This is a genomic window from Lentzea aerocolonigenes (genome assembly GCF_000974445.1).
GTDB lineage: Bacteria > Actinomycetota > Actinomycetes > Mycobacteriales > Pseudonocardiaceae > Lentzea > Lentzea aerocolonigenes.
Map to the genome: position 1 here is coordinate 170,282 of NZ_BBOJ01000019.1, position 52,053 is coordinate 222,334.

Here is a 52,053-nt window from a genome sequence, read left to right on the forward strand (position 1 = left end):
CGCCAGCACCACGGCCAGGTCGGCGGCGGGTTCCACGAGCCGCATGCCGCCCACGGTCGCGGTGAAGACATCCTTCTGGAACAGGTTGACCTTGCCGCGCTTCTCCAGCACCGCCAGCGCCATCGAGATCCGCGCCGAGTCGAGGCCGCTGACGGCACGGCGGGGTGCGGGCAGGTTCGTCTTGGCCACCAGGGCCTGCACCTCGCCCAGCATCGGTCGCTTGCCCTCGACGATCACCGTGACGCAGGTGCCCTCCACGGCCTTCTCGCGGCGCGTGAGGAACAGGCCCGACGGGTCCGGCACGCCCACGATGCCGTCGTCGCGCAGCTCGAAGCAGCCCACCTCGTCCGCCGCGCCGTAGCGGTTCTTGATGCCGCGCAGCAGCCTCAGCGACGAGTGCCGGTCGCCCTCGAACTGCAACACGACGTCGACGAGGTGCTCCAGGACCCGCGGCCCCGCCACGGATCCGTCCTTGGTCACGTGGCCGACGAGCACGACCGGCAGACCTCGCTCCTTGGCCATCGCGATCAGGCCCGCCGCGACGGTTCGCACCTGCGTGACGCCGCCGGGCGTGCCCTGGACGCTCACCGTGGACATGGTCTGCACCGAGTCGACGATCAGCATCGACGGCTTCACCTGGTCGACCTGGCCCAGCAACGCGCTGAGCTCGCTCTCGGCCGCCAGGTACATCTCGGGGTGGAGGTTGCCGGTGCGTTCGGCGCGCAGCCGCACCTGACCCGCCGACTCCTCACCCGTGACGTAGAGGCAGCGCCCGTGCGACTCGGCCCAGCGGTGCGCGGTCTCGAGCAGCAACGTCGACTTGCCCACGCCCGGCTCGCCCGCCAGCAGCACGACCGCGCCCGGCACGAGTCCGCCGCCCAGCACGCGGTCGAACTCGCTGACGCCCGTCGTCAGCGCCCGCGCCGACTCGATGTCGACCTCGCCGATCGGCCGGGCCGCCGACGTGGGCGCGCCGGCCACGACGCGCGTCACCGACGCCGTGCCGCGTTCCTCGATGCTGCCCCACGTCTGACATTCGGGGCAGCGGCCGAACCACTTCGCCAGCTCGTGCCCGCACTCGGCACACCGGAAGATCGGCCGCGCTGTCTTCGCCACGACGCGAACGTTAGAGGACGCCACCGACAGAAACGCGAAGGCCCAGGTCAGACCACACCCAGAAACTTTCCAAGATTTTTCTCGACGGTTTGTCGATCCACCCCGCAGCCCGTTCGACGCATCAGTGGAAGGACACGACAGCCTGGAGGACACAGTGACCACCGCAACCGCGACCCAGACCCGCAAGTTCGCCCTCGGCCGCTACGCCACCGTCGTCACCCGCGTGCTGACCGGCCTGCTGTTCGCCACGACCGGCCTGAACGGCTTCCTGATGTTCATGCCCGCACCGGACCCCAGCACGATGGCGCCGGCAGGCGTCGCGTTCAGCGCCGCCCTCTACGCCACCGGCTACATGCTGCAGCTCGCGTCCGCGGTCCAGCTGGTCTCCGGCGTGCTGCTGGTCGTCGGCCGGTTCGTGCCGCTGGCGCTCGCGATGCTGGCCCCGATGGTCGTGAACATCTTCCTGTTCCACGTGTTCCTGGAGCCCAGCGGAACCGTCGTGGCGCTGCTCGTGGTCGCCGCGGAGATCGGCCTGGCGTGGGCCTACCGCGACCGGTTCCGCCCGATGCTCAAGGCCGCGTGACCTGAGAAACCGAAAACGCCGCCCCCTCACGATGAGGGAGCGGCGTTTTCACTGTCCTGCGAGTTCGTGTCGGTCGTCCGGTCGCCTCTTCGGGTCAACCGCCGGAGACGATTCGGCCCGAAGCGGTGGCCGGACGACCGACCTGAAGACGAACTCGCCGCCGTCTGCGAAGCAGCGGCCGAAAACTCAGTGGCCCGCGGTCTCGTGGCCCTCGCTCACGCGCTTGTGCTCGGACGGCGCGATCGGCACCTCGATCGTGACCGAACCGGCCTTCTCGAAGAGGAACGTGATCTTCACGGTCTGCGCCGCCACGATGTCGCGGTTGACCTTCTTCAGCGTGCAGCGGACCTTCAGCACCTCGAGGTCGTCCGGGATCGCGGCCGACGAAGAGGTCGGCGCGACGGACGAGCCCGACGGGCGGCCAGAGGACGACGGCGAGCCGGTGGACGACGACGGAGCGCCCGTGGTCGTGGTCGGAGCCCCAGAGGTCGACGAAGGCGCGCCCGAGGTCGACGACGGAGCACCGGAGGTCGACGAAGGCGAGTGCGACGACGAGGAGGCGTGCGCGGAGGACGAAGGCGCGGAGGTCTTCGTCGGGGCCTTCGAGGCGTCGTACTCCGCCTGCAGCGCGTACCGGGCCGGGATGTCCTTGCCGCCCACGATCTCGGCCTCGCCCTCGGCGGCGTCGGACTTGATCGACAGCAGCTTGTCCGGGGTCTCGCCCCCGTTCGCGATGACGAAGGTCATCGGCACGTCGTCGCCCTCGTGGTAGCGGTTGCCGTCCGGCGGGAACGCCAGCATGACGTTGCGCACCGCGATCGGGCCCGCGTTTCCGCTCGCACCGTCCACGGCGGCGACCTGGGTGTCGGTCTGGGTGACCTGACCGGCGCTGCAGCCGACCGCCACCAGGCCGAGGCCCGCGGCCAGCGCTGCCGTCACGATCAACCGGCGAGACACTCCTGAGTTCACGGCTCCAGCGTCCTTCCTAGGGAACAACCACCAGGCAAAGAGCCTAACCGGGGCCCGGAATGGGGACGCGACGTGGTGCCAATCGATCTTGACAAGCCCGTACGTTGCACGCAAACAGGTGGTTTGTCAACCCCCCACACGGCCCTGACCAGCACTAACGGATCATCGACCTGCGCGGGAAGGGTTGCCGGACGTGTTAGGATGGAGGAAGCGAAAGGGGCAGAGGACACATGGTTTTCAAGGTCGGAGAGACCGTCGTCTACCCGCACCACGGTGCCGCTCTCATCGAAGCAATCGAGACCCGCGTGATCAAGGGCGAGGAGAAGAAGTACCTCGTTCTCAAGGTGGCGCAGGGCGACCTCACCGTTCGGGTTCCCGCCGACAACGCCGAGATCGTAGGCGTGCGCGACGTTGTCGGCCAGGAAGGGCTCGACCGGGTTTTCGAGGTCTTGCGTGCTCCCCACACCGAGGAGCCGACCAACTGGTCTCGGCGGTACAAGGCCAACCTTGAGAAGCTCGCCTCCGGCGACGTGAACAAGGTTGCGGAAGTGGTGCGCGACCTCTGGCGGCGCGAGAAGGATCGCGGGCTGTCCGCCGGTGAGAAGCGAATGCTGGCGAAGGCTCGGCAGATACTGGTCAGCGAGCTGGCGCTGGCCGAGGGCACCGACGAGGACAAGGCCGAGGTTCTCCTCGACGAAGTTCTCGCGTCCTAGTTTTCAACACAAAACACAGAGCATCGGACAAAGTCGCAACATGAGTGTTGTCGCGCTCGTGCCTGCGGCAGGGCGGGGTGAGCGTCTGGGCTACGGGATGCCCAAGGCGCTCGTGCCGGTCGACGGAGTACCGCTCTTGACCCGTGCCGTTCAAGGTCTGTTCGCGTCAGGCCAGGTTCAGCACGTCGTCATCGCCGCTCCACCGTCCGATGTGGATCAAGTGCACACCGCAACCGCCTCGCTGGCCCCCGCCGGCGGGGCGGTGCACGTGCTTTCAGGGGGCGCCGAACGCACCGATTCGGTGCGCCTCGCCCTCGAACACGCGCTCCGCGTGATTCCGGACACCTCGATCGTGCTGGTGCACGACGCGGCCCGTGCTTTCACCCCTCCCGAGGTCATCGCGGGCGTCGTGGCCGCTGTGCGCGACGGGCACGACGCCGTCATCCCGGTGCTTCCGGTCGCCGACACGATCAAGCAGGTGAACGAGGTCGGAGTGGTCGTCTCCACACCTGACCGAGCCGGTCTGCGGGTCGTCCAGACCCCGCAGGGATTCCGCGCCGAAACTCTCAGAGCCGCCTACAGCGCCGCTGTTGCCGCGACTGACGACGCGGGTCTTGTAGAACAGAACGGTGGCGAGGTCCACACGGTTCCCGGACACGCGCACGCCATGAAGATCACCACTCCGTTCGACCTCGCCGTCGCGGAGGCACTTTTCTGCGGAGGCCAGCAGTGAGGATCGGCCAGGGCGTCGACGTCCACCCGATCGAAGCAGGTCGCGAATGCTGGATCGCCGGACTGCTGTGGGAGGGCGTGGACGGGTGCGCGGGTCACTCGGACGGCGACGTCGCCTCGCACGCGCTGTGTGACGCACTCCTGTCCGCGGCGGGCCTCGGCGACCTGGGCGCGGTCTTCGGCACGTCCGATCCGCGCTGGTCCGGCGCGCACGGCGTGGTCCTGCTCACGGAGGTGCGCCGCCTGATCGAGGAGGCCGGTTTCCATGTGGGAAACGCCACAGTGCAGGTGATCGGCAACGAGCCGCGCATCGGCAAGCGCCGGGAAGAAGCTCAGAAAACGCTTTCCGAGGCCGTGGGCGGCCCGGTTTCGGTGGCCGGCACGACGACCGACGGGCTCGGCCTCACCGGGCGGAACGAAGGCATCGCGGCGATCGCCACCGCGTTGCTGATCAGCAACGCCTAACTGGGCAGCCGCTGCTCCGGCACCTTGATCACAGCCGTGCCGCCGTCGAGATCCACCCGGCTTCGCGGCGGTGCCCCGTCACCTTCCTCGTCGCGCAGCTGCCGCTCCTCCTTGCGGTACTCGAGCTCGTCGCGCTTGCCCGCCTCGAACGTGGCGCCCAGCTCGCCGAAACCCGCCGCCGCGATCGGCGTGCCCTTCTTCCTGCGCGCGAACCGCTCGACCACCGCGAGCACGAACAACGCCACCACCAACGCGGGCAGCGACATCGCGAACAGGAACCCCAGGCTCATACCTGGACAACTCCGGCGACAGCACTGTGGTTCCCGCCACTAACATCCACACGGTGACCAAGTACGACATCTGCCTGTCGTTCGCCGGCGAGGACCGCGCCTACGTGGAAGAGGTGGCGCACCACCTCAAGGATCTGGGACTGCGCTACTTCTACGACAACGAGCGGCAGCACGAGCTCCTGGGCGAGGAGCTCACCGAGTACCTGGACAAGGTCTACCGCGAAGACTCGCGCTTCTGCGTGATGTTCGTTTCGAAGGACTACGTGCGGAAGATCTGGACGATCCACGAGCGCCGCTCCGCGCTGGCCCGCGGCCTGCACGACCCGCACAAGCCGTACGTGCTGCCCGTCCGCTTCGACGCCACGCCCGTCCCCGGTCTGCGCCCCAGCATCGGCTACCTCGACCTGAAGGAATTCACTCCGCGCCAGCTCGCCGAGATGCTCGCGAAGAAGGTCGGCATCGAGGTCGGCCCGCCCGAGGCAGGCTGGGAGTACCGCACGTTCACCGACATCGTGCGGCAGAGCATGCGCGGCCTCGAGGACAAGAAGCTCAACCACGAGATGGGCTTCGCGGACAACGTGCGCTCGCTCAGCTCGGACACCGACGCGATCGACTACTTCACCGCTCGCACCCGCAAGTTCGACGAGATCCTGAACGCCGTCCAGGACGTGCTCTCGCCGCAGAAGCAGCAATGGGCGTTCGGCCCGGCGGGACAGGCAGGCAACGCGGACAAGGTCCGGCTCCTGGCCACGAGGTTCGTGAAGAACTACGAGGACCTGCTCGACTGGGCCGCCGACCTGCGCGGCACGACGACGCCCGACCGCCACCGCGCGCTCTACGAGGCCACCGCGAAACTCGCGGACCAGCCGTTGAAGCAGATCGACGAGTTCGTCGAACACTTCGCCGCCGCGGCCCAGCGAGGTGCCGGCGACCTGACGCTGACCATCGACTACGACTCGTCCGAGGTCGAGGCAGAGCTCAAAAAGGTCCAGACCACGTAGAGTCGAGGGCGTGACGATCCGCGCCGCGCTCTTCGACTTCTCCGGCACGCTCTTCCGGCTCGAACACCCCGAGCTGGCGTCCAACGCGGACCTGATGCGTGCGCTCACCGCCCCGGTCGGCATCGCCGACGACATGGACCCCGAGCTCGTCGACGCGTGGTACCGCCGCGACCTCGACCCCGACGTCCACCGCTGGGTGCACGTCCGGGTGCTCAACGACTCGAACGTGGCCAACGCCGAGGGCCTCTACGACCAGCTGATCGACGCGGAGTCGTGGCAGCCCTACCCGGACACCGAGGCCGCGCTGGCGCACCTCACCGACGTCCCCGTCGCGGTCGTCAGCAACATCGGCTGGGACATCCGGCCCGTGTTCGAGCGGTTCGGGCTGACGCACCTCGTGGACGAGTTCGTGCTCTCCTACGAGGAAGGCGTCATCAAGCCGGACCCGAAGATCTTCACCACCGCCTGCGAACGGCTGGGCGTCGACCCGCGCGACGCGGTGATGGTCGGCGACAGCGAGGAGGCGGACGGCGGCGCGGAGGCCATCGGCTGCGCCTTCCGCCTCGTCAATCCGGTTCCGACGAGTGACCGCCCGACTGCTCTTTTGGATGTGGCCCGTACCATTCCCGTGTGAGCCTCCACATCTACGACACCGCGAGCCGGTCCATGCGGGAGTTCCACCCGCAGGTCAACGGAACGGCGTCGATCTACGTGTGTGGGGCGACCGTGCAGGGCATCCCGCACATCGGTCACGTCCGCAGCGGCCTCAACTTCGACGTTCTGCGTCGGTGGCTGGCGCGTGACGGTGCCGACGTGACGCTGGTCCGCAACGTCACCGACATCGACGACAAGATCCTCACCAAGGCCGCCGACCACGACCGGCCGTGGTGGGAGTGGGCGTACACGCACGAGCGCGCCTTCGAGGAGGCGTACGACGCGCTGGGCTGCCTGCCGCCGTCGTACGCGCCGCGGGCGACCGGCCACGTGACGCAGATGGTCGAGCTGATGCAGCGGCTGATCGACAAGGGCCACGCCTACGACGTCGACGGTGACGTCTACTTCGACGTGCGCTCGCTTCCCGAGTACGGCGCGTTGTCCGGCCAGAAGCTCGACGCCGTGGAGCAGGGCGAGACCGCCGTGCGCGGCAAGCGCGACCCCCGCGACTTCACGTTGTGGAAGGCCGCGAAGCCCGGTGAGCCGTCCTGGCCGACACCGTGGGGCAACGGCAGGCCCGGCTGGCACCTCGAGTGCTCGGCGATGGCCACGGCGTACCTCGGCAGCACGTTCGACATCCACGGCGGTGGGATCGACCTGATCTTCCCGCACCACGAGAACGAGCAGGCGCAGTCGCGCGCGGCCGGTGACGGCTTCGCGAACTACTGGATGCACAACTACTGGGTGACGTTCTCCGGCGAGAAGATGTCCAAGTCGCTCGGCAACACCGTGTCCATCCCGGTGATGCTGGAGAAGGTCAGAGCCCAGGAGCTGCGGTACTACCTGGTGGCGCCGCACTACCGCTCGCACATCGAGTACTCGGAAGAGGCGTTGCAGGAGGCGGTGACGTCGTACGGGCGCATCGAGTCGTTCCTGCGCCGCGTCGCCGAGCGCGTCGGGCAGGTCCAGCTCGCGGGCGACATCTGCCGAGAGGCATTCGACGCAGACTTCGTCGTTGCGATGGACAACGACCTGAACACGCCTCAAGCCGTGGCGGCACTGCACAACAAGGTGCGCCAGGGCAACACGGCACTCGCCGACGGCGACCACGACAAGGCCCTCGAAGCGGCCGAGTGCGTGCGCCGGATGGCCGACATCCTCGGCGTCGACCCGTTGTCGCCGAAGTGGAACGACCAGTCGTCTGCCGACCTCGGCATGCGGCAGGCACTCACCACGCTGGTTGATCGGCTGCTCGTCGAGCGCCAGGAAGCCCGCAAGAGCAGGGATTTCGCACGCTCTGACGCGTTGCGCGACCAGCTCTTGGAGGCGGGCATCGCCGTCGAGGACACCCCCGACGGTCCGCAGTGGACTTTGAAGGACGACTGACTTCCGTGGCTGGCAACTCCAAGCGCAAGGGCGCGATGCGCAATCCGGGCTCGAAGAAGGGCGCGGTCGTCGGCTCCGGCGGACAGAAGTCCAAGGGCCTGCAGGGCAAGGGTCCGACCCCGAAGGCGTCGGACCGCCCGAACCACCCCGCCTACAAGCGGGCCAAGGCCGTCGCGAAGACCGAGGCGGTCAAGACGCAGCGGCGCCAGAAGACCGAGAAGGCCCAGGCCGAGACCGTGGCGGGCCGCAACCCCGTCGTGGAGTGCCTGCGCGCGGGCACGCCGGCGACGGCGCTGTACGTGGCGCTGGGCATCGACGCTGACGACCGCGTGGCCGAGGCCGTGCGCCTGGCGGCCGACCGGGGCATCTCCGTGCTGGAGGTCGCCCGCGGTGAGCTCGACCGGATCACCGGCGGCGCGATGCACCAGGGCCTCGGCCTGCAGGTGCCGCCGTACGAGTACGCGACCCCGAACGAGCTGCTGGAGATCGCCCAGCGCGCCGGCGAGCCGCCGCTGCTGGTGGCGCTGGACGGCGTGACGGACCCGCGCAACCTGGGTGCCGTCGTGCGTTCCGCCGCGGCGTTCGGTGCGCACGGCGTGGTGCTGCCGCAGCGGCGCAGCGCGTCGATGACGGCGGTGGCGTGGCGGACCAGCGCGGGCACGGCGGCCAGGCTGCCGATCGCGATGGCCACGAACCTGACCCGCACGCTGCGCGACTGGGCGGAAGCGGGCCTGATGATCGTGGGCCTCGACGCCGACGGTGACGTGGACGTCGACGGTCTGGATCTAGCGACGGGCCCGCTGGTCGTCGTCGTGGGCTCGGAGGGCCGCGGCCTCGGCCGTCTGGTCAAGGAGACCTGCGACCAGACCGTGTCGATCCCGATGGCCACGGGCGTCGAGTCGCTCAACGCGTCGGTCGCCGCCGGTGTCGTGCTGGCCGAGGTCGCACGGCGTCGCCGGATCGTCGCCAAAGGCTGATCACGCCTGACGTTATCGGCTGCTTCGCGACGCTGAGCGCGACCATTCACCGACGTTAGTGATCGTTTTCCCGCCCGCGAAACCGGTTCAGCTTTCACGGGCGGGAAACTGTGAACTCGGCTTCTTGCCAACACCTCGCAGGTGCCCCGGATGACAAACGGCGTGCCCTATTCCGCGCCGCTCCCGAGCGCGGGTACGGTCGTCTCGTTCGCCAATTACCAGTTCTGCCGGGCAGGAGTCGGAGCGGGTTGCACCGCTTGGCCGAGCGGGTGACACCCGTTTGGCACCGGCTGACACAAAGCGTGACCATTTGGGGTCCAATCAGGCGAACCCGAGGTCAACTGTGAAGAAGATCAGCTCTACGTTTCGCTATTGTAACTACTTTAGGTAACCAGCCTGCTCCGTTTAGGTACACACTGTGGTAGGACAGACGTTGAACGGTCAGGCAGCTTCTACCGTGATTGTCGATAGAAATTGATTACTACCGGCGGGGGCGACGTGACTCGGCGTAGAGCGAATCGGGACGTGCCGATTCGTCGCGCGCGGGCCGCGGCGCGCCGAGGAGCCGTATGACGACCCGTGGCGCCCTCCGCGAGCTGGTGGGTTTGCGTGAGTTCCGCGCCATGTGGATCGGTTCGACCGCTTCGACAGCCGGTGACCAACTCGCAGCAGTCGCATTGTCACTGCTCGTATTCGAACGAACACAATCCGCTGCGTGGACCGCTCTCACCTGGTCGTTGACGCTCTTCCCGCCGCTGATTTCGGGCCCGTTGCTCGGCTGGGTCGCCGACCGGTTCCCGCGACGCACGGTGATGGTGACGACGGCCTGGTCACAAGCGGTGCTCATGGGCGCGATGGCCATTCCCGGCATGCCGCTGTGGGCGATGATCGTGCTGCTGGTGGTGGTGCTGGCGATCTCCTCGCCGTACCTCGCGGCCCAGGAGGCGAGCCTTCCGCACGTACTGCCGGCCAAGCGCTACGACGACGGCGTGGCGCTGTTCGGCACGTCCGTCGACATAGCCCAGATGGCGGGTCTGGCCGCCGCGGGCTTCCTCGTCGCCCGCACCAATCCCGGCGTGGCGCTCGCGATCAACGCGGTCACGTTCGCCGTCCTGGCGATCCTGGTGCAGACGTCCGTGAAGCACCGTCCGGCCGCGGATCCGCTGGGCCGCAAGAAGAAGGACGACGAGCCGCGCGGCGCGCTGACCCTGATGGTCACCGAGCCGCGATTGAGGACACTGCTGGGCGTCCGGCTGCTGGCCGGCCTGGCGATGGTCCCCGAAGGACTGGCGGTGCCACTGGCGGCGAGCCTGAACGCGGTCTGGGCGGTGGGCCTGATCCTCGCCATCGAACCCGCGGCGAACGTGCTGGGTGTGGCGCTGCTGTTCCGTCTCGTGCGCGATCCGGCGAAGCGAGAACGGCTGATCGGCCCCCTGGCGATCCTGTCGCTGGCGCCGTTGATCATGTTCGCGTTCAACCCGAACCTGACCTGGACGATCGTTCTGCTGGTGATCGCCGGTATAGGCGGGGCCTATCACACACCCGCTCGTTCGGCTTGGATGAGACTGCTACCCGACCAGTACCGAGGAAGGGCTTATGGCATTGGGCGCGCTGCACTGCGCTCGAGCCAGGGCGGAGGAATGGCGCTGGCCGGTGTCGTCGCCCATTCGATCGGCTCGGTCACGGCCACGATCGCGGGAGCGGGCGGTATCGGACTGCTGCTGGCAACACAAGCCACCATCGCCTGGCGACGTGCTCGAGGTCGCAACGACACGAAGGCGGTGGCAATCTGAAACAGAACGGTCACCAATAGCGATATCCGTCTTAGAGGCACCAGGACGATCTAGATGCACGATTGAAGTCCGGTCGACGAGAGGCGGCGTTCAGAAGTCACGGTTGCGCATGGAAGGACACCTCCTCGTTGCGACGAGCAGCAGCGTGGTGGTCTACGACCTGGTCAGCGGCGGCTTAGCTCATGAAGTGCCATGAGCGTAGGGGGTCGTGGTGAAGAACAGTTTGACTGATCGCAGGCGATCGCGGGCACTCGGCTTGACTCCGATTCGCAACTGGGACCTTTGGACCGTTGCGCCTAGTGCGATCGCGTACTTTTTCGTGCTCGAAGCAGCCGTAGCCGTTGCGTCCATTTGGCTGCTAACAAGACTGACCTCGGTCGACAACTCCGACTGGCTCCGCTTCGGCGCGCTCATCGCCGCGATCACGATCCACCTCACGATCGTCCGCCGAGCAGAAGAGGCCCGCCGCAAGGAGGCCTCGGGCCCTCACATCGACCTGACCTCGGTCTGGACCTTCGCGGCAGCGGTGGCCCTCCCCGGCGGCCTGGCAGTGATCGCCACGATCTGGATGCGCATCCTGATCCAGCCGATCGCCCGCCGCCAGCCCTACCGCTTCGTCTTCGGCACGGCCTCCATGCTGGCCAGCACCCTCCTTTCGTGGACCCTCGTCCACCTCTCAGGTGTCTCCCTGGCCGCGACGGGCAACGTCCCGACAGACCTGGGCCTGGTCCTGATACTGGCCATCACCGCAGTCCTCTACTGGTTCGTCCAGGTCATGACCGTCGCAGTCGCCTTCAAGATCGTCACCCCGAACTCGAAGGTCCTCGACTTCCTGGGCTCCAAGGTCGACAACATGCTCGAAATGAGCACCCTCGGCGCCGGCGCCATGCTGGGCATGCTCATGACCTCCCACTGGGTCGGCCCACTGCTCCTGGTCGTCCCGGTGATCCTCGTGAACGCCCTCCTCTCCCGAGCAGGCGAACGCCGCACCCACCTCGAACGCCTGCTCCGAGAACAGGAACAACTCCACCAGCGCCTGGCAGCAGACGCCCACACCGACTACCGAACGGGCCTGCTGAACACCAACGGCCTGGCCGAATACGCGGGCCGACTGGCAGAACGCTGCCGCCTGGACGGCGAACCCATGACCGTCCTGGTGATCGACCTGGACCACTTCAAGCGCATCAACGACACCTGGGGCCACCCAGCAGGCAACGCGGTCCTGGCCGAAGTGGGCCGAATCCTCCGCGAAAAACTCCGCCCAGGCGACGTGGCAGGCAGGGACGGCGGCGAGGAATTCGTGGTGGCCCTGAAAGACACCCCAGTGGCCCAAGGCGTGACGATCGCCGAACGCATCCGCGAAGCCATCGGCTCCCTGGCCGTCCCCACCACGGACAAGCACCGCAACGTCGTCACTCTCTACGGCCGCGAAATCCAGCCCACCGAACCAGAGGGCGTGGAACTACAGGCGATCAGCGCCTCGATCGGCGTAGCGGTGATCCCCGACAACGGCCCGGACATGGCCACAGCCCAGCACTCGGCAGACGCAGCGCTCTACAAGGCCAAGGAAAACGGCCGCAACCAGGTCCGAGTAGCGGGCTTGGACATTCCGCCGCGCCTGATGCCAACGCCACGCCAAGACGACATCACAAAGCCAATCACCTCGCGCACGGCCTGAGCGCCAGCGCCGAAGGCGCGCCCTCAAGGCGAGGCCGAAGGCGAGCAGTCTTGGCTTGAAACCGCAAGGTTCCGGCGGTGTGGTCCCGTCACGAGTCGTGCCACAGCTCTTGTCGCGCCCGAGGGGAGAGGTCAAGTCGCACGCTTTTCGCGACTTGACCTCTCCCCTCGGGTGTGACCAGCTCCTGGTACGGCTTGGGACGGGACCACACCGCCCGAACCGCACCACCAACGCAACCGCAAGCCGCCGAAAGCAACAGGCGTGCCATCAACCCGCAGACGGCGCTGGCCGGTCTTTGATCAGATTGGCGGGGTAAGGGCAGAGCCCCCAGCTTGAAACCGGCACCGAACACGGCGACGCAACCGACCCACAATCACCGACCAACAATCACCGGCCAACAACACCCACCCCACATCAGGCGGCCCGCCGAACCGCCCCAACCCCACGACAAACCAGGTAGATCACAAAGCTCACCGCCGTGACGAGAGCAGAAACCGGCAACCCAGGCTGCAGCGACAACAAAATCCCCCCAACCGCCGCAACCTCGGCAAACACAACCGAAAGCACCGTAGCCCGCAACGGCGAAGCAGTAACCCTCATAGCCGCAGCAGCCGGCGTGATCATCAACGCCAACACCAGCAACGCCCCGACAACCTGAACCGACAACGCAGTAGCCACACCGACCAGCACAGCGAAGACGATCGACAGCCCCCGCACCGGAACCCCGCGCGAGACAGCCACATCAGGATCAACCGACGCGAAGAACAACGGCCGGTAGATGAACGCCAGCACGGCCAGCACAGCCACCGACGAAACAACCAACAGCGTGAGATCAGTCGAGTCGACCCCGACGATCTGCCCGGTCAGCAGCCCGAACTTGTTGGCAGCCCGTCCTTTGTAGAGGGCGAGCATGAGAATCCCCATGCCCAGCCCGAACGCGAGGATCGCGCCGATCACCGAGTCGCGGTCGCTCTCGCGGCGCGACAGCACGCCGAGCAGCACCGCGGCGAAGATCGAGCCGGCCAGCGCGCCGTACCCGACGCCGATGCCGAGCAGCAGGGCCGCCGCACCACCGGTGAACGCGAGCTCGCTCGTGCCGTGCACGGCGAACGCCATCTTGCGGGTCACGATGAACGGGCCGAGCACGCCGGCGACGAGTCCCAGCACGGCGGCCGCGATCAACGCGGTCTGCACGAAGTCGAGCTCGAGCAGATCGAAGATCGTCACGACGCCGCCTCGGAAGCCAGGTGGTGGGTCTGCTCCTCGCAGGCACCCGCGCCGACGACCAGGATCTGGTCGCGCACCCGCACGACCTCGACCGGCGTTCGGTACAGCTCGGACAGCGTGCGGGAGTTCATGACCTCGTCCGGGGTGCCGACGCGGAACCTGCCGCCGACCAGGTAGAGGACGCGGTCCACGAGCGGCAGCACCGGGTTCAGCTCGTGCGTGACGAACAGGACCGCGGTGCCGGCTTCGCGGCGGCGCTTGTCGATCAGTTCGGAGACCACGCGCTGGTTCGCGAGGTCGAGCGACAGCAGGGGTTCGTCGCAGAGCATCACCGTCGGGTCGCCGACGAGCGCCTGCGCGACGCGCAGCCGTTGCTGCTCACCACCGGACAGCAGACCGATCGGCTCGTCCGCGTACCGGGTGGCGCCGACGGACTCGATGGCCGCGTCGACGCGGATCCTGCGCTCACGGCGGTGACGCAGGCCGAGGCCCCAGCGGGCGCCGTCGAGGCCGAGACCGACGAGATCCCGGCCGCGCAACGTCATGGACTGGTCGAGCGCTCGCTGCTGCGGGATGTACCCGACGGCCTGGTTGCCGCCGGCGACGGTCACCGTGCCCGACGACAGCGGCTGCAACCCCAGCAGCACCCGCATCAGGCTGGTCTTGCCGGACCCGTTCGGGCCCAGGACCGCGAGGAACTCACCGGGCTCGACGTCGAGGTCGAGCCCGTCCCACAACACCCTGTCCCCGTAGGACAGGCGTGCCCCGCGCAGCGAGATCGCGGTCATGCCTTGAGCGCCTGCGCGAGCGCGTCCACCTGCTTGCTCATCCAGTCAAGGTAGCCGGTCACACCCGCGGGCAGCGTCTCGGTGACCTGAACGACCGGCACGCCCGCCGTCTTGGCCTTCTCGACGACCTGCTTCGTGACCTGGTTCTCGGTCTGGGTGTTCTCCACCAGCACGTTGATCTGCTTGCCCTCGACCAGCTTGTTCATCTCCGCGAGCGCGGCGGCCGGCACGTCCGACTCCTCCTCGATCGCCTTGCTGAACGCCTCGGGCGTGACGTCCTCGGCACCGGTCTCGTCGAGCAGGTAGTGCGCGATGGGCTCGGTCGCGGCGACCTTCTTGCCCTTGCCGATGCCGTCGACCTTCTTCTCGAGCTCCTCGAGCTTCGCGCTGAAGTCCGCGGTGTTCTTCTCGAACGTCGTCTTCCTGTCCGGCGCGATGGCACCGAGCTCGTTCGCGGCCGCCTCGGCCACCGCGCGCACGGTGTGCAGGTCGTACCAGACGTGCTCGTTCACGCTGTGGTCGTGGCCGTCGGCGTCCGGCGTCCCGGTCTGCGGCTTGGAGTGGTCGTCGCGCAGCGGGAACGCCTCGACCTTCTTGGTGGCGTCGCTGGTGATCAGCTTGGCGAAGAAGTCGTCGTAGCCGCCGCCGTTGAAGACGACCAGCTTGGCGTCCTTGACCAGCGCGGCGTCGGCCGGCTTGCTCTCGTACGAGTGCGGGTCGGCGCTCGGGTCGTCCAGCAGCGCCTTGACCTCGACGGCGTCGCCACCGACGGCCTGGACCACGCTGCCCCACACGTTCGTGGAGGTCACGACCTTGATCTTTCCGCTGTCCGAAGCAGGGGTGGCCGTACCGCACGCGGCCAGGCTCACGACGGCGAGTGCGCCGACCAGAGCGTTGCGGAGAGTCATCACGCCGTCCCTCGATCAGGTAATGGAAACCGTTGTCGAGTTCAGTTTACGACACGAAAAAGCCCCCGGCGGTCACGCCGGGGGCTTTCAGGTGTGACTCACGCCTCCAGGCGCTCGCCCGATTCGGGGTGGAACAGGTGGATCTCGCTGTGGTCGCGCACGGCGACCTTGACGTGCTGACCCAGGGTCGGCGGCGTGCGGCCGTCGACGCGGACCACGAAGCGCTGCGACGAGTCGCCGATCTTCACGGCGCCGTGCACGAGCGCGTCGGCACCGAGCTCCTCGACCAGCTCGACGGTCATCTCCATGCCCTCTTCACCCGACGGCACGATGCCGAGCGCCTCGGGCCGGATGCCGAAGGTGACCTCGTCCAGACCGCCGGCGGCGTCGAGCGCGGCACGGGAGAGCGGCACGATGACGCCGTCGAGCTTCGCACCCTCCGACGTGATCGGCACGGTCTTGAGGTTCATGGCCGGCGAGCCGATGAAGCCCGCGACGAACGCGTTGGCCGGGCGGTCGTACAGCGCGCGAGGCGTGTCGCACTGCTGCAGCAGACCGTCCTTGAGCACCGCGACGCGGTGGCCCATCGTCATGGCCTCGACCTGGTCGTGCGTGACGTAGATCGTCGTGGTGCCCAGGCGCTGCTGGAGGGCCGCGATGTTCGCACGGGTCTCGACGCGCAGCTTGGCGTCCAGGTTGGACAGCGGCTCGTCCATGAGGAACACGGAGGGCTCACGCACGATGGCGCGACCCATCGCGACACGCTGCCGCTGACCACCGGACAGCGCCTTCGGCTTGCGCTCCAGGTACTTGGTGAGGTCGAGCATCTTGGCGGCCTCTTCGACCTTCGCCTTGATCTCGGTCTTCGGCACACCGCGGAGCTTGAGCGCGAAGCCCATGTTCTCCGCGACCGTCATGTGCGGGTAGAGCGCGTACGACTGGAACACCATGGCGATGTCCCGGCCCTTCGGCGGCACGTTCGTGACGTCCTTGCCACCGATGTGGATGGCGCCCTCGTCGACGTCCTCGAGGCCCGCGAGCATGCGCAGCGCGGTCGACTTGCCGGAACCGGACGGACCGACCAGCACCAGGAACTCGCCGTCGCTGACCTCAAGGGACAGCTCGTCGACCGCGCGGACCGGCGGGTTGCCGGAGAAGACCCGCGACGCCTTGACGTAGGACACCTCAGCCATGTGACGCACCTTTCACCTTGTCTGGGCGCGACGTTAGGGATTGCAAGCGCTTACGGGAACAGACGTAAGCGCTTACGTTCCAGGGTTGGCGAACGTAAGCGCTTACGTTTCAGAAGGCTCCGGCGTTGCGGGCAGCCCAGTCGGCGAACCGGGTGGCTGGCCGGCCGGTCACCTGTTCCACGTGCGGGCTGACCTGCTGCTCCTCTGCCGTCGGCGATCCCAGGATGGTCAGCGTCCCCTCCACCACGGGCGGTGGCATGAACTGCGACATCTGCGCCCGAGCCTCCTCGACGGACTGCTCGGCGAACGGCAACGACAGCGCCTTCGCCCGTTCCCGCGGAGTCATCGCCTCCGGCCCGGTCAGCACGTACGTCCGCCCCTCGTGACCGCCCTGCAAAGCCGCGGCGGCAACGGCAGCGATGTCCACCGGGTCGACGAACGGCAGCGCCACGTCCGCGAACGGCGCCGCGGCCATCCCGCCGGCCCACGCGTAGGCGTTGGTGAAGAACCCGCTCGGCCGCAGGATCGTCCACTCCAGACTCGACTGCCGCACGGCCTCCTCGAACGACGCCAACCGCGAGTGCGGCACCATGCCCGGCCGCGTCCCTGCCCCCTGCGACGACAACAGCACCACGCCCCGCACCCCGCCGGCCTTGGCCACGTCCAGCAGTCCGGCGATGTCGGTGTCCGGCCCGAGCAGCTCACCGCCGAACAAGAGGAACAGCGCCTCGGCACCGTCGACGACAGGTTCGAGCGTCTCCGGCCGGGCGAGATCCACCTGCGGACGCGACACCCCGAGAGCCTTGTCCCCCAACAGCTCCATCAGCGGGCGTCCCACGTTGCCGGTAGCCCCAGTCACCACGATCACGAGCTTCTCCTCAGCCGTTGATTCGGTATCGCGAGGAAAGCTAACATCGTGAAGTTAGTAGGTACCTAGAGGAAAGTGACTACCCGTGGAGCCCGTACCGGAGCTGGCCTGCCCGATCGCGCCCGTCGTCGACCTCGTCTTCAGTCGCTGGACGACACCGATCCTGTGGACGCTGAACCAGTACGGCCGCCAGCGGTTCGTCGAGCTGGAGCGGCGGATCGGCACGATCACGCCGAAGGTGCTGACGCAGCGGCTGCGGCAGCTGGAGCGCGACGGCCTGGTCACCAGGACCTACCACCCGGAGGTTCCTCCGCGGGTGGAGTACGAGATCAGCGAGCTGGGGCGCAGTCTCGCGCCGATCTTCCACAACCTCGCCGAGTGGTCGAAGCGCAACCTGACCCAGGTCGACGAGGCCAGGCTGCGCTACGACGGGACGAACTAACCCTTCACGGCGCCGGACGACAGCCCGGTCACCAGGAACCGCTGCACCAGGTAGAACACGATCACGGCGGGAATCGCCACCAGGATCGACGCGGCGGCGAGGTGCCCCCACTCGGTGCGGTTCTGCTGCACGAACACCTGGAGGCCGACGGCCAGCGTCTTCGACTCGTCCGCCGCCGACAGGAACGCCGACGCGAACGCGACCTCGCCCCACGCCGTCAGGAACGCGTAGAACGACGTCACCGCGAGACCCGGCTTGGCCAGCGGCATGATCAGCCGCCAGAACACGCCGAACGGCGAAAGTCCGTCCACGCGACCGGCTTCGTCGATGTCCGACGGGATCGTGTCGAAGTAGCCCTTGAGCATGTAGGTGCAGAACGGCACCGCGGTCGTGCAGTACACGAGCACCAGGCCGATCGAGAGTCCCTGCAGCCCGAGCGTCAGCAGGATGTTGTACAGCGGCACGATCAGCACCGCGAACGGGAACATCTGCACGACGAGGAACATCCACATCAGGGATCGCTTGCCGGGGAACCGGAAGCGGGAGGCCGCGTACCCGGTCGTCGCCGACAGGAACACCGCGATGACCGTCGTCAGCAGCGCGATGAGCACCGAGTTGCCGAACCAGGAGAGGAAGTCGCCCTTCTCCCCGTCCAGAATCCGCCCGTAGTTGTCCAAAGAGGACTCGTTGAACAGCTTCGGCGTCGTCTCGACGGCCTTGGCGTCCGGCTTGAACGACGTGACGAGCACCCAGAACACCGGGAACACGGCGATGACCGACGCGGTGATCAGCGCGGCGTGCAGGCCGAACGAGGCGAGCTTGGACCGCTCCGCGCGCTTGAGCCTGCGGTCGGTGGCCTTGACCACCTGCAACGACGTTGCGTCGAGCGTCATCACCACACCTCGCCTTGCGAACGCAGCGCACGGCGGTAGACCGTGGCGAAGACCAGCAGCACGGAAAGGATCAGCACGCCGTACGTCGACGCGATGGCGTAGTCGCGGGACGCTCCGGAGAAGAACCGCTCGAACGCGTACGTGACGAGGATGCGCGTGTTCGGGTTCGGGCCCGCGATCAGGTAGATCACCGGGAACATGTTGAACGTCCAGATGATGCCCAGCAGGATCACCGTCGACGACACCGAACGCAGGCCGGGCAACGTGACGTGCACGAAGCGCTGCCACGGCGTGGCACCGTCCACTTCGGCCGCTTCGTAGAGATCGCCGGGGATGGACTGCAGACCGCCGAGCAGCGCGACCATCTGGAACGGCACGCCGAGCCAGACGTTCACGATGATGACGGCGAGCAGCGCCCAGTTGGACTGGCCGAGCCACACCGGGTCCGGAAGCCCCAGAGAGCGCAGGAACTGGTTGATGATCCCGTACTGCGCGTTGAACATGTACTTCCACGCGAACGCGCTGATGAACGCGGGCACCGCCCACGGCAGGATCAGCAGGACGCGGTAGAGCGTGCGGCCCTTCACCTGGCGGTTGAGCAGCAGCGCCAGGCCGAGGCCGATCGTGTAGTGGAAGAACACGCAGCCGAACGTCCAGATGAGCGTGCGGACCAGCGTGCCCCAGAACGCCCCGTACGACGCGTCGCCGGACAGCACGTTCAGGTAGTTCTTGAAACCAACGCCCTCGTACGTCGCCGGCCGGTCGAGCACCGGGTTCGCGATGTTGGCCTCGTTGATGTTGGTGAAGGTGAAGAACACGCCCTGCGCGAGCGGGTAGAGCACCAACACTGCGATGACCACCACGACAGGCAGGACCATCGCGTACGCGTACCAGTGCCGTTCCAAGAACCGGCGCACCGATCTCTCCCTCCGACTAAGGGGTGGCCGGAGACCCGGCCACCCCGATCAGGAATCAGCCGACGGAGTACTCGGGAACGACGGTGTCCTTGTAGGCCTTGGCGACCTCGTCGAGCGCCGCCTTGGCTTCCTTCTTGCCGGCGAGGACGTCGGCGTAGGCGATCTTCAGCGGGTCGAACAGCTGGCCGCCCTCGGGGATCCACGGCCGGGCGTGCGCGGCCTTGGCGACCGGCTCGAACGCGGACACGACGGCGTTGGCCTTCACGTCGGCGTTGCTGTACGCGGACTTGCGGGTCGGCAGGAGGCCGAGCTCCTTGGCGACCTGGGCCTGCGAGTCGGCCGAGCTCATGCACTGGATGAACTTGATCGAGGACTGCTTGGCCTTGGTGCCCTGGCGGATCACGTAGTCGTGGCCACCGACCGGCGCGCTGCCCTTGCCGGCGGAGTCACCGGGGACCGGCGCGATGCCGAGGTTCGACGCGTCGGAGAACGCGGCGCCCTTGAGGTAGTCGGCGACGGCCCACGGACCGTTGATGACCATGGCGGCGTCACCGGACGAGAACGCGGCCTGCATGTTCGCGTAGGAGTTCGTCGGGTCGAGCGCGGTGGCAGCGGCCTTGGCGTCGAGCAGGCCCTTGGCGGTCTGCAGCGCCTTCACGTTCTCCGCGGAGTTGACCACGATCTTCTTCGCCTGAGCGTCGACCAGGTCGCCGCCCGCGCCGTAGATGAACGGCAGCGCGTAGTACGCGTCGTTGTTGAGGAAGAACGACTTCTCGCCGCCCAGCTTCGCGGACGCGGCCTTCAGCTCGTCCCACGTCTTCGGCGGCGTGACGCCGGCGTCGGCGAGCTTCTTCTTGTTGTACAGCAGGGCGAGCGAGTCGGTGACCTGCGGGACGCCCCACGACTTGCCCTCGTACTTCGTGGAACCCAGCGGGACCTCGAGGAAGTCGCCGGTGTCCTTCGCGAGGTCGGTGTCGCTCAGGTCGGCGACGAGGCCGTTCTTCGCCAGCTGCGGCACCCAGGCGACCTCGGAGCGGAACACGTCCGGTCCCTGACCACCCTGCGCGGCGGTCTTGTAGTTGTTCAGCGCCTGGTCGAACGCGACGGTCTCGGTCTTGACCTTGTAACCGTCCTTGGTGGCGCAGGCCTCCGCGATCTTCTTGAACACGGGGCTCTCGTTGGGGCCACTGGTGTCCCAGAAGGTCACTTCGCCCGAGTCGGATCCGCTGCTGCTCGATCCACCGCCTCCACAGGCGGTGAGCACGAGGGCGACACCCGTCGCCATGGCGGTCACGAGGGTTGTCCGTCGCATCGTTGCTGCCGTTCCCTCCAGCTGGGGCCTCATCCCGGAGTGAGATGAGGGTCTTGCAAGGTTTTGCGATAATGTTGCGGGCGATTTCACTACCAGAACCATGGTCAGGTCAAGACGTCGACCGTAACCAAGCCGTAACGGCACCGTCTTGCAAACGCTCGTTGCAAATTTTTTCCGGACACGGCAGGCTTGCCCCGCAACCGAGCTGAGCAGGGAGGCAACGTGTCCGGACTGTCCGAGATCGCGAGGGCAGCCGGGGTGTCCATCTCGACGGTGAGCCGCGTGCTGAACCGACGGGCGGGCGTCAACGAGGAGACCCGGCAGCGGGTGCTGTCGGTCCTCGCGGAGATGCCGTACACCCCCCGCGGCCTCGGCGCGCTCCAACGCACCGGGGTGATCGGCCTGCTCGTGCCGGAGCTCTCAAACCCGGTCTTCCCCGCGTTCGCCGAAGCCCTGGAGACGAGGGCCGCACGCCTCGGCTACTCCTCGCTGCTGTGCAACACCCGCAGCGGCGCCCCGATGGGCGAGGAGGAGTACGTCCGGATGCTCCTGGCCCGCGGGGTCGAGGGCATGGTGTTCGTGTCACCGGAGATCACCAACGTCGAGGTGCCGCTCGGTCAGGCGCCCCGGCCGAGCTACTACGCGAAGCTCGTCGCGGACGGCGTCCACATGGTCTTCCTGAACGGTGCCACGCCCGCGCTGGACGTGCCCGACGTGACGGTGGACGAGCAGCTCGCGGGCTACACGGCCACGAAGCACCTGATCGAGCTCGGCCACGAGCGGATCGGGTTCGTCTCGGGCCCGGCACGCTCGTTGCCCTCCCGACTGAAGCGCGCCGGCTGGGCGGCCGCTTTGGAGGAGAACCACCTGCCGGCCGGCTCGGAGTACGTCTCGCACGCGCCGTTCAGCGCGGAGGGCGGCGGCCAGGCCCTGGCCAAGTTGCTCGACACGGTGACGCCGACCGCGGTGATCTGCTCCTCGGACCACATGGCGCTCGGCGTCATGCGCGAAGCACACCAACGAGGGATTTCCGTACCGGACGACCTGTCCGTCGTGGGATTCGACGACATTCCATTGGCCGCCTATTCGTCGCCCGCTCTGACCACGCTCGCGCAGCCGATCGAGGAGATGGCGGCGGCCGCGATCGACGAGCTCGTGCTGCGTCTGGACCCGGATCGCCGCAGGCAGGGCACCGACAACTACACCCGCGTGTTCCGGCCGCGACTGGTCGTCAGGGAGTCGACAGCCCCACCGAAGTGAGACGCTTAGTGGTCTGGACCAAATTCTGAACAAGGCAGATGGGTCAACCAGGGCGGATGCGTCATTTGAGGGACACAGGTCACCCTCGCTTCACGAATTGGTTCTGAACCGTTACGGTCCTTTCATGGCGCGGTCGATGCATGTGCGACGTCCGGCAACGTTGGCCTCTCTGGCCGCTGAGCTGGGCGTTTCCCGGACAACGGTGTCCAACGCGTACAACCGTCCCGACCAGCTCTCCCCCGAGCTGAGGCGGCGGGTGTTGGACACGGCCCGAAGGCTGGGTTATCCCGGCCCGGACCCTGTGGCGCGCTCGTTGCGCACGCGCAAGGCCGGGGCGGTGGGCCTGTTGCTCACCGAGAACCTCTCCTACGCGTTCCGCGACCCGGCCGCGATCGGCTTCCTCGAGGGCCTCGCACTGGCGTGTGAAGACGCCGGCACGGGCCTGTTGCTGGTGCCCGCCAACCCGGAGCGCGAGGACGTCGCGTCGGTGCACCGCGCGGGCGTCGACGGCTTCGTCGTCTACTCGGTCCCGGACGACGACCCGCACCTCGCCGCCGTGCTGGAGCGCCCGGTGCCCACCGTGGTCTGCGACCAGCCGGACCTCGGCACGGTCGACCGGGTCGGCATCGACGACCGCGGCGCGATGTACGAGCTCGCGAAGCACCTGATCTCGTTGGGGCACCGGAGGATCGGCGTCGTGTGCATGCGTCTGGCGCGCGACCGCAACGACGGCTTCGTGACCGCGGACCGCCAGCACGCCGCGCACTTCCACGTGCAGCGCAACCGCCTGTCCGGTCTGGCGGAGGCGTTCAGCGAGGCGGGCGTCGACTGGTCGCAGGTGCCCGTGGTCGAGCGCTTCGACCACAACATGGCCTCCGGCGCGTCCGGCGCGGCCCAGGTCCTCGACCGCGACCCGCAGGTGACCGCGTTGATCTGCACCTCGGACGTGCTGGCGCTCGGCGCGCTGACCGAGGCCGCCCGCCGCGGCCTGCGCGTGCCGCACGACATCACGGTGACCGGCTTCGACGGCATCCGCGCCGGCGAGGAGGCAGGGCTCACGACGGTCCGTCAGCCGGTGATGGAGAAGGGCCGGGCGGCGGGCAAGCTGCTGCTCGACGCGAACGAGCGGTCGCGGCCGCGGTCGGTCAACCTCGCCACGGAGCTGATCATCGGCAAGACGTCGGGGGCGCCGCGCGGTGGTGCCGAGGAGCGTTGGTTCGGGCCGTGAGTCTCAGTACTCCAGCCTGAAGACGGTTGGTGAGCTGGCCTTCCCGGCCAGCTTCGCCACCAGCAGGTAGTCGCCGGGCCCCAGCCGGGTGTGCGCACCGCACCCCGGCTTCGAGGTGGAGCCCGCCCACTTCGTGCCGTAGTTGAAGATCTCCTTCGGCTGCATGACCCGCACCTCGGTGCCCGCGGTCGCCAGGCAGTGGTTGCTGGACCACAGCAACGTCGCGCCGTCAGCGGTCATGACCGTGAGCTCGCGGTGCTGCCGGCCGATGTCCTTGATGCACGGCGCGGTCCCGTTGTTGACCACGTCCATCGACAGTTCCGGCTGGTCACCGATGGTGTAGAAGGGCTTGTTGGCCTTGGCCACGATCCCGATCACGTCGTCAGGACAGGGCTGCGGCGGTCCGGGCGGCGGAGGCGGAGGCGTGGTCTCGGTGGGCGAGGGCGGCGGCGTGGTCGAGGAGGACGACGCGGCGGCCGCCTCGGACAGGCTCGGCGGCGGGTTGGACGACGACGCCGCGGCCGCGTTCGTCGGCTGGGCGGTCTCGTCGTTCGAGCCGAACATCCCGACGATCCAGATCACGAGCACCAGCGTGGCCAGCGCGGCACCGATCGCGGCGACGCGGCGGCGCCAGTACACCGTGGACGGCAGCGGTCCTGTGGGCTCGATCACGGCCCGAAACTAGCCCGACCAGGTGGAATCCAGCGGTAGGCGAGCATCGCTCGATCCGGTGAACGTGATATTGACCCTCTTCCCCTTGTGAACGGCTGCTAACACGAGTTCCAATCGACGCGGGGTGTCCGCCGGTAGGCCATGGAGGTTGTCATGACCGCGATCGACGAACTGCTCAAGCGGAACTACGAGCTCGGGAACGTGGTTCCAGGAGACCGTTCGTCCGCGAAGCCGTCCCTGCAGGTGGCGATTCTGACCTGCATGGACTCGCGCATCCGGGTGTTCGAGATCTTCGGGTTGAAGCAGGGTGAGGCGCACGTGCTGCGCAACGCGGGCGGTGTCGTCACCGACGACATGATCCGTTCACTCGCGCTGAGCCAGCGCAAACTGGGCACGCGCGAGGTGCTGCTGGTGCACCACACGAACTGCGGCCTCGAGATGGTGACCGAGGACGACTTCAAGGACGAGCTGGAGACCGACACCGGCCTGCGCCCGACCTGGGCGGTCGAGGCGTTCAAGGTGGTCGAGCAGAGCGTGCGCGGCTCGATGGCGCGGCTGCGGCGCAGCCCGTTCATCCCGCACACCGACAAGATCCGCGGCTTCGTCTACGACGTGCACACGGGCGAGCTGCGCGAGGTCGACGCGGCGGAGTCCCAGGCCGCCTGACTTCTCCGCACGCGGGGAGCTTTCGTGCACTCTGAGCGCACGAAAGCTCCCCGCGTGCGTTTGCGAGAATGGCGCGCGATGAATCACGAGTTGCTGCTTGGCTGGTGGGACACCGCCGCGCGCGACCTGCCGTGGCGCCGCCCTTCGTGCACCGCCTGGGGCGTACTGGTCAGCGAGATCATGCTGCAGCAGACGCCCGTTTCACGCGTCGAACCGATCTGGCACGAGTGGCTGGCGAAGTGGCCGGTGCCGTCCGCGATGGCCGCCGCGCCGCAGGGCGAAGTGCTGCGGATGTGGGGGAAGCTCGGCTATCCCCGCCGCGCCTTGCGCCTGCACGAGGCCGCTACCGCGATCGCGCGCGACCACGGCGACGTCGTGCCGTCAGACGTTTCGGTGCTGGAGTCGCTGCCGGGCATCGGGAGCTACACGGCTCGTGCGGTCGCCACGTTCGCGTACGGGCAGAAGTGCGCTGTCGTCGACACGAACGTCCGACGGGTCGTCGCGCGCGCTGTGCACGGAGCTGGTGATGCCGGGCCGCCGTCGACCAAGCGCGATCTCCGTGACGTCGAGGCTCTGCTGCCGGAGGACCAAGACGATGCCGCGGTGTTCTCGGCGGCGTTGATGGAGCTCGGGGCGTTGATCTGCACGGCCAAGAACCAGAAGTGCGCCGACTGCCCGCTGTACGACGTGTGCGCGTGGCAGCTCGCCGGGCGTCCTGCGTATGCCGGGCCGGAGAAGAAGGTGCAGAAGTTCGCCGGGACGGATCGGCAGGTGCGGGGCAAGCTGCTCGACGTGCTGCGCGGGGCGCCGGGGCCGGTGCCCAAGGCTCAGCTCGACATCGTCTGGAACGACATCACTCAGCGGGAGAAGTGCCTGGTCTCGCTGCTCGACGACGGACTGGTCGAGCAGACTCGGGACGGGCTGTTCGCACTACCGGGGGAACACTGATGCACGCGCTGGTGGCGTTCTTCGACGACGAGGCGGACAAGAAGGTCCGCGACCTGTGGCGGCAGGTCGGCACGGAGCACGAGTACCCGCCGCACCTCACGTACGCCATCGCGAGCACCATCGGCCCCAAGGTCCGCAAGGAGCTGCGGACCGACCTGGAGCGGCTGTGGATGCCGGACCTCTGGCTGCACACGCTCAGCACGTTCTCGACGGTCGAGAACGTGCTGATGCTCGCCGCCGTGGTCGACGCAGAGCTGCTGGCCGTGCACTCGGCGATCCACGACGTGCTGGCGAGCAACGTGAAGAATCCGAGCGCGTACTACCTGCCCGGCAGCTGGGTACCGCACTGCACCCTGGTCCACGGCATCGACGACGAGGCGATGAAGGCCGCGTTCGCCAAGATCTTCCCGGTCGAGCCGATCCGAGCGAAGGTCCGCGAAGTCTCCGTCGTCGACACTCAGACCGGCGAGATCGACGTGCTCAAGAAGGCCTCCACGGCCCCGCGGTAAACCCACGGCGCGCTGGCGTGCACGACGTGGCCGGCTTCCGGCACGTGCAGGTACTGGCCGTTCGACCTGCGCGCGGCTTCCTCCATCTGGTGCGGCAGCTGCCCGCCCCTGCCCGCCTCGATGACCAGCGACGGGCAGCGAACCTCCGAGATGAAGTCCCAGTACGCCCGCGTGCCCCAGTGGGTGGCGATTTCGTAGAGGTCGTCCATCGACGCGATCAGGTGCCAGCCGTCAGCGCGTTCCTCGAAGTACTCGGCGAACACCGGCGAGCCGAAGTACGACGTCACGTGCGCGACCGACTGGAACGGCACCGGCCACGCGTCGAAGAGCCACTTCCACTCGTCGATCGTCCTGCCCCTGTTGTCCGGGGCGAAGTCCTCGACCACAATCGCGCTGACCAGGTCCGGACGGGTCGCCGCGAGACACCACGCGTGCAGCCCGCCCATGGAGTGCCCGATCACCACGGCGGGTCCGAGGCCGAGGTCCTCGATGGCGGCAGCGGCATCGGCGACGAAGTCCTCGGTGCGAAACGGTCCCCGCTGCGGGTTTCGGCCGTGCCCGCGCTGGTCGATCCCGACGACGCGGCCGAACGGCCTGAGCCACTGCGCCACCGGCCACCAGGCCGCGGCCCTGCTCATCAGGCCGTGCAGGAGCAGCACGCCTTGGCCCGTTCCGCCGAACTCCACCACCGACACAGGGATGATTAACGCATGAAGGCCCGCCCGTACCTGATCGCCCTGGTGCTGATCGTGCTCGTCGCAGGTCTGCTCGTCGTGTTCCGCACGCCGGGCAGCGATCCCGCGCGGCAGCCACGCCAGGAGACGTCACCGGAGGCCGCCGTGGAGGCCGGTGCGGGCGCGGGCGACGCCTACTACCCGACGGACGGCAACAGCGGCTACGACGTCGGCCTCTACGACCTCGCGATCACCTACGACCCCGGCTCGAAGAAGCTGGACGGCGTCGCGACGATCACCGCGACCGCGTCGCAGGACCTCTCGCGCTTCAACCTGGACCTCGAGGGCCTGAAGGTCAGCGACGTGAAGGTGGGCGGCCGGCCCGCGAAGTTCGCGCAGGAAGGCGACCACGAGCTGGTCATCACGCCCGCCGCGCCGCTCGCGAACGGCAAGCAGTTCACCGCCGTCGTCACCTACGGCGGCGAGCCCACGACGATCAACGACGCCTCGCTGGGCCGCAGCGGCTGGCAGATCTCGTCGACGGGCGGCGCGTTCGCCGCTGGTCAGCCGCATTCAGCGACGACGTGGTTCCCCGCCAACGACACCCCGCGCGACAAGGCGGCGCTCAAGATCGCGGCCCGCGTCCCCGACGGCTGGACGGCGGTCTCGAACGGCCAGGAGGGTCCGGTCACGCGCGACGGCGGCTGGACGACGTTCAACTGGTCCGAGGAGACACCGCTCGCGACCTACGTGGCCACCGTGGCGATCGACAAGTTCGAGCTCGTGCGCTCGAAGCTCCCGAGCGGCACCCCCGTCCTCGACGCCTACGCCCCCGGCACGTCGGCGCAGAAGAAGCCGATCCAGGCGCGGGTGCCGGAGATCCTGGCGTACCTGGAGACGAAGTTCGGCCCGTACCCGCAACGCGCGGCGGGGAGCATCTGGGTGGCCGACCAGATCGGGTTCTCCCTGGAGACCCAGACCCGCCCGATCTACGCGTCGTGGGCGGATCTCGAAACCGTCGTGCACGAGAACGCCCACCAGTGGTTCGGCGACTCGGTGTCGATCAAGAACTGGGCGGACATCTGCCTGAACGAGTGCCTCGCCTCCTACTCGCAGTGGCTGTGGCTGGAGAAGGAGGGCACGAACCTCGACGACCGCTACCGCTCCCGCGTCCAGGAGCTCCGCGGCCGGTCGTCGTTCTGGGCGCCGAAGCTCTACGACATGGGCAAGGGCAACGAGTTCAGGGGCGTCTACGACAAGGGCCTCCTGGGGATGCACGCGCTGCGCAAGCAGGTCGGGGACGACGTGTTCTTCAAGGCCCTGCAGTCGTGGGCCGCGAAGCACCGGGACGGCAACGCCACCTGGCCCGAGTTCGAGAACCACTTCGAGGAGGCGTCCGGGCAGCAGCTGGACGGCTTCTTCAAGGCCTGGTTCCGCGACTCGGGCATTCCGGAAGATCAGTACCTGCTGCCTGCCGGAGTGCGCCGCTAGTGTGGACGTCATGGCAGTCGTGAAGATCAACGCGATCAAGGTCCCCGAGGGCGCAGGCCCCGAGCTGGAGAAGCGGTTCGCCGCCCGCCTCGGCGCGGTCGACGACCAGCCCGGCTTCCTCGGCTTCGAGCTCCTGCGGCCGGTCGCGGGCGAGGACCGCTACTTCGTCGTCACGCACTGGGAGACGGACGAGGACTTCGTGGCCTGGCGCGACGGGCAGGCCGGTGCGGCGGCGCACTCGGGTGAGCGCGCGAAGCCCGTGTCGACCGGCGCCGACCTGCTGGAGTTCGAGGTCGTGCTGGGGAGCAAGCCCAAGCAGTGATCGACGAGGCCTACGACAGAGCCGCCGAGCTGATCGCCGGTGCGGACGCGGTGCTCGTCTGCGCCGGCGCCGGCATGGGGGTCGACTCCGGTCTGCCGGACTTCCGCGGCACCGAGGGCTTCTGGCGGGCTTATCCGCCGTACGAGCGGCTCGGGCTGAAGTTCGAGGAGATCGCGGATCCTGTGCACTTCGCGGACGATCCCGCGCTGGCGTGGGGTTTCTACGGCCACCGGTTGCACCTCTACCGCGCCACCGTGCCGCACGAGGGCTTCGAGATCCTGCGCGGGTGGGGCGCCCGCGTCTTCACGTCCAACGTGGACGGACAGTTCCAGAAGGCCGGCTTCACCGACGTCGCCGAGGTCCACGGGTCGATCCACCACGTCCAGTGCGTGGAGCCGTGCACCGACGAGATCTGGGAGTGCTCGTTCGACGTCACCGTGGATCGAGAGTCGATGCGGGCCGTCGGTGAGCTGCCGTCGTGCCCGAACTGCGGCGGGCTGGCCAGGCCCAACATCCTCATGTTCGGCGACTGGGGCTGGGTGCCGCACCGCAGCCAGGCGCAGCTCGACGCGCTCACCGAGTGGCGGCGGGCGCAGCAACGGCTGGTGGTGATCGAGATCGGCGCGGGCACCGCGGTTCCCACCGTGCGGCGTCAGGCCGAGCTGGCGAGCGCCGCCTCCGGTTCGCTGATCCGGATCAACACCCGCGAGCCCGAGGTCCGGCACGGCCGTGGCGTGTCGCTGCCCGCCGGGGCCGCGGAAGCGCTCAGAACTTTGGCACGACGAACTGCGTGACGACGGCCCGGTGGTCGCTGCCGGGCACGTCGAACACGTCCGTCGTGTCGACCGGGCAACGCTGGTCAACCAGCACGTGGTCGATGGTGACCGGCGGCGGCCAGATGCCGCTGTTGCTCGGCCAGGTGTGGATCAGGCCCTTGCCCACCTGGTCGGCGGCGTCGACGTAACCCTTGTTCAGCAGGCGCGTGATGCCGACGTGGTCGAGGGTGGCGTTGAAGTCGCCCGCGAGCACCCTGATCGCGCCGGTCGAGTCGGGGCTGGGCAGCCCGGCCAGCTCTCGTTGCCACGCCTCGGGACCGGCCGTGACGACCGGCGGCAGCGGGTGCACCGAGACGACCTCGATGTCCTTGCCCGGCAGGTCCACGACCGCGCCGGCCTGCTGCAACGTGCCCGGCGGGGTCAGGTTCCGCTGCGTGAGCGGGTACTTCGAGGCGATGCCGCTGCCGGACCCGCCCGGCTCGTCCAGGAAGACGCGGTTGGGCAGCACCTGGTCGAGGCCCGCGCGTTCGAGGTCGCGCACCATCTCCGGCGTCAGCTCCTGCAGCGCCAGAATGTCGATCTTGCGCGCCCTGACCTCCCTGACGATCGCCTCCGCGTCCGCCATGCCGACGAGGAGGTTCGAGGTCATCACCCGGACCGGTTGTCCCACGCCGTTCGGCCGCGAGTCGGAGAACGCCCTCGGCGCGACGTTCGCGACCATCACGACCGCCACGAGGGTCATCGTCAGCCCGACGGCCCACCTCCTGCGCAGCAGCGCGAACAGGCCGACCAGCAGCCCCGCGACGGTGACGTACGGAGTCAGCGAGGTCGTGGCGATCATGTACCGGGTGCCGTCGATGCCGAGCAGCCTGACCATCGCCGCCGCGACGAACGCCATCGCACACACGACCAGCAGGAACGTGGTGAAACCGCTCTGGGGCGGCTTCACCTCGGTGGTGACCACGCCGTGCAGCGTGCCCGAGTGCGCGTCAGTCTCCGGTGTGGTCGCCACAGTCTGAGGACGGTTGGCGGCGGGCTCCCGTTGCGTCGGAAAGTGTCAGACCTGTCCGGCATGCTGACCTCATGGGAACCAAGGACTGGATGCTCTTCTACGCATCCGGCGAGGTCAGCGAGGTGCTGCGCTCGTCACCGAAGATCGACCGCGAAGCCACCGCGGCCCTGGTCGCGCGGCTCTACCCGTCGTGCGACATCCGCCCGATCGCCGACGGCTCCCTCTACTCGTCCAACCCGCCGAAGGGCGAGGTCTACGCCGCCGTCTTCCCCGGCCTGTCGATCGTCTGCACCCAGGACGCCGCGGGCGACGCCCCGACCGAGCTCGACGCGCGCTTCGTCGGCGAAGCCGCCGGCCGCACGCTGTACCTGCACGCCATGCACAGCGTCGTGGACTTCTTCGCGTACGCCATCTGGCGGCCGGACGGCACCCTGCGGCGCTCGTTCAGCCTCTCGCCGGACAGCGGCGTGATCTCCGACGTCGGCACTCCCCTGCCGTTCGAGGAGAAGTACCTGGCGGGCGATCCGGAGTTCCTCGAAAGCCTCGACGACGAGGACGAGTACCCGTTCCGCTTCCACCCGCTCGACCTGGGAGAAGCGGCGCTGCGCGCGTTGTTCGGCTTCAACTACGAAGGTGTGATCCAGGACGACGACCCCGATCTGGAGGAGATCGTGCTGGCGGGCTACGCCGTCACACCACGCTGACTCAGACCGTTGCCGCGGGGTGCCTCGGCCGTGCGCCGGGCATCCTGTCGAGCAGCCCGCAGATCGTTTCGACGACGCCCATCAGGTCGTCGGGGTAGATGTGGTCGTGCACCACCAGGTAGACGAAGCCCGACTCGAAGGTCAGCGACAGCCCCTTGGCGAAGGCGGGCAGACTCCCTTCCTGGTCGATGATCCAGTGCAACGCGCCGAAGTTCAGCTCCCTGGCCGCCGCGGCCGGGTCGCTGCCGTACGCCGAGAACTCCTGGTCCATCGGAGGCGGCAGCGGAACCGGCACCCACTGGGCGTCAGCCTGCTTCGCCGTCTCCGGTTCGTAGCTGACGCTCTGCGTCCACTCGGACTCGAGCTGGCTCGGAGACAACGGCTGTCCGTTGGTGACGTTGTACTTGGTCGGCCGCCTGACCTTCAGCGGTGCCAGGCGAGCGGTGGCGATCTCGACGCGGTGCTCTTGCAGCCAGCGCACACCGAATCCGCGCGAGTCGTACCTGACCGACGCTTCCGTCACCCTGACGTGCCACGGACCGCGTTGGAAGTCCAGCGAGAGGTCGAACTGCCGCTTCGACCGGAGCGCGACCGAGAACTCGTTCCGGAAGGGCTTGCAGAGCTCGGCCGTCCACATGGCCGCTTCGCCGGGGCCGAGCAGCCTGCCACCGAGGCGCTGCGCCAACGGAGTCAGCGCGGCGATCTGCGCCTCGCGCCGTTTCGCGTGGCCGCGGAAGTGCCACCAGCGCCGGACGACCAGGAACACGATCGCCGCAGCAGTCCAAGCCAGGAAGTACGGCGTCAGGACCACGTTGTGAAGGATCTTCAGCAGAATGTCCATGGTCAGATGTCCAGAAACCCTTCGATGCGCTGCTTCGAACGATCCGTGCCCTGAGCGACCAGCTGCTCGAATGCCGCCGATGGCACAAGAACTTCCCGCGGGGACTCCGCTCGGGCAAGATCACGCGAGCGGCCGCAATAGTCGCAGGACGAGTTTCGGGTTCGCGGCGAAACGGGCAAATCCGGCCGGTGAAGTGATGTGATCCTCAGAGGACGGCCGTGGGATCGCGCGGCTGGACAACGGGCATCCGGTCGAGCGTCTCGATGATCATGCCTACCAGGAACTCGATCTCGTCGGCCCGCACCTGACCTCCGCACACCGCGTGCACGAAACCGTCCTCGAAGGACAGTTCGAAGAACTCGAAAGTGAGCTCGCGCGCCGGCAACGGCATCGTCGCGACCTCGACCCAGTGCTCGTGTGCCAGGAGGTTCTTGTCCATCCGCGCGACGGAGGCCTCGGTCACCCGGACGTGCCACGGCCCGCGCTGGAAGCTCAGCGTCAGTTCCGGCTCGAACCTCGAACGCTGGAGGCGAGGAGTCCACGCGGCCGCTTCACCAGGGCCGGAAAGGAAACCACCCAGCTTCGAGGCCAGCTCGGTCAGGGCGGGGGTCTGCTCGGCGACGGCCTGCGCGCGGGCACGGGCACGCTGCTGAGGCCTCAGGGCGAACACCACGACGAGGCCGGCGATGAAGACCACGACCAACGGGTTCAGCAAGAACGCCAACGTGTCCACGTGCCCCTCCGGCGGAAGCGTCTCACCTCAGGAGTCGCCGCGGGCGCAGATCGTTGAACGGACAGACGAGAACGGCCCCCAGGAAGCCTGGAGGCCGTTCTGTCGTGCTGCTAGATCACTCGGTCTCGGTCGCCGGAGCGTCCTGCGACTCGGCGGCCGCGGGCGCCGCGAGATCGACCGGCGGGGCGTCCGGCACGCGGTTCGGCTTGGCCTCGCCGCGGAACACGAACTTCGCCTTGTCGTGCTGGTCCGACTCGCCGTCCCAGCCCTCGACGTCGGTGATGATGATCTGGCCCGGCTGGATCTCGCCGAACAGGATCTTCTCCGACAGGGTGTCCTCGATCTCGCGCTGGATCGTCCGGCGCAGCGGGCGGGCGCCCAGCACCGGGTCGAAGCCGCGCTTCGCGAGCAGCGCCTTGGCACGATCGGTGAGCTCGATCGCCATGTCCTTGTTCTTCAACTGCGCCTCGACGCGGGCGATCATCAGGTCCACCATCTTGATGATCTCGTCCTGAGTCAGCTGGTGGAAGACGATGATGTCGTCGATGCGGTTGAGGAACTCGGGGCGGAAGTGCTTCTTCAGCTCGTCGTTGACCTTGTTCTTCATGCGCTCGTAGTTGGACGCGGTGTCCTGACCCGAGGTGAAGCCGAGGCCGACGGCCTTGCTGATGTCCGACGTGCCCAGGTTCGACGTGAAGATGATGACGGTGTTCTTGAAGTCCACCGTCCGGCCCTGACCGTCGGTCAGGCGGCCGTCCTCCAGCACCTGGAGCAGCGTGTTGTAGACCTCCTGGTGGGCCTTCTCGATCTCGTCGAAGAGCACGACGGAGAACGGCTTGCGGCGCACCTTCTCGGTGAGCTGGCCGCCCTCTTCGTAGCCGACGTAACCGGGAGGGGCACCGAAGAGCCGCGACGCGGTGTACCGGTCGTGGAACTCGCCCATGTCGATCTGGATGAGCGCGTCGTCCTCGCCGAACAGGAAGTTCGCGAGCGCCTTCGAGAGCTCGGTCTTACCGACGCCGGACGGGCCGGCGAAGATGAACGAGCCGGAGGGGCGCTTCGGGTCCTTCAGACCGGCGCGGGTGCGGCGGATCGCCTGCGACACGGCCTTGACCGCGTCGACCTGGCCGATGATCCGCTTGTGCAGCTCGTCCTCCATGCGGAGCAGACGCGTGGTCTCCTCCTCGGTGAGCTTGAACACCGGGATGCCGGTCCAGTTGGCGAGGACCTCGGCGATCTGCTCGTCGTCGACCTCCGCGACGACGTCCAGGTCACCGTCCTTCCACTGCTTCTCCCGCTCGGCCTTCTGGCCCAGGAGCTGCTTCTCCGCGTCACGCAGCTTCGCCGCACGCTCGAAGTCCTGCGCGTCGATCGCGGACTCCTTGTCGCGACGGACGTCCGCGATCTTCTCGTCGAACTCGCGCAGGTCCGGCGGAGCGGTCATGCGGCGGATGCGCATGCGCGCGCCGGCCTCGTCGATGAGGTCGATCGCCTTGTCCGGCAGGAACCGGTCGTTGATGTACCGGTCGGCCAGCGTGGCGGCGGCGACCAGCGCGGAGTCGGTGATCGAGACGCGGTGGTGCGCCTCGTACCGGTCGCGCAGGCCCTTGAGGATCTCGATGGTGTGCTCGAGCGACGGCTCGCCCACCTGGATCGGCTGGAAGCGGCGCTCCAGCGCGGGGTCCTTCTCGACGTGCTTGCGGTACTCGTCGAGCGTGGTGGCACCGATCGTCTGCAGCTCACCGCGCGCGAGCATCGGCTTCAGGATCGAAGCCGCGTCGATCGCGCCCTCGGCGGCACCCGCACCGACGAGCGTGTGGATCTCGTCGATGAACAGGATGATGTCGCCGCGCGTGCGGATCTCCTTGAGGACCTTCTTCAGGCGCTCTTCGAAGTCACCGCGGTAGCGCGAGCCCGCGACCAGCGAGCCGAGGTCGAGCGTGTAGAGCTGCTTGTCCTTGAGCGTCTCGGGCACCTCGCCCTTGACGACCATCTGCGCCAGTCCCTCGACGACGGCCGTCTTGCCGACGCCGGGCTCGCCGATGAGGACCGGGTTGTTCTTGGTGCGGCGGGACAGCACCTGCATGACCCGCTCGATCTCCTTGGTGCGCCCGATCACCGGGTCGAGCTTCCCCTCACGGGCCGAAGCCGTGAGGTTGCGCCCGAACTGGTCGAGGACCAGGGACGACGACGGGGTGCCCTCGCCACGCCCAGGCGACTCCGACGAACCCTTCTCCGTCGAGTAGCCGGACAGCAGCTGCAGCACCTGCTGCCGCACCCTGTTCAGGTCGGCGCCGAGCTTCACGAGGACCTGCGCCGCGACGCCTTCGCCCTCGCGAATCAACCCGAGCAGGATGTGCTCGGTGCCGATGTAGTTGTGGCCGAGCTGAAGCGCCTCGCGCAGCGAGAGCTCCAGGACCTTCTTCGCACGGGGGGTGAAGGGGATGTGTCCACTCGGAGCCTGCTGGCCCTGGCCGATGATCTCTTCGACCTGCTGGCGGACGCCCTCCAGCGCAATCCCCAACGACTCGAGCGCCTTGGCGGCGACACCTTCACCCTCGTGGATCAGACCCAGGAGGATGTGCTCGGTGCCGATGTAGTTGTGGTTGAGCATCCGTGCCTCTTCTTGGGCAAGGACAACCACCCGCCTCGCGCGGTCGGTGAACCTTTCGAACATTCGCACTCCCTGACTGCTGCGTCGGCGGTCCTCGGCTCCACCGATCTACCCTGGTGAGCGCGGCACCGTGGCTCCACTGTAGTGGGCGGCCCCGAGACCCGTGGTTCCCACAAGCGCCCATGGGCGTCCGGGGAACAGTGACATCAGCATCAACGCAGGTCGAGGGCAACGGATTCCACAGATCGGGCGATGTCCGCTCAGCGCGAACACCGCCGAGTTGAGCCATATTCCTGTGACCGGGCCCACCTCGCCGGGCACAATGCGGTCATCTTTGGGTAAGGTTAGGCAAGCCTCATACCCATGAGATAGGAAGCGCGCGTTGACCGTACCGGCGAGGGTCTCACAGAAGAACCCGCGTGCGCTCACGCCTCTGGCCGAATCCATCGCCCGCCTCGACGTGGGCACCGACATCAGCTTCGGCCCTCCGCCCAGCGACTGGACGATCTGCTCCGACCTCCTGTCCGAGCCCACCAAGTTCGACCTGTGGCGCAAAGACCTGGCCGAGTGGCTCGTAGAGCAGTACGGCGAGTCCGACGACCGAGCCACCGCCGGCTACATCATGGGTTGGTACCTCAACGTCCCCGGTTACCTCGCAGGCCTGCTCTTCCACACGGCCCGCCGAGTCCCCACCCTCAAGCCCTGCGACACCGCGTTCCGCATCGCCCAGGACGGCCGCCCCCACCCGGACGGCATGGCCATCCTCAGCGACGAGTTCGCCTGCCTCCCGGACGACCCGGCCTCAAACCACCCAGCCGCAACAGTCGTCCCCTCAGAAGCCGCCCTGGCCGCCCTGCTACGCGCCCGCTACGCGGCCCACGCGGCCCAGTTCGTCGCCTCGTTCGGCCAGGTGGTCCGCTTCGGCCGCCGCCAACTCTGGGCAGCAGCCACCGACATGCTCGAATACGGCCCCTGGGCAGCAGGCCGAGTGTGCGGCGACGAGAACGCAGGCGTCACCGAGGCAGCCCTGATCCTCCCCGAAAAGCTCGAACCTTTCGTCTCCGCCTCAACCCTGCACCTCACCAACGAGGGCTGGAAGCGCAAGCGGAACAGCTGCTGCTTCCACTACGTCCTCCCAGAGGCAGAGCCCTGCACGGCCTGCCCACGCACCTGCTCCTGATCAGCCCGATGCCGAAGGCGAGCCGACGCGAGGCCGAAGGCGAGCAGTCCTTGCCCTAAACGCAAGGTTCCGGCGGTGTGGTCCCGTCACGAGTCGTGCCACAGCTCTTGTCGCGCCCGAGGGGAGAGGTCAAGTCGCACGCTTTTCGCGACTTGACCTCTCCCCTCGGGTGTGACCAGCTCCTGGCTCGACTTGGGACGGGACCACACCGCCCGAACCGCACCACCCACCCAACAGCAAGCCGCCCAACCCGACAGGCGTGCCATCAACCCGCAGACGGCGCTGGACAGGTCCTTGATCAGATTGGCGGGGTCTGGGGCAGCGCCCCAGAAATCTTGAAACAGGAACGGAACCCGCCCAACCCCAACCACCGCACCCACCTACGGCACCCGATGCCGAGACCCAACCGGCACCACCAACGGCGTCCCGGAAACCGGATCCTCAACAACCCGAGCATCCAACCCGAACACGTCCAACAACATCGACTCGGTCAGCACCTCCGACGGCGCTCCCTGAGCCACAATCCGCCCATCCCGCATGGCCACGACAACATCCGCATACCGAGCAGCCAGGTTCAGGTCGTGCAGCACCATCACGACAGTCCGCCCCATGGACGAGTGCAGCTCCTGCACCAGATCCAGCACATCGATCTGGTGCGCCAGGTCCAAATAGGTCGTCGGCTCATCCAGCAACAGAAGATCCGTGCCCTGGGCAAGAGCCATGGAGATCCAGGCCCGCTGCCGCTGCCCACCGGACAACTCGTCCACAGTCCGGTCGGCAAGATCCGAAATCCCGGTCATCTCCATCGCAGCCGAAACAGCCGCGGCATCATCAGACGACCACTGCCGGTACCAGGCCTGATGCGGATGCCGCCCCCGAGCCACCAGATCAGCCACAGTCAGCCCCTCAGGAGCAGACGGAGCCTGAGGCAGCAACCCGAGAACCTGAGCCACCTCCCGAGTGGGCATCCGATCAATCTGCTTGCCGTCCAACAGAACAGCCCCAGAACGAGCAGGCAACAACCGCCCCAACGCCCGCAGCAGCGTCGACTTCCCACACCCGTTCGGCCCGATCACCGCGGTCACGGTCCCGCCGACGATCGACAGGTCCAGGGTGTCGACGACCAGCCGCTCCCCGTACCCGACGCACAACGAAGAGGCCTCAAGCCGAACACTCATACCCGAGCCTCCCGACGACTACGGACCAGCAGATACATCAGATAGGGCGCCCCGAGCACGGCCGTGACCACCCCGACCGGCAGCTCGAGCCGATAGACCGTCCGCGCCACCAGATCCGACAACATGACCAGCACGCCGCCGACCACCACGGACCCGAACAACGGCGGCTGCGCGGTCCCCGCCAACCGCAAAGCGATCTGCGGCGTGGCAAGTGCGACGAACGCGATCGGCCCGGCCGCAGCGGTGGCCACCGACGCCAGCACGATCGCCACCACGATCAGCAGCGACCGCGCCAGGTTGACCCGAACCCCGAGCCCGCGCGAAGTCTCGTCCCCGAACTGCAGCGCCCCGAGCACGTGGCCGCCGATCAACGCCACCGGAACAAGCACCACCAGCGCGAGCGCGACCGGCACGACGTGCTCCCACCCGCGCCCGTTCAGCGACCCGGTGATCCACACCATCGCGCGCCCGGCGTCCTGCACGTCGCCGACGGTCAGCAGGTAGTGCGTGAAGTTGCCGGCCACCGCGGTGATGCCGATGCCGACCAGCACCATCCGGAAGCCCTCGATGCCCTGCCGCCACGCCAGCGCGTACACCAGCAGGCCCGCGACCAGACCACCCGCGAGACCGGCCAGCGGCAGCCCGATCGACGCCGCACCGCCGGTCACCACGCCCAGCGACCCGGCGAACGTGATCACCGAGACCGCTCCGGCGCCGGCGCCCCAGGTCACGCCGAGGATGTCCGGCGACGCCAGCGGGTTGCGCACGATCGCCTGGAAGATCGCACCGGAGAGCCCGAGCGCACCGCCGACGAGCAGACCCGTCAGCGCTCGCGGCATCCGCAGCTCCATCACCACGAACTGGTCGCGGCGCGTGCCTCCGCCCAGCAACGTGTCGACGACCTGCGACGCGGTCAGCGGGAAGTCGCCGATCATGATGTCCACGACCAGGACGACGGCCAGCAGCACCAGCGCGACCGCGACCATCACCAGCGGCCGCCGGCGCAGCTTGAACGAGGTCGCCCCGACCCTGAGCGCGGTCAAATCCTCACCAGCTTCTTGCGACGCACCAGGTAGATGAAGAAGGGCGCGCCGAGCAGCGCCAGCATCACGCCGACCTCCACCTCGGACGGACGAGCCACCACCCTGCCCACGACGTCGGCGAACAGCAGCAGGATCGCGCCCAGCACGGCGGAGAACGGCAGCAGCCAGCGGTAGTCCGGGCCGGTGAACGCGCGGGCGACGTGCGGCACCACGAGCCCGAGGAACCCGATGGGCCCGCACGCCGCGACAGCCCCGCCCACCAGCAGTGTGATCGCGAAGATGCCCAACGACCTCGTCGTCCCGACCCGCACGCCCAGCGACCGAGCCACGTCTTCGCCCAGCGACAACGCGTTGAGTCCCGGCGCGTTGAACGCCGCGAGGACGAGCCCGGCGACCAGGAACGGCAGCACCTGCGTCAGCACCGTCATGTCACGTCCCGCGATGGCGCCGACCTGCCAGAACCGGAACGCGTCGAGCGACTGCTGGTCGAGCAGCACGATCGCCGACACCAGACCGTGCATCAGCGCGGAGACCGCGGCACCGGCCAGCGCCAGCGTCACCGGTGACGGCCCTCCCCGCCCGGCGGACCCGAGCAGGAACACCACCACGCTCGCGATCATCGCGCCGGCGAACGCGAACCAGATGTAGCCGACCAGCGACGAGACGCCGAACAGGAAGATCGAGAGCACGACCGCCAGCGCGGCGCCGTGCGTGACGCCGAGGATGCCGGGGTCGGCCAGCGGGTTGCGCGTGTGGCCCTGCATCAGCGCTCCGCCGACGCCGAGCGCGACGCCCACCGCGATGCCGATCAACGTCCGGGGGATCCGCAACTGGCGGATCACCACGTCGTCCTCGACGCCGGTCGGTGTGAAGAGGCCGTGCCAGACCCCGGACAACGGGATCTCCTTGGAGCCGATCGCGATGCTCGCCAGACACACCGCGACCAGCGCGAGCAGCAGGAAGAGCAGGCCGACCAACCTCTTACGGCCCAACGCCCACCCCTCCAAATGCCCGACTTGTGCTCACGGAAGCCAGGTAAGCCTAACCGAATTTCTGGAGTCACCGATGCGAAGAACAGCTCTGATGAGTGTGGCGCTACTCGCGCTCACCGCCTGTGGTCAGGCGACCACGACGAGCCCGAGTGCGCCCGCCGACCAGGGCTGGACGCCGGTGACGATCGAGCACGCCATGGGCAGGACCGAGATCAAGGACCGGCCGAAGAGGATCGCCGCGCTCGACAGCAGCTACGTCGACGCCGCGCTCGCGCTGGAGACCGAGGTCGTCGCGTACACCCGCTACCGCACCGACGGCCTGCCGGACTACCTGGCGCAGGACGCGGCCGAGTACGCGAAGAACGCCAAGGCCGTCGGTGAGCTGGCCAGCCCGAACCTCGAGGAGCTCGCCACGATCGGCCCTGACCTGATCGTGTCCGCGAAGGTCAGGCACGAGCAGATCTACGACAAGCTGTCCAAGATCGGCCCCACGGTGTTCAGCGTGACGACCGGGCCGACGTGGAAGGACAACATCCGCCTGCTCGGCAAGGCGCTGGGCAAGGAGCAACTCGCCAACGAGAAGATCGCCGCCTACGAGGCGCGGGCCAAGAAGGTCGGCGACGCCATCCGCGCCAAGGCCGGCCACAACCCGTCGATCTCACTGGCCCGGTTCGTCGCCGGTGAGCAGACCGTGCGGCTCTACACGGAGAAGTCGTTCCCCGGCGGCGTCCTGTTCGCCGACGCGGGCCTCGCGAGGCCTCAGGGCCAGCCGACCTCGGACAAGATCGCCGTCGACCTCAGCCAGGAGCAGATCTCCTCGCTCGACGCCGAACGGATCCTCGTCTCCGCCTGGACCGATCCGAAGGGCGAAACCGAGAAGATCAAGCAACAATATTTGGCCAACCCGTTGTGGGGTCAACTGAAAGGCCAGAAGCAGGACATCTCCGATGTCGTTTGGGTCTCATCGGTCAGCCTTCAGGGCGCGCACGCGATGCTCGACGACCTCGCGAAGGGTTTCGGCGTCGATCCGGCGCGTAGTTGAACAGTCACATAAAAACACGCCCGGGGGTTCGGGGATCTCCCCGAAAAGCACTGCGGGCCACAGCGAAGGTGCGCAGCACCGAGCAATGTGGCCCGCCTCGGGGTTCCGGGACGATTCCCGGAACCCCTTCGTGTTTTACCGAATTTTCAGCCCTGCTGGTGGTACGCGTCGAGCACCTCGGCCGGGATGCGGCCGCGATCCGACACCTTCATGCCCTGCTTGCGGGCCCACTCGCGAATGGCCTGGTTCTGCTCACGATCCGCTGATGCCGGACGTGCCTTCACACCGGCAGGACGACCAGGTCCAACGCGCTTGCGGCCACCCGCACGACGTGCACTTCCGACGAAGTCGGCAAGAGCGTCCCGCAGTTTGCCCGCATTGCCCGAGGAAAGGTCGATCGTGTAGCTGACCCCATCCAGTCCGAACTCGACGGTCTCCTCAGCGGTGGAACCGTCCAGATCGTCGACGAGGGTCACCGTGACCTTCTGCGCCATGCGTATCCTCCTGGACCCCGAATGCGCGGTCACCCGCGTCGCCAACTAAAGCCTTCTGCGAGGCAGGTTAGCGCACGGGTGCCACATTGCACCTATCGACATCCCGGAAAGTTACTCATTCAGGGCGAACGAGCGGGAACAAGATGGTCTCCCTGATACCCAGGCCGGTGAGGGCCATCAGCAGCCGATCGATACCCATTCCGACACCACCACTCGGTGGCATTCCGTACTCCAGTGATCGCAGAAAGTCCTCATCGATCGGCATGGCCTCGACGTCACCGGCCGCGGCAAGCCGCGCCTGCGCTTCGAGACGTTCCCGTTCGATCACCGGGTCCACCAGTTCGGAGTAACCGGTTCCGAGTTCGAATCCGCGGACGTACAGATCCCACTTTTCGGCGACACCTGGCTTGGTGCGGTGCTGCCTGGTCAGCGGGGACGTCTCCACCGGGTAGTCGCGCACGAACGTCGGGGCGTAGAGCGAGTCGCACACCAGGTGCTCCCACAGCTCCTCGACCAGCTTGCCGTGCCCGAACTTCGGGTTGACCTCGAGTTCGTGCCGGTCGCAAAGCTTGCGCAGCACCTCGGCAGGCGTCTCGGGGGTGATTTCCTCACCGACCGCTCCGGACAACGACTCGTAGATGCTGAGCGTCGTCCATTCACCCGAGAGGTCGTACTCGCTGCCGTCCGCCAACGTGACGATCTGAGAACCGGTCACCGCTTCCGCGGCTTCCTGGATCAGCTCGCGGGTGAGTACGGCGTTCGAGTCGTACGTCGCGTACGCCTCGTAGTACTCCAGCATCGAAAACTCGGGCGAATGCGACGAGTCCACGCCCTCGTTGCGGAAGTTCCGGTTGATCTCGAAGACCTTCTCGATGCCACCGACCACGCAGCGCTTCAAGTACAGCTCGGGTGCGATGCGGAGGTACAGATCGATGTCGAGCGCGTTCGAGTGCGTGATGAACGGACGCGCGCTCGCACCACCCTGCAGCGTCTGCAACATCGGCGTCTCGACTTCGAGGAATCCGCGCCGGTGGAACGAGTCGCGCAGTGAACGAACCACGTTCGCACGGGTCCGAACAGTGTCGCGAGCGGTCGGCCGCAGGATCAGGTCGACGTAACGCTGGCGAATGCGGGTTTCCTCGCCGAGTTCCTTGTGCGCGACCGGCAACGGGCGCAGCGACTTCGACGTCAGCTGCCACGCGTCGGCCATCACGGAAAGCTCACCGCGGCGCGAGCTGATGACCTCGCCGTGGATGAAAACGTGGTCACCGAGGTCGACGTCGGTCTTCCACTCGGAAAGCGCTTCTTCACCCACACCGGCGAGGCTCAGCATCGCCTGCAGTTCGGTGCCGTCGCCTTCGCGCAACGTCGCGAAGCACAGCTTTCCGGTGTTGCGCATGAACATCACGCGCCCGGTCACACCGACGAGCTCGCCGGTCTGCGTGTCGGGTTCGAGTTCGGGATGCGCGTCGCGAATCTCGCGCAACGTGTGCGTGCGCGCGACTTCGACGGGATACGGCTCCTTGCCGGAAGCGAGCAGCCGCGCACGCTTCTCCCGGCGCACGCGCATCTGCTCTGGCAGGTCTTCTTCGCTGGTCACGAGGTTTTGCTTCGGCTGCTCACTCACGCGGAGAAGGGTACGGAAGTGCTCGAGGGCGAGGCGAACCGGATACCTCTCCGGATTCCCGACACCCTAAGTTGGACGGATGGATCTACACGCGAGGCGAGCGGACTCGTTCGGCGCGCAGGCCGAGGCCTACGCCGAACACCGGCCTGACTATCCCGTGGCGGCGATCCGGTGGGCCTTGGAGCCCCTGGGCACATCCGAGCGTTTAGACGTCATGGACCTCGCCGCCGGCACCGGCAAGCTGACGTCGGTCCTGGTGGCGGAAGGCCACCGGGTGACAGCCGTGGAGCCCAACGAGCAGATGCTGTCCGAGCTGGTGCGCCGCGTGCACGACGTGCGCGCGCTGCCGGGCCACGCCGAGCACATCCCGGTTCCGGACCAGACCATCGACGCCGTGCTGGTCGGCACCGCGTTCCACTGGTTCGACCAGGAGAGGGCGCTGCCGGAGATCGCCAGGGTGCTGCGCCCCGGTGGCGTCGTCGCGGCGATGTGGAACGAACACGCCCGGGACGTCGAGTGGCTGGCCGAGTTCGAGCGGTTGTCGGCCACGAGCGTCGAATCGCAGCACCAGGACCCCACGGGCGTCATGACGAGTTCGTCGTTCAGCCCGATCGAGACCAGGACGTTCCCACACGCGCACCGCAGGGACTCGCCGGAAGCGCTCGTCGCCACCGTCAACACGCATTCGCGGATGCTGGTCGTCAGCGACGAGGAGCGGGCCGAGATCAACGAGAAGATGCTCGCCTTCCTCCGCTCGCGGCCGGAGACGTCGAACGGACCGTTCGACGTCCCCCTGCGCACGGAGGTCTTCCGGGCGGTGCGCCTCAGCGAGTAGACATGTTGCGCTCGAAGACGAGCCGCAACCCCAGCAGGGTCAGGTCGGGCACGTGGTGCGCGATCGTCGACGACTCCGAGACGACCAGTGGAGCGAGCCCGCCCGTGGCGATCACCGTCACGGGGCCGGGGTCGGTCTGCTGGAGCTCCTCGGTGATCTTGCGCACCAGCCCGTCCACCTGCCCGACGAACCCGTAGACGATGCCGGACTGCAGGCACTCCACGGTGTTCTTGCCGATCACGTTGCGCGGCCTGACCAGCTCGACCTTGCGCAGCTGGGCGGCGCGCGCGGCCAGGGCGTCGACCGAGATCTCGATGCCGGGTGCCAGCGCACCGCCGAGGAACTCGCCGCGCGACGAGATCACGTCGAGGTTCGTGGACGTGCCGAAGTCGACGACGATGCACGAGGTCGAGTAGAGGTGGTGCGCGGCCAGCGTGTTGATCACGCGGTCCGAACCCACCTCCTTCGGGTTGTCGACGAGCAGCGGCACACCGGTCTTCACGCCCGGCTCCACCAGCACCTTCGGCACGGTGTCGTAGTAGCGGCCGAGCATGACCCGCAGCTCGCGCAGCACCGCGGGCACGGTGGACAGCGCGGAGATGCCGGTGATCTTGTCGGCGTACTCGCCGAGCAGGCCGCGCATGGTCAGCGCGAGCTCGTCGGCGGTCATGCGCGCGTCGGTGCGCATCCGCCAGTCGCGCACGAGCGGGGCCGTGTCGCCGACCCCGTCGTACAGGCCGAGCACGATGTTGGTGTTGCCGACGTCGATGGCGAGCAGCACGGTGCGTTTCCTCAGTTCTCGGCTTGGATCAGCGCGTCGAGCGCGGTCGCCTCAACGGTCTCGGACGAAGGCGCGCTCGTGGAGCCGTTCACCAGACCGGAGCCCTCGGGGGCGTGCGCGGGGTCCGCACCGAGGTCGACGACCTTGTTGTCGGCGTCCACGAAGACGACCCGCGGCTGGTAGGTGCGGGACTCGGCGTCGTCCATCTGCCCGTAGGCGATGAGGATGACGATGTCGCCGGGGTGCACGAGGTGCGCCGCCGCGCCGTTGATGCCCAGCACGCCGGACCCGCGCTCGCCGGGGATGACGTAGGTCTCCAGGCGCGCGCCGTTGGTGACGTCGACGATGGCGACCTGCTCGCCCGCCAGCAGGTCGGCGGCCTCCATCAGGTCCTCGTCCACCGTCACCGAGCCGACGTAGTGCAGGTCCGCCTGCGTCACGGTGGCGCGGTGGATCTTGGACTTCAGCATCGTGCGGAACATGTCATTCCCCCTACTCGTCGCCTTCGCCGAGCAACACCGCGATGTTGTCGATCAGACGGGTGGAACCGACCCTGGCCGCCACGAGCAGCCTGGCGTCGCCGTTCTCCGGTGCGGGACCGAGGTCGACCCCGCGCAGCTCCAGGTAGTCCAGTTCGACCTCGGGCACCTGCGCGAGGACGTCGTGCGCGGCCTTGAGCACCGCGTCCGCGCCCTGCGACGACACGTGCGCACCGGCGGTGAGCGCGGCCGACAGCGTCACGGCGTGGTGGCGCTGCTCCGGCGTCAGGTAGGCGTTGCGGGACGACAGCGCGAGGCCGTCGTGCTCGCGCACGGTCGGCACGCCGACGACGTCGAGCGGGAAGTTCAGGTCGCGCGCCATCTTGTGGATGAGCTGCAGCTGTTGGTAGTCCTTCTGCCCGAACACCGCGTACGTGGGCTGCACGATGTTGAACAGCTTCGACACCACGGTCAGCACGCCGGCGAAGTGACCGGGGCGGGACGCGCCCTCCAGCTCGTCGCCCAGCGGGCCGGGGTGCACGGTGACCTGCGCGCCCTCGGGGTACATGTCCTCGACGGACGGCGCGAAGACCAGCCCCACGCGCTCCTCGCGGCAGATGTCCAGGTCGGACTCGAACTGCCGCGGGTACTTCGCGAGGTCCTCGTTCGGCCCGAACTGCAACGGGTTCACGAAGATCGACACCACGATCACCGTGTTCTGCATGACCTGCGCCTCGCGGATCAGCTGCCGGTGGCCCGCGTGCAGGGCGCCCATCGTGGGCACGAGCGCGACGTTGCGGCCGGCGTTGCGCAGCGCCCTGACCACGCGGTTGATCCGCTGCGGGTCGCGGTGCACCGTGACGTCGTCCGGGCGGTAGTCGTCCTTGGTCAATGGCTTGGTCACGTCAGTCCTCAAGAGTGGTGCGAACGTCGTCGGCCGCGTCGGGCTTGAGCAGCCCGGAGCGTTCGGCCCGGTCGGCGGTGCGCCGGGCCAGCACGCGGTAGCTGGGCAGGGTCTCGGGCGCCTGCTCGGCCAGCACGCCGAGGTGCTTGCGCAAGGTACCCGTGTCGCCTCGCGCGACCGGACCGGTGAGGGCCCGGTCGCCGTGGCGCAGCGCGTTGTCGAGCGCGGCGGACAGCAACGGGCCGAGCAGGCGTTCGGCGTTGGCGACGCCGGCGTTCGTGAGCAGGTCGGCGGCGTCGCGGACCAGCGTGATCAGGTGGTTCGCGCCGTGGGCCAGTGCCGCGTGGTAGAGCGGGCGGACGGCCTCCGGCACCCGGACCGGCTCGGCGTCCATCTCCACGACCAGCGCCTCACCGACGCTCCACGCGACCTCGTCACCGTCCGCGGCCGTGACGCCGACGCACGCGGAGCTCATCCGCTGGAGGTCCTCGGGGCGGCCGGTGAACGTCATGACGGGGTGCAGGGCGAGGGTGAGCGCACCGAGCTGGGCAGCGGGTTCGAGAACCTTGACGCCCTGAGCGCCGCTGGTGTGCACGACGATCTGGCCCGCGCGCAGACTTTCGGTGGCGATCAGGCCCTTGACCAGGCCTTCCAGCTCGTCGTCCGGCACGGCCAGCAGCACGAGGTCAGCGCGTTGAGCGACTTCGGTCGGGTCCTCGACCGGGACACCGGGCAGCAGCTCCTCCGCGCGGTTGCGGGAGGCCTGGGAGACGGCGGACGTGCCGACCACCACGTGGCCCGTCCTGGCCAGCGCGGCGCCCAGCACCGAGCCGACCCGGCCTGCCGAGATGACACCGACGGCGAGCCTGGCCGGACGTGGGGTCGCGTCCATGCGACTAACTCCTTCTGACGTTCCAGTCCCAGGTGCGGGTACCAGACGACGCCGCCGAGGGTAATCCGCACTTCCCGGCCTGTACCCGGTCGGTGACGGGACTCACCGGCGCGCGGCGGCCCTGGCGGCGTGCAGGGTGTCGAGCAGCACCCCGTGGCGTTGCTCGGCGCTCTGGCCCGCCGTTCCCTGTTCGATGCGGTGCCGCAGGAAGGCCAGCTCGGTGACGGCGATCTGGTAGCTCTTCACGGCCCTGACCGCCGAGTCACCGGACTTGCGCTTGACCGCCCGCAGCCAGTTCCTGCGCCCGTTGAGGCTGGCCAGCAGGGCCACCTCGCTGGTGGCGATCCACCGGTTCTGCGCCATCGCGGCGAGCTGCCCCGCGACTATCCGCTGCTCCCGACGCCGTTGCCAGACCACGATCGCGACCGCTCCCGCGAACACCGGCACCATGATCAGGAAGTACAGGTTGATGAAGTCCGACCCGGTGCCGACGGTCGTCGAGAAGTTCCAGAGCGAGTGCAGCCCGACCGCGGTGAGGTACCCGCCGATCGGCGCGAAGATCCGGACCGTGGCGTTGCTGGTGCTCGCCGCGATGCCGACGCCGATACCGGTCATGGCCGTGAACAGCGGGTGCGCGAACGGCGACAGCACCCCGCGCAGCACGAACAGGGCGATCACGCCGCCGCCCATGTTGCCGAGCCCGTTCTCGAGGAAGACGCGGCCGAAGTACCAGATGTTCTCGGTGAACGCGAAGCCCGCGGCCGTGATGCCCGCGTAGACCATGCCGTCCACGACCCCGTCGAACTCGTGGCGTCGCCGGAGGAACACCGCGAGCAGGAACACGGCCTTGGTCGCCTCCTCGACGATCGGCGCCCCGACCACAGCCGTGAACGTCGTGCCGTCGTTCGTGAGGAGGTCGCCGAGCACCCGCGCGGTCTGGTTGAACGCGAGCGAACTGATCGTCGCCCCGCAAGCACCCCACACGAACGCGAAGAGCAGCATCTTCGCGGGCTCCGGCTCCCACCGGTCGATCCACAGGAACGCGCTCACCACGAACGCGACGGGAATCAACGCCGCGGCGGCGCCGACCAGCAACGGCTCGATGCCGATGCTCGACGTGCCGAGCGCGAACAGCACCAGGCCCGCCGCGGCGAGCGCGATGAGCGCCACGACGGGGAACAGGACGGTCCAGCGGCGCTGCTCGATGCGCTTCTTCGTCGGTGCCGGCGTCGGCGTTGACGTCGATGCTGGCGTCGGCGTCGGCACCGTTGGTGGCGTCGGCGTGTGGTCGTTCACGGGAAATGACCTTAGAGGCACACTTGTCCGGTGTTCGACTGGGAAGCCGCTTGGCACGCCGCCCTGTACGGCCCGTCGGGCTTCTTCGCACGCGGTGAGAAGCCTTCCGCGCACTTCCGCACGTCACCAGTGGTGGGACCGGAACTGGCCGCGGCGCTTCTCGAGCTGTTGTCGCGCGTGGACGCGGCCCTCGGATTTCCCCCGGTAGTGGACTTCGTGGACGTCGGCGCAGGAGGCGGCGAACTGGCCTTCGCAGTCCGCTCCCTGGCCTCGGGCTCGCTGGCCTCCCGGCTGCGCGTGACGGCCGTCGAACTGGGCCCACCCGTTGAACTGCCTGGAGTTCACTGGACTTCTTCGGTGCCTTCGTGCGTCGGGCTGCTGGTCGGGCACGAGTGGCTCGACTCGATCCCGTGCCCGGTGGTGACCGGACCTTCTGCCGACCCGTGGATCACCCGGTGGTGGCCTTCCCTCCGTCCCGGTGAGCAGGCGGAGGTGGGCGCTCCACGTGACGCCGCCTGGGCCTCCGCCGTGTCGTCGGTGCGCGGCGCGGCCCTGGCGATCGACTACGGCCACCTCGTGTCGTCCCGCCGCTTCACCCTGACCGGCTACCGGAACGGGCGCCAGGTGCCGCCGGTGTTCGACGGTTCGTGCGACATCACGGCCCACGTGGCCTTCGACTCGTGCGCGGCGGCGGCCGGCGGACCGTTCGTGCTGGTGTCGCAACGGGACGCGCTGGCCGCTCTCGGGGTGACCGGTGACGTTTCCGGGTCCGGGTGGGAGTGGCTGGAGTCGGCGGCTCGGGCCGGGCGGGTTGCCGAGCTGCGTGATCCTCGCGGGCTGGGTTCGTTCGGCTGGTTGTTGCACGGGTGCGGGGTGGCGGTTTCGGACCTGCTGCCCGAGTTGCCGCCCTGGCGTCCGAATCCCGCCAGCTTTTCCGTGGTCTGACGACGATCGTTCTGCGGTATGCGAATCCACAACGTTCTGCCTTCCGCCGCTCTGTCCGACCCCGGCCGGGAGTACCGGAGTTCTGAGCCCGGCGTGCCTTTGCGGTGCTGCCTGCGGAAGTCGCTGGCCGATGAGCCGGTGTGGTTGTTCCGGTACTCGCCGTCGTTCGGGAATGGGCCTTATTCGGAGGTCGGGCCGGTCTTCACGCACGTGGAGTGCGCGGGGGCGCCTTCGTTGGATCGTCTCCCTGTTGAATTGTTGAACAATCCCCGGATTCTACGTTCCTACAACGCTGCAGGTCAGATCGTGGATGGGGAGGTGGTGGAGCCTGGATCGTTCGATCGTGTGATCGAAGGATTGTTCAACGATCCTTCGATTGAGGCGGTGCAGGTGCGGAGCTTGTCGCACGGGTGCTTCTACTTCGGCGTGACGAGGGCTTGATCGCCTCGCCTGAATGAGTGAGTTGGGGCGAGTGGGTGGGGTGGGCCGCCTGGGGCTGGCCGGCGGGGCCGGGCGTCCGAGGCTGGCCGCCTGGGGCTGGCCGCCTGGGGCCGGGCGCCTGGGCGTGGGCGCCAGGGGTTCAGCGGCTAGGGCGGGCAGCTGGACGAGACTCTGGGGTTCAGCGGTTGGGCGATGTGAGCGGTCCAGCGAGGTTGCGCGGTCCAGCGAGGACGCGAGCAGCCGGGTTGAGCTACGCGGTGAACTCGTGAGCGGCCGGGGTTGAGCGGCGCCGTGAGAGCTCAGGCGTTGAGCGGCGCGGCGAAGGCGTGAGCGACAGACCCGGGGCGATCTGAAGGCGGCACGCCCAGGTGTGAGGCATCTGGCGAGCCCGGCAAGATGCGAGGGACCCCGACCGGCCCGCCACCGTGTGAGCCGCGGGGACCAGCCCTGCGCGCACCAGGCTCGAGCCACATCGATCGGGTCGGCCACGAACCGGGCCCATCAGAAACGCAAGCCGCACCACCAACCCACGCGCCCCCACACCGCGACGAGCCGCACCCGAGCACCCCACCCGCCCACCAGGCCGTGAACCGCGTCCGAGCGACTTCCCGGCTCCGTGAAACCATGCTCCGGTGAGCGAGCAGATCACCGTCGGCGTAGGAGCAGGCGCCCAGTACCTGGGCGTGGACCGCGTGATCGACCTGGGGCCACTTCACCCGTCGGCCCACGGCGCCTACCGTCTTCGACTGACGGTCACCCCCGACCTGGTGATCACCGCTGCCGAGCCTCTCGTCGGGCACCTGCACCGCGGGGCCGAGAAGCTCTTCGAGGTTCGCGACTACCGGCAGGTGCTGACGCTGGCCAATCGGCACGACTGGCTTTCCGCGTTCTGCAACGAGCTTGCTGTCGCGTTGGCCGTCGAGCGCATGACGGGCATGGACGTTCCCGTGCGCGCCCAGTGGCTTCGCGCCCTGCTCTGCGAGCTCAACCGGCTGTTGGCGCACATGGTTTTCCTGACGCCGTTGGCGCCTGAGGCCGCCACCTACCGCGAGGGCGTCCAAGCACTCATGGAGGAGGCTTCCGGGGGCCGCATCCACTTCATGTTCAACCGGATCGGCGGCCTCCGCGAGGACGTGCCCGCGGGCTGGACGTCCAGGGCAGCCGACTTCTTGTCCACTGTGGACATCCCGCACGTCGACTTCGCCGAGCTGGAAGGCCTTGGGGTTCTGTCGCGCGAGGACGCGTTGGCGTACGGCGTCACCGGGCCGATCGGGCGGGCCAGCGGGGTGGACTTCGACCTGCGGCGCGACGATCCGCTGCCTGCGTACAAGGAGCTCGACTTCGCGCCCGTCGTGCGGACCGAGGGTGACGCTGCGGCGCGCGTGCGGTGTCTCCAGGACGAGATCCGGAAATCGGTCGAGTTGGCCAGGCAGTGCCTCGATCGTCTGCCGCAGGGGCCGGTGAACGTTCGGTTGCCCAAGGCCATCAAGGCTCCTGAGGGCTCGGTCTACACGCGTGTCGAGGCGCCGCTCGGCACGTCGGGGGTGCACCTGTCGTCGCGCGGTGAGAAGACGCCGTGGCGCCTCAAGCTGCGGACGTCGTCGTTCAACAACGTTCAGGCGCTTGGAGCGCTGTTGCCCGGCACCGAGGTCGACGACCTGCCGGCCGTGCTGAGCAGTTTCGCCGTCATCGTCGGCGACATCGACAAGTAGGGCTAGTAGTGCTTTGTTAGGTTAGTCGGTAGTTGTTGTGGCGTAGCGGTTTCACGGTTTGGTGGCAGGTCAGGCAGACGCCGGTCCAGGTCGCGAGGAGTAGTTGCAGTTCGCGGACGACCTTGTAGAGGGTCAGGCCGGCGCAGCCGCTTTTGGGTCTGCTCGCAGCAAGGTGAGGAACAGGTGCGCCGCCGTGACCAGGGTGACGTGGCGGTGCCAGCCCTGCCAGGAGCGGCCCTCGAAGTGGTCCAGGCCCAGGCCGGTCTTGAGTTCGCGGTAGTCGTGTTCGATCCGCCAGCGGATCTTGGCGTAGCGGATGAGGTCGGTGTGGCTGGTGTCGGCTGGGAGGCTGGAGAGCCAGTAGGTGACTGGTTCGGGTTCGTCGTCGGGCCATTGGGCGATCAGCCACCGCTCGGGCAGGATGCCGTCGTCGAGGTCGCGGGGGACGCGATGCCCGGCGGGCCGGACTCGCAGGAACACGAACTGTGAGGACAGTGCGCCTTTGCTGCCTTCGCGCCAGGTGACGGTGAGTGCGGCTTCGCGGCCAGCGGCGGCCACGTGCCGGGCCAGGCTGACCGGCTCGTCCGGGTAGACGGGCGTGTCAGCGGGCCGGCGGCCGCACCGGCCCGTCCCGGACCATTCCCGCACGGCGGGAACCGCCTCGCTGGTGTGCGCCAGGGCCTCGCCTTTGAGCTGCACGCTGTAGGCGATGTCCCGCTCGTCGAGCGCGGCGCGGAACTGGCCGTTGTCACCGTAACCGGCGTCCGCGACCAGCACGGGCGGCCGCAACCCCTGTTCGGCGAGTTCGTCGAGCATCTCGACAGCCAGCGTCCACTTCGGACGATGTCCTTCCTCGT

Annotated in this window: 54 protein-coding genes (1 of these 54 running past the window's edge); 26 read left to right on the plus strand and 28 right to left on the minus strand. The window is 68.1% G+C overall.

What is annotated here, in order from left to right; translation table 11 throughout:
* A protein-coding gene (gene radA, locus AOM45_RS33885) for a DNA repair protein RadA (protein WP_030471007.1) crosses the window boundary here: on the minus strand, window positions 1-1,116 show its 5' portion. It extends 270 nt beyond the left edge of the window; only the first 1,116 of its 1,386 coding nucleotides appear in the window; its start codon is at window positions 1,114-1,116; its stop codon lies beyond the left edge, outside the window.
* 154 nt (window positions 1,117-1,270) lie between these two features.
* On the opposite strand from radA, the gene AOM45_RS33890 reads away from it, so the two are divergent.
* The gene (locus AOM45_RS33890) at window positions 1,271-1,699 is read left to right on the plus strand and encodes a DoxX family membrane protein (RefSeq protein ID WP_030471008.1); all 429 of its coding nucleotides are present in this window, start codon (window positions 1,271-1,273) and stop codon (window positions 1,697-1,699) included.
* Between the two features lie 186 nt (window positions 1,700-1,885).
* Here the strand turns inward: AOM45_RS33890 and AOM45_RS33895 are convergent, their stop codons facing one another.
* Window positions 1,886-2,668: a hypothetical protein gene (locus AOM45_RS33895; RefSeq protein ID WP_156094178.1), complete on the minus strand. Its 783-nt coding sequence runs from the start codon at window positions 2,666-2,668 to the stop codon at window positions 1,886-1,888.
* 230 nt (window positions 2,669-2,898) lie between these two features.
* On the opposite strand from AOM45_RS33895, the gene AOM45_RS33900 reads away from it, so the two are divergent.
* From AOM45_RS33900 to ispF, 3 genes are read left to right on the plus strand one after another with little or no spacing between them, the layout of a single operon-like run.
* On the plus strand, window positions 2,899-3,381 hold the full coding sequence (locus AOM45_RS33900; RefSeq protein WP_030471010.1) for a CarD family transcriptional regulator: 483 nt from the start codon (window positions 2,899-2,901) through the stop codon (window positions 3,379-3,381).
* Between the two features lie 40 nt (window positions 3,382-3,421).
* Complete coding sequence (gene ispD / locus AOM45_RS33905; RefSeq protein WP_030471011.1) at window positions 3,422-4,114, plus strand: 2-C-methyl-D-erythritol 4-phosphate cytidylyltransferase; 693 nt, start codon at window positions 3,422-3,424, stop codon at window positions 4,112-4,114.
* Window positions 4,111-4,578: a 2-C-methyl-D-erythritol 2,4-cyclodiphosphate synthase gene (gene ispF / locus AOM45_RS33910; protein WP_030471012.1), complete on the plus strand. Its 468-nt coding sequence runs from the start codon at window positions 4,111-4,113 to the stop codon at window positions 4,576-4,578. Before ispD ends, ispF begins: the two co-directional genes overlap by 4 nt.
* Here ispF and AOM45_RS33915 read toward each other — a convergent pair.
* Window positions 4,575-4,868 (minus strand): DUF6191 domain-containing protein, encoded by a 294-nt coding sequence (locus AOM45_RS33915; RefSeq protein WP_051784280.1) that lies wholly within the window; start codon window positions 4,866-4,868, stop codon window positions 4,575-4,577. The two genes, ispF and AOM45_RS33915, sit on opposite strands and share 4 nt — an antisense overlap.
* Before the next feature lie 53 nt (window positions 4,869-4,921).
* On the opposite strand from AOM45_RS33915, the gene AOM45_RS33920 reads away from it, so the two are divergent.
* The 6 genes from AOM45_RS33920 to AOM45_RS33945 all read left to right on the plus strand — a co-directional run bounded on the left by AOM45_RS33920 (window position 4,922) and on the right by AOM45_RS33945 (window position 12,357).
* On the plus strand, window positions 4,922-5,869 hold the full coding sequence (locus AOM45_RS33920) for a toll/interleukin-1 receptor domain-containing protein (RefSeq protein WP_051784281.1): 948 nt from the start codon (window positions 4,922-4,924) through the stop codon (window positions 5,867-5,869).
* A 10-nt stretch (window positions 5,870-5,879) separates the two neighbouring features.
* Window positions 5,880-6,503: an HAD family hydrolase gene (locus AOM45_RS33925; protein ID WP_030471015.1), complete on the plus strand. Its 624-nt coding sequence runs from the start codon at window positions 5,880-5,882 to the stop codon at window positions 6,501-6,503.
* The gene (gene cysS / locus AOM45_RS33930; protein ID WP_030471016.1) at window positions 6,500-7,909 is read left to right on the plus strand and encodes a cysteine--tRNA ligase; all 1,410 of its coding nucleotides are present in this window, start codon (window positions 6,500-6,502) and stop codon (window positions 7,907-7,909) included. The genes AOM45_RS33925 and cysS overlap by 4 nt, the downstream gene beginning before the upstream one ends.
* Window positions 7,910-7,914: 5 nt before the next feature.
* Complete coding sequence (rlmB, locus tag AOM45_RS33935) at window positions 7,915-8,886, plus strand: 23S rRNA (guanosine(2251)-2'-O)-methyltransferase RlmB (RefSeq protein WP_030471017.1); 972 nt, start codon at window positions 7,915-7,917, stop codon at window positions 8,884-8,886.
* A gap of 623 nt (window positions 8,887-9,509) precedes the next feature.
* Window positions 9,510-10,679, plus strand: coding sequence for an MFS transporter (locus AOM45_RS33940; protein ID WP_236703926.1), 1,170 nt, complete (start codon window positions 9,510-9,512; stop codon window positions 10,677-10,679).
* A gap of 211 nt (window positions 10,680-10,890) precedes the next feature.
* Window positions 10,891-12,357, plus strand: a complete 1,467-nt coding sequence (locus AOM45_RS33945) for a GGDEF domain-containing protein (protein ID WP_059362840.1) — start codon at window positions 10,891-10,893, stop codon at window positions 12,355-12,357.
* A gap of 414 nt (window positions 12,358-12,771) precedes the next feature.
* On the opposite strand, the gene AOM45_RS33950 is transcribed toward AOM45_RS33945, so the two are convergent.
* The 5 genes from AOM45_RS33950 to AOM45_RS33970 form a co-directional block, all read right to left on the minus strand.
* A complete protein-coding gene (locus AOM45_RS33950; RefSeq protein WP_236703921.1) occupies window positions 12,772-13,551 on the minus strand; it encodes a metal ABC transporter permease in 780 nt (259 codons plus the stop codon).
* Between the two features lie 29 nt (window positions 13,552-13,580).
* Window positions 13,581-14,372 (minus strand): metal ABC transporter ATP-binding protein, encoded by a 792-nt coding sequence (locus AOM45_RS33955; protein ID WP_030471021.1) that lies wholly within the window; start codon window positions 14,370-14,372, stop codon window positions 13,581-13,583.
* Window positions 14,369-15,280, minus strand: a complete 912-nt coding sequence (locus tag AOM45_RS33960) for a metal ABC transporter solute-binding protein, Zn/Mn family (protein WP_030471022.1) — start codon at window positions 15,278-15,280, stop codon at window positions 14,369-14,371. Before AOM45_RS33960 ends, AOM45_RS33955 begins: the two co-directional genes overlap by 4 nt.
* A 98-nt stretch (window positions 15,281-15,378) precedes the next feature.
* Window positions 15,379-16,473 carry an ABC transporter ATP-binding protein gene (locus AOM45_RS33965; protein WP_030471023.1) on the minus strand — a complete coding sequence of 365 codons (1,095 nt, stop codon included), beginning with the start codon at window positions 16,471-16,473 and terminating at the stop codon, window positions 15,379-15,381.
* 109 nt (window positions 16,474-16,582) lie between these two features.
* Entirely contained in the window at window positions 16,583-17,341 is a 759-nt protein-coding gene (locus AOM45_RS33970; protein WP_030471024.1) for an SDR family oxidoreductase, read from the minus strand.
* Window positions 17,342-17,426: 85 nt separating this feature from the next.
* Between AOM45_RS33970 and AOM45_RS33975 the strand changes: the two genes are divergently transcribed.
* Entirely contained in the window at window positions 17,427-17,783 is a 357-nt protein-coding gene (locus tag AOM45_RS33975; protein ID WP_030471025.1) for a winged helix-turn-helix transcriptional regulator, read from the plus strand.
* Here the strand turns inward: AOM45_RS33975 and AOM45_RS33980 are convergent.
* From AOM45_RS33980 to AOM45_RS33990, 3 genes are read right to left on the minus strand one after another with little or no spacing between them, the layout of a single operon-like run.
* A complete protein-coding gene (locus AOM45_RS33980; protein WP_030471026.1) occupies window positions 17,780-18,676 on the minus strand; it encodes a sugar ABC transporter permease in 897 nt (298 codons plus the stop codon). The two genes, AOM45_RS33975 and AOM45_RS33980, sit on opposite strands and share 4 nt — an antisense overlap.
* Window positions 18,676-19,593 (minus strand): carbohydrate ABC transporter permease, encoded by a 918-nt coding sequence (locus AOM45_RS33985; protein ID WP_030471027.1) that lies wholly within the window; start codon window positions 19,591-19,593, stop codon window positions 18,676-18,678. The genes AOM45_RS33980 and AOM45_RS33985 overlap by 1 nt, the downstream gene beginning before the upstream one ends.
* A gap of 55 nt (window positions 19,594-19,648) precedes the next feature.
* A complete protein-coding gene (locus AOM45_RS33990) occupies window positions 19,649-20,905 on the minus strand; it encodes an extracellular solute-binding protein (protein WP_030471028.1) in 1,257 nt (418 codons plus the stop codon).
* A 222-nt stretch (window positions 20,906-21,127) separates the two neighbouring features.
* On the opposite strand from AOM45_RS33990, the gene AOM45_RS33995 reads away from it, so the two are divergent.
* Together AOM45_RS33995 and AOM45_RS34000 are read left to right on the plus strand one after the other, a co-directional pair.
* Entirely contained in the window at window positions 21,128-22,165 is a 1,038-nt protein-coding gene (locus tag AOM45_RS33995) for a LacI family DNA-binding transcriptional regulator (RefSeq protein WP_030471029.1), read from the plus strand.
* Between the two features lie 124 nt (window positions 22,166-22,289).
* Window positions 22,290-23,393: a LacI family DNA-binding transcriptional regulator gene (locus AOM45_RS34000; protein ID WP_030471030.1), complete on the plus strand. Its 1,104-nt coding sequence runs from the start codon at window positions 22,290-22,292 to the stop codon at window positions 23,391-23,393.
* A 3-nt stretch (window positions 23,394-23,396) separates the two neighbouring features.
* Here AOM45_RS34000 and AOM45_RS51250 read toward each other — a convergent pair whose 3' ends face one another.
* Complete coding sequence (locus tag AOM45_RS51250) at window positions 23,397-24,065, minus strand: hypothetical protein (protein ID WP_156094179.1); 669 nt, start codon at window positions 24,063-24,065, stop codon at window positions 23,397-23,399.
* Window positions 24,066-24,218: 153 nt separating this feature from the next.
* Here AOM45_RS51250 and AOM45_RS34015 point away from each other — a divergent pair, with 153 nt between their 5' ends.
* The 3 genes from AOM45_RS34015 to AOM45_RS34025 all read left to right on the plus strand — a co-directional run bounded on the left by AOM45_RS34015 (window position 24,219) and on the right by AOM45_RS34025 (window position 26,188).
* On the plus strand, window positions 24,219-24,731 hold the full coding sequence (locus AOM45_RS34015; RefSeq protein WP_030471033.1) for a beta-class carbonic anhydrase: 513 nt from the start codon (window positions 24,219-24,221) through the stop codon (window positions 24,729-24,731).
* A gap of 78 nt (window positions 24,732-24,809) precedes the next feature.
* Complete coding sequence (locus AOM45_RS34020; protein WP_030471034.1) at window positions 24,810-25,679, plus strand: HhH-GPD family protein; 870 nt, start codon at window positions 24,810-24,812, stop codon at window positions 25,677-25,679.
* A complete protein-coding gene (locus AOM45_RS34025) occupies window positions 25,679-26,188 on the plus strand; it encodes a 2'-5' RNA ligase family protein (protein ID WP_030471035.1) in 510 nt (169 codons plus the stop codon). Before AOM45_RS34020 ends, AOM45_RS34025 begins: the two co-directional genes overlap by 1 nt.
* Here the strand turns inward: AOM45_RS34025 and AOM45_RS34030 are convergent.
* On the minus strand, window positions 26,137-26,883 hold the full coding sequence (locus AOM45_RS34030) for an alpha/beta fold hydrolase (protein ID WP_030471036.1): 747 nt from the start codon (window positions 26,881-26,883) through the stop codon (window positions 26,137-26,139). The two genes, AOM45_RS34025 and AOM45_RS34030, sit on opposite strands and share 52 nt — an antisense overlap.
* A 15-nt stretch (window positions 26,884-26,898) precedes the next feature.
* On the opposite strand from AOM45_RS34030, the gene AOM45_RS34035 reads away from it, so the two are divergent.
* Genes AOM45_RS34035 through AOM45_RS34045 form a run of 3 tightly spaced genes read left to right on the plus strand, consistent with a single transcriptional unit; the run spans window position 26,899 to window position 29,469 of the window.
* Window positions 26,899-28,353, plus strand: coding sequence for a M1 family metallopeptidase (locus AOM45_RS34035; RefSeq protein ID WP_030471037.1), 1,455 nt, complete (start codon window positions 26,899-26,901; stop codon window positions 28,351-28,353).
* A 10-nt stretch (window positions 28,354-28,363) separates the two neighbouring features.
* Window positions 28,364-28,675 carry an antibiotic biosynthesis monooxygenase family protein gene (locus tag AOM45_RS34040; protein ID WP_030471038.1) on the plus strand — a complete coding sequence of 104 codons (312 nt, stop codon included), beginning with the start codon at window positions 28,364-28,366 and terminating at the stop codon, window positions 28,673-28,675.
* The gene (locus AOM45_RS34045; RefSeq protein ID WP_030471039.1) at window positions 28,675-29,469 is read left to right on the plus strand and encodes an SIR2 family NAD-dependent protein deacylase; all 795 of its coding nucleotides are present in this window, start codon (window positions 28,675-28,677) and stop codon (window positions 29,467-29,469) included. Before AOM45_RS34040 ends, AOM45_RS34045 begins: the two co-directional genes overlap by 1 nt.
* On the opposite strand, the gene AOM45_RS34050 is transcribed toward AOM45_RS34045, so the two are convergent.
* A complete protein-coding gene (locus AOM45_RS34050; RefSeq protein ID WP_236703922.1) occupies window positions 29,441-30,463 on the minus strand; it encodes an endonuclease/exonuclease/phosphatase family protein in 1,023 nt (340 codons plus the stop codon). The genes AOM45_RS34045 and AOM45_RS34050 overlap by 29 nt on opposite strands.
* A gap of 71 nt (window positions 30,464-30,534) precedes the next feature.
* On the opposite strand from AOM45_RS34050, the gene AOM45_RS34055 reads away from it, so the two are divergent.
* Window positions 30,535-31,167, plus strand: coding sequence for a DUF6928 family protein (locus AOM45_RS34055; protein ID WP_030471041.1), 633 nt, complete (start codon window positions 30,535-30,537; stop codon window positions 31,165-31,167).
* Window position 31,168: 1 nt separating this feature from the next.
* On the opposite strand, the gene AOM45_RS34060 is transcribed toward AOM45_RS34055, so the two are convergent.
* The 3 genes from AOM45_RS34060 to AOM45_RS34070 form a co-directional block, all read right to left on the minus strand.
* Window positions 31,169-32,008 carry a hypothetical protein gene (locus AOM45_RS34060; protein ID WP_030471042.1) on the minus strand — a complete coding sequence of 280 codons (840 nt, stop codon included), beginning with the start codon at window positions 32,006-32,008 and terminating at the stop codon, window positions 31,169-31,171.
* Window positions 32,009-32,213: 205 nt separating this feature from the next.
* Entirely contained in the window at window positions 32,214-32,741 is a 528-nt protein-coding gene (locus AOM45_RS34065) for a hypothetical protein (RefSeq protein ID WP_030471043.1), read from the minus strand.
* Between the two features lie 115 nt (window positions 32,742-32,856).
* A complete protein-coding gene (locus AOM45_RS34070) occupies window positions 32,857-35,418 on the minus strand; it encodes an ATP-dependent Clp protease ATP-binding subunit (RefSeq protein WP_030471044.1) in 2,562 nt (853 codons plus the stop codon).
* Window positions 35,419-35,737: 319 nt separating this feature from the next.
* Here AOM45_RS34070 and AOM45_RS34075 point away from each other — a divergent pair, with 319 nt between their 5' ends.
* On the plus strand, window positions 35,738-36,535 hold the full coding sequence (locus AOM45_RS34075; protein WP_030471045.1) for a (2Fe-2S)-binding protein: 798 nt from the start codon (window positions 35,738-35,740) through the stop codon (window positions 36,533-36,535).
* Between the two features lie 380 nt (window positions 36,536-36,915).
* Here AOM45_RS34075 and AOM45_RS34080 read toward each other — a convergent pair whose 3' ends face one another.
* The 3 genes from AOM45_RS34080 to AOM45_RS34090 are packed head-to-tail and all read right to left on the minus strand — an operon-like array spanning window position 36,916 to window position 39,748.
* Window positions 36,916-37,713 carry an ABC transporter ATP-binding protein gene (locus AOM45_RS34080; RefSeq protein ID WP_030471046.1) on the minus strand — a complete coding sequence of 266 codons (798 nt, stop codon included), beginning with the start codon at window positions 37,711-37,713 and terminating at the stop codon, window positions 36,916-36,918.
* Window positions 37,710-38,756: a FecCD family ABC transporter permease gene (locus AOM45_RS34085; protein WP_030471047.1), complete on the minus strand. Its 1,047-nt coding sequence runs from the start codon at window positions 38,754-38,756 to the stop codon at window positions 37,710-37,712. The genes AOM45_RS34080 and AOM45_RS34085 overlap by 4 nt, the downstream gene beginning before the upstream one ends.
* Window positions 38,753-39,748 carry a FecCD family ABC transporter permease gene (locus tag AOM45_RS34090; protein ID WP_030471048.1) on the minus strand — a complete coding sequence of 332 codons (996 nt, stop codon included), beginning with the start codon at window positions 39,746-39,748 and terminating at the stop codon, window positions 38,753-38,755. Before AOM45_RS34090 ends, AOM45_RS34085 begins: the two co-directional genes overlap by 4 nt.
* A gap of 91 nt (window positions 39,749-39,839) precedes the next feature.
* Between AOM45_RS34090 and AOM45_RS34095 the strand changes: the two genes are divergently transcribed.
* Window positions 39,840-40,790, plus strand: a complete 951-nt coding sequence (locus AOM45_RS34095) for an ABC transporter substrate-binding protein (RefSeq protein ID WP_051784282.1) — start codon at window positions 39,840-39,842, stop codon at window positions 40,788-40,790.
* Between the two features lie 146 nt (window positions 40,791-40,936).
* Here the strand turns inward: AOM45_RS34095 and AOM45_RS34100 are convergent, their stop codons facing one another.
* Both AOM45_RS34100 and lysS read right to left on the minus strand, forming a co-directional pair.
* Window positions 40,937-41,284 carry a histone-like nucleoid-structuring protein Lsr2 gene (locus AOM45_RS34100; RefSeq protein WP_030471050.1) on the minus strand — a complete coding sequence of 116 codons (348 nt, stop codon included), beginning with the start codon at window positions 41,282-41,284 and terminating at the stop codon, window positions 40,937-40,939.
* 115 nt (window positions 41,285-41,399) lie between these two features.
* Window positions 41,400-42,854 (minus strand): lysine--tRNA ligase, encoded by a 1,455-nt coding sequence (gene lysS / locus AOM45_RS34105; RefSeq protein WP_051784293.1) that lies wholly within the window; start codon window positions 42,852-42,854, stop codon window positions 41,400-41,402.
* A 136-nt stretch (window positions 42,855-42,990) separates the two neighbouring features.
* Here lysS and AOM45_RS34110 point away from each other — a divergent pair, with 136 nt between their 5' ends.
* Window positions 42,991-43,746: a class I SAM-dependent methyltransferase gene (locus AOM45_RS34110; RefSeq protein ID WP_030471052.1), complete on the plus strand. Its 756-nt coding sequence runs from the start codon at window positions 42,991-42,993 to the stop codon at window positions 43,744-43,746.
* On the opposite strand, the gene AOM45_RS34115 is transcribed toward AOM45_RS34110, so the two are convergent.
* The 5 genes from AOM45_RS34115 to AOM45_RS34135 form a co-directional block, all read right to left on the minus strand.
* On the minus strand, window positions 43,736-44,527 hold the full coding sequence (locus AOM45_RS34115) for a type III pantothenate kinase (protein WP_030471053.1): 792 nt from the start codon (window positions 44,525-44,527) through the stop codon (window positions 43,736-43,738). The two genes, AOM45_RS34110 and AOM45_RS34115, sit on opposite strands and share 11 nt — an antisense overlap.
* A gap of 11 nt (window positions 44,528-44,538) precedes the next feature.
* Window positions 44,539-45,009 (minus strand): aspartate 1-decarboxylase, encoded by a 471-nt coding sequence (gene panD, locus AOM45_RS34120; RefSeq protein ID WP_030471054.1) that lies wholly within the window; start codon window positions 45,007-45,009, stop codon window positions 44,539-44,541.
* Window positions 45,010-45,019: 10 nt separating this feature from the next.
* Window positions 45,020-45,910: a pantoate--beta-alanine ligase gene (gene panC, locus AOM45_RS34125; RefSeq protein WP_081902488.1), complete on the minus strand. Its 891-nt coding sequence runs from the start codon at window positions 45,908-45,910 to the stop codon at window positions 45,020-45,022.
* 1 nt (window position 45,911) lies between these two features.
* A complete protein-coding gene (locus AOM45_RS34130; protein WP_030471056.1) occupies window positions 45,912-46,802 on the minus strand; it encodes a Rossmann-like and DUF2520 domain-containing protein in 891 nt (296 codons plus the stop codon).
* Window positions 46,803-46,904: 102 nt separating this feature from the next.
* Complete coding sequence (locus AOM45_RS34135) at window positions 46,905-48,008, minus strand: PrsW family intramembrane metalloprotease (RefSeq protein ID WP_030471057.1); 1,104 nt, start codon at window positions 48,006-48,008, stop codon at window positions 46,905-46,907.
* Window positions 48,009-48,128: 120 nt separating this feature from the next.
* Between AOM45_RS34135 and AOM45_RS34140 the strand changes: the two genes are divergently transcribed.
* The 3 genes from AOM45_RS34140 to AOM45_RS34150 all read left to right on the plus strand — a co-directional run bounded on the left by AOM45_RS34140 (window position 48,129) and on the right by AOM45_RS34150 (window position 51,196).
* On the plus strand, window positions 48,129-49,043 hold the full coding sequence (locus tag AOM45_RS34140; protein WP_030471058.1) for an SAM-dependent methyltransferase: 915 nt from the start codon (window positions 48,129-48,131) through the stop codon (window positions 49,041-49,043).
* Window positions 49,044-49,061: 18 nt separating this feature from the next.
* Window positions 49,062-49,484: a DUF1203 domain-containing protein gene (locus AOM45_RS53880; protein WP_030471059.1), complete on the plus strand. Its 423-nt coding sequence runs from the start codon at window positions 49,062-49,064 to the stop codon at window positions 49,482-49,484.
* A 632-nt stretch (window positions 49,485-50,116) separates the two neighbouring features.
* Window positions 50,117-51,196, plus strand: coding sequence for an NADH-quinone oxidoreductase subunit D (locus AOM45_RS34150; protein ID WP_030471060.1), 1,080 nt, complete (start codon window positions 50,117-50,119; stop codon window positions 51,194-51,196).
* A 132-nt stretch (window positions 51,197-51,328) separates the two neighbouring features.
* Here the strand turns inward: AOM45_RS34150 and AOM45_RS34155 are convergent.
* A partial coding sequence (locus AOM45_RS34155; RefSeq protein WP_156249754.1) for an IS701 family transposase occupies window positions 51,329-52,053 on the minus strand: 725 nt, incomplete at its 5' end.

What these genes read in the sequence shown, in the direction of transcription:
- AOM45_RS33900 (WP_030471010.1), top strand. Translation starts at nt 2,899, where the DNA reads ATGGTTTTCAAGGTCGGAGAGACCGTCGTCTACCCGCACCACGGTGCC.
- ispD (WP_030471011.1), top strand. Translation starts at nt 3,422, where the DNA reads ATGAGTGTTGTCGCGCTCGTGCCTGCGGCAGGGCGGGGTGAGCGTCTG.
- AOM45_RS33915 (WP_051784280.1), bottom strand. Translation starts at nt 4,868, where the DNA reads ATGAGCCTGGGGTTCCTGTTCGCGATGTCGCTGCCCGCGTTGGTGGTG.
- AOM45_RS33940 (WP_236703926.1), top strand. Translation starts at nt 9,510, where the DNA reads ATGTGGATCGGTTCGACCGCTTCGACAGCCGGTGACCAACTCGCAGCA.
- AOM45_RS33955 (WP_030471021.1), bottom strand. Translation starts at nt 14,372, where the DNA reads ATGACCGCGATCTCGCTGCGCGGGGCACGCCTGTCCTACGGGGACAGG.
- AOM45_RS33960 (WP_030471022.1), bottom strand. Translation starts at nt 15,280, where the DNA reads ATGACTCTCCGCAACGCTCTGGTCGGCGCACTCGCCGTCGTGAGCCTG.
- AOM45_RS33965 (WP_030471023.1), bottom strand. Translation starts at nt 16,473, where the DNA reads ATGGCTGAGGTGTCCTACGTCAAGGCGTCGCGGGTCTTCTCCGGCAAC.
- AOM45_RS33980 (WP_030471026.1), bottom strand. Translation starts at nt 18,676, where the DNA reads ATGACGCTCGACGCAACGTCGTTGCAGGTGGTCAAGGCCACCGACCGC.
- AOM45_RS33990 (WP_030471028.1), bottom strand. Translation starts at nt 20,905, where the DNA reads ATGCGACGGACAACCCTCGTGACCGCCATGGCGACGGGTGTCGCCCTC.
- AOM45_RS34000 (WP_030471030.1), top strand. Translation starts at nt 22,290, where the DNA reads ATGGCGCGGTCGATGCATGTGCGACGTCCGGCAACGTTGGCCTCTCTG.
- AOM45_RS34015 (WP_030471033.1), top strand. Translation starts at nt 24,219, where the DNA reads ATGACCGCGATCGACGAACTGCTCAAGCGGAACTACGAGCTCGGGAAC.
- AOM45_RS34020 (WP_030471034.1), top strand. Translation starts at nt 24,810, where the DNA reads ATGAATCACGAGTTGCTGCTTGGCTGGTGGGACACCGCCGCGCGCGAC.
- AOM45_RS34025 (WP_030471035.1), top strand. Translation starts at nt 25,679, where the DNA reads ATGCACGCGCTGGTGGCGTTCTTCGACGACGAGGCGGACAAGAAGGTC.
- AOM45_RS34035 (WP_030471037.1), top strand. Translation starts at nt 26,899, where the DNA reads ATGAAGGCCCGCCCGTACCTGATCGCCCTGGTGCTGATCGTGCTCGTC.
- AOM45_RS34040 (WP_030471038.1), top strand. Translation starts at nt 28,364, where the DNA reads ATGGCAGTCGTGAAGATCAACGCGATCAAGGTCCCCGAGGGCGCAGGC.
- AOM45_RS34055 (WP_030471041.1), top strand. Translation starts at nt 30,535, where the DNA reads ATGGGAACCAAGGACTGGATGCTCTTCTACGCATCCGGCGAGGTCAGC.
- AOM45_RS34060 (WP_030471042.1), bottom strand. Translation starts at nt 32,008, where the DNA reads ATGGACATTCTGCTGAAGATCCTTCACAACGTGGTCCTGACGCCGTAC.
- AOM45_RS34070 (WP_030471044.1), bottom strand. Translation starts at nt 35,418, where the DNA reads ATGTTCGAAAGGTTCACCGACCGCGCGAGGCGGGTGGTTGTCCTTGCC.
- AOM45_RS34080 (WP_030471046.1), bottom strand. Translation starts at nt 37,713, where the DNA reads ATGAGTGTTCGGCTTGAGGCCTCTTCGTTGTGCGTCGGGTACGGGGAG.
- AOM45_RS34095 (WP_051784282.1), top strand. Translation starts at nt 39,840, where the DNA reads ATGAGTGTGGCGCTACTCGCGCTCACCGCCTGTGGTCAGGCGACCACG.
- AOM45_RS34100 (WP_030471050.1), bottom strand. Translation starts at nt 41,284, where the DNA reads ATGGCGCAGAAGGTCACGGTGACCCTCGTCGACGATCTGGACGGTTCC.
- lysS (WP_051784293.1), bottom strand. Translation starts at nt 42,854, where the DNA reads ATGCGCGTGCGCCGGGAGAAGCGTGCGCGGCTGCTCGCTTCCGGCAAG.
- AOM45_RS34110 (WP_030471052.1), top strand. Translation starts at nt 42,991, where the DNA reads ATGGATCTACACGCGAGGCGAGCGGACTCGTTCGGCGCGCAGGCCGAG.
- panD (WP_030471054.1), bottom strand. Translation starts at nt 45,009, where the DNA reads ATGTTCCGCACGATGCTGAAGTCCAAGATCCACCGCGCCACCGTGACG.
- AOM45_RS34130 (WP_030471056.1), bottom strand. Translation starts at nt 46,802, where the DNA reads ATGGACGCGACCCCACGTCCGGCCAGGCTCGCCGTCGGTGTCATCTCG.
- AOM45_RS53880 (WP_030471059.1), top strand. Translation starts at nt 49,062, where the DNA reads ATGCGAATCCACAACGTTCTGCCTTCCGCCGCTCTGTCCGACCCCGGC.